At 64.3% G+C, this 55,592-nt stretch carries 55 protein-coding genes and 1 pseudogene (1 of these 56 running past the window's edge); 32 read left to right on the top strand and 24 right to left on the bottom strand.

The genetic code is table 11. From position 1 onward, the window contains the following. Nucleotides 1–48 carry the final stretch of an NAD(P)/FAD-dependent oxidoreductase gene (locus DM373_RS02310; protein ID WP_110992014.1) on the top strand. It extends 1,245 nt beyond the left edge of the window, so 48 of the gene's 1,293 nt are visible here — the last part of the coding sequence; its start codon lies off the left edge, out of view; its stop codon occupies nucleotides 46–48. Between the two features lie 70 nt (nucleotides 49–118). Here DM373_RS02310 and DM373_RS02305 read toward each other — a convergent pair whose 3' ends face one another. Then, complete coding sequence (locus tag DM373_RS02305; protein ID WP_110992013.1) at nucleotides 119–349, bottom strand: DUF1127 domain-containing protein; 231 nt, start codon at nucleotides 347–349, stop codon at nucleotides 119–121. A gap of 178 nt (nucleotides 350–527) precedes the next feature. Here DM373_RS02305 and DM373_RS02300 point away from each other — a divergent pair, with 178 nt between their 5' ends. Both DM373_RS02300 and DM373_RS02295 read left to right on the top strand, forming a co-directional pair. Then, a complete protein-coding gene (locus DM373_RS02300; protein WP_167409786.1) occupies nucleotides 528–1,958 on the top strand; it encodes an aminotransferase-like domain-containing protein in 1,431 nt (476 codons plus the stop codon). A gap of 60 nt (nucleotides 1,959–2,018) precedes the next feature. Next, the gene (locus tag DM373_RS02295; RefSeq protein ID WP_110992011.1) at nucleotides 2,019–3,575 is read left to right on the top strand and encodes a phospholipase D family protein; all 1,557 of its coding nucleotides are present in this window, start codon (nucleotides 2,019–2,021) and stop codon (nucleotides 3,573–3,575) included. A 91-nt stretch (nucleotides 3,576–3,666) separates the two neighbouring features. On the opposite strand, the gene DM373_RS02290 is transcribed toward DM373_RS02295, so the two are convergent. Both DM373_RS02290 and DM373_RS02285 read right to left on the bottom strand, forming a co-directional pair. Next, complete coding sequence (locus DM373_RS02290; RefSeq protein ID WP_110992010.1) at nucleotides 3,667–4,806, bottom strand: MFS transporter; 1,140 nt, start codon at nucleotides 4,804–4,806, stop codon at nucleotides 3,667–3,669. 168 nt (nucleotides 4,807–4,974) lie between these two features. Continuing rightward, nucleotides 4,975–6,468 (bottom strand): aldehyde dehydrogenase, encoded by a 1,494-nt coding sequence (locus tag DM373_RS02285; protein ID WP_110992009.1) that lies wholly within the window; start codon nucleotides 6,466–6,468, stop codon nucleotides 4,975–4,977. 195 nt (nucleotides 6,469–6,663) lie between these two features. On the opposite strand from DM373_RS02285, the gene DM373_RS02280 reads away from it, so the two are divergent. Then, nucleotides 6,664–7,023 (top strand): cupin domain-containing protein, encoded by a 360-nt coding sequence (locus DM373_RS02280; protein WP_110992008.1) that lies wholly within the window; start codon nucleotides 6,664–6,666, stop codon nucleotides 7,021–7,023. A gap of 209 nt (nucleotides 7,024–7,232) precedes the next feature. Here the strand turns inward: DM373_RS02280 and rpmG are convergent, their stop codons facing one another. Both rpmG and rpmB read right to left on the bottom strand, forming a co-directional pair. Continuing rightward, nucleotides 7,233–7,388, bottom strand: coding sequence for a 50S ribosomal protein L33 (gene rpmG / locus DM373_RS02275; RefSeq protein WP_003253507.1), 156 nt, complete (start codon nucleotides 7,386–7,388; stop codon nucleotides 7,233–7,235). Nucleotides 7,389–7,399: 11 nt separating this feature from the next. Then, on the bottom strand, nucleotides 7,400–7,636 hold the full coding sequence (gene rpmB / locus DM373_RS02270; protein WP_003253504.1) for a 50S ribosomal protein L28: 237 nt from the start codon (nucleotides 7,634–7,636) through the stop codon (nucleotides 7,400–7,402). A gap of 362 nt (nucleotides 7,637–7,998) precedes the next feature. Here rpmB and DM373_RS02265 point away from each other — a divergent pair, with 362 nt between their 5' ends. Next, on the top strand, nucleotides 7,999–9,588 hold the full coding sequence (locus DM373_RS02265) for an ABC transporter substrate-binding protein (protein WP_110992007.1): 1,590 nt from the start codon (nucleotides 7,999–8,001) through the stop codon (nucleotides 9,586–9,588). A gap of 119 nt (nucleotides 9,589–9,707) precedes the next feature. On the opposite strand, the gene radC is transcribed toward DM373_RS02265, so the two are convergent. Further along, nucleotides 9,708–10,388 (bottom strand): RadC family protein, encoded by a 681-nt coding sequence (gene radC, locus DM373_RS02260; protein ID WP_110992006.1) that lies wholly within the window; start codon nucleotides 10,386–10,388, stop codon nucleotides 9,708–9,710. Nucleotides 10,389–10,515: 127 nt separating this feature from the next. On the opposite strand from radC, the gene coaBC reads away from it, so the two are divergent. The 8 genes and pseudogenes from coaBC to DM373_RS02220 all read left to right on the top strand — a co-directional run bounded on the left by coaBC (nucleotide 10,516) and on the right by DM373_RS02220 (nucleotide 16,965). Continuing rightward, nucleotides 10,516–11,727, top strand: a complete 1,212-nt coding sequence (coaBC, locus tag DM373_RS02255) for a bifunctional phosphopantothenoylcysteine decarboxylase/phosphopantothenate--cysteine ligase CoaBC (protein WP_110992005.1) — start codon at nucleotides 10,516–10,518, stop codon at nucleotides 11,725–11,727. 5 nt (nucleotides 11,728–11,732) lie between these two features. Continuing rightward, nucleotides 11,733–12,188 carry a dUTP diphosphatase gene (gene dut, locus DM373_RS02250; RefSeq protein ID WP_050707525.1) on the top strand — a complete coding sequence of 152 codons (456 nt, stop codon included), beginning with the start codon at nucleotides 11,733–11,735 and terminating at the stop codon, nucleotides 12,186–12,188. 134 nt (nucleotides 12,189–12,322) lie between these two features. Beyond that, nucleotides 12,323–13,696 (top strand): annotated as a pseudogene (locus DM373_RS02245) (phosphomannomutase/phosphoglucomutase); the annotation flags it as partial. A 30-nt stretch (nucleotides 13,697–13,726) separates the two neighbouring features. Beyond that, nucleotides 13,727–14,632 carry an acetylglutamate kinase gene (argB, locus tag DM373_RS02240; RefSeq protein WP_110992003.1) on the top strand — a complete coding sequence of 302 codons (906 nt, stop codon included), beginning with the start codon at nucleotides 13,727–13,729 and terminating at the stop codon, nucleotides 14,630–14,632. 237 nt (nucleotides 14,633–14,869) lie between these two features. Continuing rightward, nucleotides 14,870–15,550 carry a CsgG/HfaB family protein gene (locus DM373_RS02235; protein ID WP_110992002.1) on the top strand — a complete coding sequence of 227 codons (681 nt, stop codon included), beginning with the start codon at nucleotides 14,870–14,872 and terminating at the stop codon, nucleotides 15,548–15,550. A 29-nt stretch (nucleotides 15,551–15,579) separates the two neighbouring features. After that, complete coding sequence (locus tag DM373_RS02230; protein ID WP_110992001.1) at nucleotides 15,580–15,948, top strand: DUF4810 domain-containing protein; 369 nt, start codon at nucleotides 15,580–15,582, stop codon at nucleotides 15,946–15,948. An 8-nt stretch (nucleotides 15,949–15,956) separates the two neighbouring features. Further along, nucleotides 15,957–16,604 (top strand): DUF799 domain-containing protein, encoded by a 648-nt coding sequence (locus DM373_RS02225; RefSeq protein WP_244215029.1) that lies wholly within the window; start codon nucleotides 15,957–15,959, stop codon nucleotides 16,602–16,604. Between the two features lie 151 nt (nucleotides 16,605–16,755). Continuing rightward, nucleotides 16,756–16,965, top strand: a complete 210-nt coding sequence (locus DM373_RS02220) for a hypothetical protein (protein WP_110992000.1) — start codon at nucleotides 16,756–16,758, stop codon at nucleotides 16,963–16,965. Between the two features lie 55 nt (nucleotides 16,966–17,020). Here DM373_RS02220 and pyrE read toward each other — a convergent pair whose 3' ends face one another. Then, nucleotides 17,021–17,662 carry an orotate phosphoribosyltransferase gene (gene pyrE, locus DM373_RS02215; RefSeq protein WP_110991999.1) on the bottom strand — a complete coding sequence of 214 codons (642 nt, stop codon included), beginning with the start codon at nucleotides 17,660–17,662 and terminating at the stop codon, nucleotides 17,021–17,023. An 80-nt stretch (nucleotides 17,663–17,742) separates the two neighbouring features. On the opposite strand from pyrE, the gene DM373_RS02210 reads away from it, so the two are divergent. Further along, nucleotides 17,743–18,522, top strand: a complete 780-nt coding sequence (locus DM373_RS02210) for an exodeoxyribonuclease III (RefSeq protein ID WP_110991998.1) — start codon at nucleotides 17,743–17,745, stop codon at nucleotides 18,520–18,522. Nucleotides 18,523–18,660: 138 nt separating this feature from the next. On the opposite strand, the gene rph is transcribed toward DM373_RS02210, so the two are convergent. After that, the gene (gene rph, locus DM373_RS02205; RefSeq protein WP_110991997.1) at nucleotides 18,661–19,383 is read right to left on the bottom strand and encodes a ribonuclease PH; all 723 of its coding nucleotides are present in this window, start codon (nucleotides 19,381–19,383) and stop codon (nucleotides 18,661–18,663) included. Nucleotides 19,384–19,611: 228 nt separating this feature from the next. On the opposite strand from rph, the gene DM373_RS02200 reads away from it, so the two are divergent. Beyond that, nucleotides 19,612–20,475 (top strand): YicC/YloC family endoribonuclease, encoded by an 864-nt coding sequence (locus DM373_RS02200; protein WP_110991996.1) that lies wholly within the window; start codon nucleotides 19,612–19,614, stop codon nucleotides 20,473–20,475. A 14-nt stretch (nucleotides 20,476–20,489) separates the two neighbouring features. Further along, nucleotides 20,490–21,110, top strand: coding sequence for a guanylate kinase (gene gmk, locus DM373_RS02195; protein ID WP_110991995.1), 621 nt, complete (start codon nucleotides 20,490–20,492; stop codon nucleotides 21,108–21,110). A gap of 77 nt (nucleotides 21,111–21,187) precedes the next feature. Here the strand turns inward: gmk and DM373_RS02190 are convergent, their stop codons facing one another. The 3 genes from DM373_RS02190 to DM373_RS02180 form a co-directional block, all read right to left on the bottom strand. Further along, nucleotides 21,188–22,735 carry an APC family permease gene (locus DM373_RS02190; protein WP_110991994.1) on the bottom strand — a complete coding sequence of 516 codons (1,548 nt, stop codon included), beginning with the start codon at nucleotides 22,733–22,735 and terminating at the stop codon, nucleotides 21,188–21,190. A gap of 107 nt (nucleotides 22,736–22,842) precedes the next feature. Then, nucleotides 22,843–23,622 (bottom strand): gamma-glutamyl-gamma-aminobutyrate hydrolase family protein, encoded by a 780-nt coding sequence (locus DM373_RS02185; protein WP_110991993.1) that lies wholly within the window; start codon nucleotides 23,620–23,622, stop codon nucleotides 22,843–22,845. A gap of 4 nt (nucleotides 23,623–23,626) precedes the next feature. Then, entirely contained in the window at nucleotides 23,627–25,009 is a 1,383-nt protein-coding gene (locus DM373_RS02180; protein ID WP_110991992.1) for a glutamine synthetase family protein, read from the bottom strand. Between the two features lie 207 nt (nucleotides 25,010–25,216). Between DM373_RS02180 and DM373_RS02175 the strand changes: the two genes are divergently transcribed. From DM373_RS02175 to DM373_RS02155, 5 genes are all read left to right on the top strand, one after another. Then, nucleotides 25,217–26,089, top strand: a complete 873-nt coding sequence (locus DM373_RS02175) for a LysR family transcriptional regulator (protein ID WP_110991991.1) — start codon at nucleotides 25,217–25,219, stop codon at nucleotides 26,087–26,089. Nucleotides 26,090–26,307: 218 nt separating this feature from the next. After that, nucleotides 26,308–26,571, top strand: coding sequence for a DNA-directed RNA polymerase subunit omega (gene rpoZ, locus DM373_RS02170; protein ID WP_003253383.1), 264 nt, complete (start codon nucleotides 26,308–26,310; stop codon nucleotides 26,569–26,571). 59 nt (nucleotides 26,572–26,630) lie between these two features. After that, on the top strand, nucleotides 26,631–28,739 hold the full coding sequence (gene spoT / locus DM373_RS02165) for a bifunctional GTP diphosphokinase/guanosine-3',5'-bis pyrophosphate 3'-pyrophosphohydrolase (RefSeq protein ID WP_110991990.1): 2,109 nt from the start codon (nucleotides 26,631–26,633) through the stop codon (nucleotides 28,737–28,739). A gap of 23 nt (nucleotides 28,740–28,762) precedes the next feature. Beyond that, complete coding sequence (locus tag DM373_RS02160) at nucleotides 28,763–29,143, top strand: RidA family protein (protein WP_110991989.1); 381 nt, start codon at nucleotides 28,763–28,765, stop codon at nucleotides 29,141–29,143. 59 nt (nucleotides 29,144–29,202) lie between these two features. Further along, entirely contained in the window at nucleotides 29,203–29,928 is a 726-nt protein-coding gene (locus DM373_RS02155) for a hypothetical protein (protein ID WP_110991988.1), read from the top strand. Between the two features lie 120 nt (nucleotides 29,929–30,048). On the opposite strand, the gene DM373_RS02150 is transcribed toward DM373_RS02155, so the two are convergent. Further along, on the bottom strand, nucleotides 30,049–30,906 hold the full coding sequence (locus DM373_RS02150; RefSeq protein ID WP_110991987.1) for an SDR family oxidoreductase: 858 nt from the start codon (nucleotides 30,904–30,906) through the stop codon (nucleotides 30,049–30,051). A gap of 192 nt (nucleotides 30,907–31,098) precedes the next feature. Here DM373_RS02150 and exbB point away from each other — a divergent pair, with 192 nt between their 5' ends. The 6 genes from exbB to DM373_RS02120 all read left to right on the top strand — a co-directional run bounded on the left by exbB (nucleotide 31,099) and on the right by DM373_RS02120 (nucleotide 37,810). Then, nucleotides 31,099–32,061 carry a tonB-system energizer ExbB gene (gene exbB / locus DM373_RS02145; RefSeq protein WP_110991986.1) on the top strand — a complete coding sequence of 321 codons (963 nt, stop codon included), beginning with the start codon at nucleotides 31,099–31,101 and terminating at the stop codon, nucleotides 32,059–32,061. Nucleotides 32,062–32,064: 3 nt separating this feature from the next. Beyond that, nucleotides 32,065–32,493, top strand: coding sequence for a TonB system transport protein ExbD (gene exbD, locus DM373_RS02140; RefSeq protein ID WP_110991985.1), 429 nt, complete (start codon nucleotides 32,065–32,067; stop codon nucleotides 32,491–32,493). Continuing rightward, nucleotides 32,490–33,224 (top strand): energy transducer TonB, encoded by a 735-nt coding sequence (locus DM373_RS02135; protein ID WP_110991984.1) that lies wholly within the window; start codon nucleotides 32,490–32,492, stop codon nucleotides 33,222–33,224. Before exbD ends, DM373_RS02135 begins: the two co-directional genes overlap by 4 nt. Nucleotides 33,225–33,318: 94 nt before the next feature. Then, nucleotides 33,319–34,245 (top strand): hydrogen peroxide-inducible genes activator, encoded by a 927-nt coding sequence (locus DM373_RS02130; protein WP_110991983.1) that lies wholly within the window; start codon nucleotides 33,319–33,321, stop codon nucleotides 34,243–34,245. 4 nt (nucleotides 34,246–34,249) lie between these two features. Continuing rightward, entirely contained in the window at nucleotides 34,250–36,328 is a 2,079-nt protein-coding gene (gene recG / locus DM373_RS02125; RefSeq protein ID WP_110991982.1) for an ATP-dependent DNA helicase RecG, read from the top strand. Nucleotides 36,329–36,406: 78 nt separating this feature from the next. After that, a complete protein-coding gene (locus DM373_RS02120) occupies nucleotides 36,407–37,810 on the top strand; it encodes an HDOD domain-containing protein (protein WP_110991981.1) in 1,404 nt (467 codons plus the stop codon). A 113-nt stretch (nucleotides 37,811–37,923) separates the two neighbouring features. Here DM373_RS02120 and DM373_RS02110 read toward each other — a convergent pair whose 3' ends face one another. From DM373_RS02110 to DM373_RS02095, 4 genes are all read right to left on the bottom strand, one after another. Continuing rightward, nucleotides 37,924–38,298 (bottom strand): helicase, encoded by a 375-nt coding sequence (locus tag DM373_RS02110; protein WP_110991979.1) that lies wholly within the window; start codon nucleotides 38,296–38,298, stop codon nucleotides 37,924–37,926. A 142-nt stretch (nucleotides 38,299–38,440) separates the two neighbouring features. Continuing rightward, on the bottom strand, nucleotides 38,441–38,737 hold the full coding sequence (locus DM373_RS02105) for an HU family DNA-binding protein (protein WP_110991978.1): 297 nt from the start codon (nucleotides 38,735–38,737) through the stop codon (nucleotides 38,441–38,443). A gap of 188 nt (nucleotides 38,738–38,925) precedes the next feature. Next, nucleotides 38,926–40,074, bottom strand: coding sequence for an NAD(P)/FAD-dependent oxidoreductase (locus tag DM373_RS02100; protein ID WP_110991977.1), 1,149 nt, complete (start codon nucleotides 40,072–40,074; stop codon nucleotides 38,926–38,928). 32 nt (nucleotides 40,075–40,106) lie between these two features. Further along, nucleotides 40,107–40,274, bottom strand: a complete 168-nt coding sequence (locus tag DM373_RS02095) for a rubredoxin (RefSeq protein ID WP_008091623.1) — start codon at nucleotides 40,272–40,274, stop codon at nucleotides 40,107–40,109. A gap of 215 nt (nucleotides 40,275–40,489) precedes the next feature. On the opposite strand from DM373_RS02095, the gene DM373_RS02090 reads away from it, so the two are divergent. Both DM373_RS02090 and ubiA read left to right on the top strand, forming a co-directional pair. After that, nucleotides 40,490–41,047: a chorismate--pyruvate lyase family protein gene (locus DM373_RS02090; RefSeq protein ID WP_110991976.1), complete on the top strand. Its 558-nt coding sequence runs from the start codon at nucleotides 40,490–40,492 to the stop codon at nucleotides 41,045–41,047. Next, nucleotides 41,047–41,937, top strand: coding sequence for a 4-hydroxybenzoate octaprenyltransferase (gene ubiA / locus DM373_RS02085; protein WP_110991975.1), 891 nt, complete (start codon nucleotides 41,047–41,049; stop codon nucleotides 41,935–41,937). Before DM373_RS02090 ends, ubiA begins: the two co-directional genes overlap by 1 nt. A 100-nt stretch (nucleotides 41,938–42,037) precedes the next feature. On the opposite strand, the gene DM373_RS02080 is transcribed toward ubiA, so the two are convergent. Beyond that, on the bottom strand, nucleotides 42,038–42,406 hold the full coding sequence (locus tag DM373_RS02080) for a COG4315 family predicted lipoprotein (RefSeq protein WP_110991974.1): 369 nt from the start codon (nucleotides 42,404–42,406) through the stop codon (nucleotides 42,038–42,040). Nucleotides 42,407–42,581: 175 nt separating this feature from the next. Between DM373_RS02080 and phoB the strand changes: the two genes are divergently transcribed. The 3 genes from phoB (at nucleotide 42,582) to DM373_RS02065 (ending at nucleotide 46,151) form a co-directional block, all read left to right on the top strand. Then, the gene (phoB, locus tag DM373_RS02075; RefSeq protein WP_011536427.1) at nucleotides 42,582–43,271 is read left to right on the top strand and encodes a phosphate regulon transcriptional regulator PhoB; all 690 of its coding nucleotides are present in this window, start codon (nucleotides 42,582–42,584) and stop codon (nucleotides 43,269–43,271) included. Between the two features lie 72 nt (nucleotides 43,272–43,343). Beyond that, nucleotides 43,344–44,615, top strand: a complete 1,272-nt coding sequence (gene phoR, locus DM373_RS02070; protein ID WP_244215028.1) for a phosphate regulon sensor histidine kinase PhoR — start codon at nucleotides 43,344–43,346, stop codon at nucleotides 44,613–44,615. 195 nt (nucleotides 44,616–44,810) lie between these two features. Further along, nucleotides 44,811–46,151 carry a hemolysin family protein gene (locus tag DM373_RS02065; protein ID WP_110991972.1) on the top strand — a complete coding sequence of 447 codons (1,341 nt, stop codon included), beginning with the start codon at nucleotides 44,811–44,813 and terminating at the stop codon, nucleotides 46,149–46,151. 87 nt (nucleotides 46,152–46,238) lie between these two features. Here DM373_RS02065 and DM373_RS02060 read toward each other — a convergent pair whose 3' ends face one another. The 7 genes from DM373_RS02060 to DM373_RS02030 form a co-directional block, all read right to left on the bottom strand. Next, a complete protein-coding gene (locus DM373_RS02060) occupies nucleotides 46,239–47,138 on the bottom strand; it encodes a peptidoglycan DD-metalloendopeptidase family protein (protein WP_110991971.1) in 900 nt (299 codons plus the stop codon). Nucleotides 47,139–47,371: 233 nt separating this feature from the next. Next, nucleotides 47,372–48,289: a response regulator gene (locus DM373_RS02055; RefSeq protein WP_110991970.1), complete on the bottom strand. Its 918-nt coding sequence runs from the start codon at nucleotides 48,287–48,289 to the stop codon at nucleotides 47,372–47,374. A gap of 164 nt (nucleotides 48,290–48,453) precedes the next feature. After that, a complete protein-coding gene (gene phoU, locus DM373_RS02050; protein WP_110991969.1) occupies nucleotides 48,454–49,224 on the bottom strand; it encodes a phosphate signaling complex protein PhoU in 771 nt (256 codons plus the stop codon). 171 nt (nucleotides 49,225–49,395) lie between these two features. Continuing rightward, complete coding sequence (gene pstB, locus DM373_RS02045) at nucleotides 49,396–50,229, bottom strand: phosphate ABC transporter ATP-binding protein PstB (RefSeq protein ID WP_110992135.1); 834 nt, start codon at nucleotides 50,227–50,229, stop codon at nucleotides 49,396–49,398. A gap of 72 nt (nucleotides 50,230–50,301) precedes the next feature. Next, nucleotides 50,302–51,972 carry a phosphate ABC transporter permease PstA gene (gene pstA, locus DM373_RS02040; RefSeq protein WP_110991968.1) on the bottom strand — a complete coding sequence of 557 codons (1,671 nt, stop codon included), beginning with the start codon at nucleotides 51,970–51,972 and terminating at the stop codon, nucleotides 50,302–50,304. Between the two features lie 17 nt (nucleotides 51,973–51,989). Beyond that, nucleotides 51,990–54,278, bottom strand: coding sequence for an ABC transporter permease subunit (locus DM373_RS02035; RefSeq protein WP_110991967.1), 2,289 nt, complete (start codon nucleotides 54,276–54,278; stop codon nucleotides 51,990–51,992). A 140-nt stretch (nucleotides 54,279–54,418) separates the two neighbouring features. Then, on the bottom strand, nucleotides 54,419–55,417 hold the full coding sequence (locus DM373_RS02030; protein ID WP_110991966.1) for a phosphate ABC transporter substrate-binding protein PstS: 999 nt from the start codon (nucleotides 55,415–55,417) through the stop codon (nucleotides 54,419–54,421). Nucleotides 55,418–55,592: the final 175 nt, after the last annotated feature.

The following is a 55,592-nucleotide window of genomic DNA, read 5'->3' as shown; positions in this document are numbered from 1 at the left end:
CTGTTGGCGCTGGGGATGCTTTGGTACCGGCTCAAAGAGCTGCTGTGATCGGGTGTGGGGCCCTATCGCCGGCAAGCCGGCGATAGGGCCAACCCTGACAAGCCAATACCTTGATCCCTCAATCCTTCCAGAACGGCTTGTACGCCTCGCGGCACGCCTGTTCCCAGGTCAGTCCGATGTCGCGCAGCTGGTAGTCCTCCATCTGCAGCAAGGCCCTGCGGGTGCGCCAGCGATGCAGCATGAGCCCCCAGCACCCCAGCCCCGCCGGAGCGCAGTAGACCTTGGGCCGCTGCCCTGCCTCCAGTTCCGTGGCCAACAGTTGCAACCGTGCATCGCTCATGCCACCCATTTGCGCACCCTCCAGATCACGTCATAGCGTGCAGAAAGCATGCGCGTGCGGGGCATGAGCAATACAGACCCAACACAGATTTATTATTTCCATACAGAATTGGCGTAATGTCGGCTGAATGGAGTATTTTCCTGCAATCTGTATCGGTCCAGCCCCACAAGATACGCAGGAGTATGCCGTGACTCTCTACCTCAACCTGGCCGAACTGCTCGGCTCGCGCATCGAGCAGGGCCTGTACCGGCCCGGTCAGCGTCTGCCGTCAGTGCGCGCCCTGAGCGTGGAACACGGTGTCAGCCTGAGCACCGTCCAGCAGGCCTATCGCCTGCTGGAGGACAACGGCCTGGTGTCGCCACGGCCCAAGTCCGGCTACTTCGTCGCCGAGGACCGCAACCTCCCTGCCCTGCCCGACATCAGCCGCCCGGCGCAACGGCCTGTGGATATCTCCCAGTGGGAACAGGTGCTGGAACTGATACGCGCCACCCCGCGCCCGGACGTGATCCAGCTGGGCCGCGGCATGCCGGATGTCGATAGCCCCACGCTCAAGCCGCTGCTGCGCAGCCTGGCGCAGCTCAGCCGGCGCCAGGACATGCCCGGCCTGTACTACGACAACATCCACGGCAATGCCCAACTGCGCGAGCAGATCGCCCGGCTGATGCTCGATTCCGGCTGCCGCCTGGGCCCGGCCGACCTGGTGGTGACCACCGGCTGCCACGAGGCGCTGTCGTGCAGCATCCGCGCGGTGTGCCAACCCGGGGACATCGTCGCGGTCGACTCGCCGAGCTTCCACGGTGCCATGCAGACCCTCAAGGGCCTGGGCATGAAGGCGCTGGAGATCCCCACCGACCCGATCACCGGCATCAGCCTCGAAGCGCTGGAGCTGGCCCTGGAGCAGTGGCCGATCAAGCTCATCCAGATCACCCCCAACTGCAACAACCCGCTGGGCTACATCATGCCCGAGGCGCGCAAGAAGGCCTTGCTCACCCTCGCCCAGCGCTACGACGTGGCGATCCTCGAAGACGATGTGTATGGCGACCTGGCCTACACCTACCCGCGCCCGCCCACCATCAAGTCGTTCGACGACGATGGCCGGGTGCTGCTGTGCAGTTCGTTCTCCAAGACCCTGGCACCGGGCCTGCGTATCGGCTGGGTAGCGCCGGGGCGCTACCTGGAGCGGGTGCTGCACATGAAGTACATCAGCACCGGCAGCACCGCCTGCCAGGCGCAACTGGCGATTGCCGACTTCATCGCCGAGGGCCACTACCAGCCCCACCTGCGGCGCATGCGCAGCCAGTACCAGCGCGGCCGCGACCAGATGTGCGACTGGGTGACCCGTTATTTCCCGGCAGGCACCCGCGCCAGCAGGCCCCAGGGCGGCTTCATGCTGTGGGTGGAGTTGCCGGAAAGTTTCGATACATTGCGCCTGAACCGAGCTTTACTGGAGCAGGGCGTGCAGATCGCCGTGGGCAGCATCTTCTCGGCCTCGGGCAAGTACCGCAATTGCCTGCGCATGAACTTCGCCGCGCGGCCGACGCCGCAGATCGAGGCCGCGGTGCGCAAGGTGGGGGAAACCGCCCATCGTCTACTGGTGGCCGAACACGCTGGCGGGTAACGTTGCGCCGCCCGCCGCGGTCCAACCCCATAAGCCCCTGTCGCACAGGACGATTCACCCTTGAGACACCAGCCAACCCTGCCCCTGCTGCTGGTGCTGCTGCTCGGCCTGTCAGGCTGCGCCAGCACCGGGACTCCTCGTGATGTCAGCCACGCGCTGCCGGCCAGTGAATCGGCGTTCGGCCGCTCGGTGCAGCGCCAGGCCGCGCCCTACGAGGGGCGTTCGGGTTTTCGCCTGCTGCCCAACAGCAACGAGGCCTTCCGCGCCCGCGCCGAGCTGATCCGCAACGCCCAGGCCAGCATCGACCTGCAGTACTACATCGTCCACGACGGCCTCAGCACCCGCGCCCTGGTGCACGAACTGCTGCGCGCCGCCGACCGCGGTGTGCGCGTGCGCATCCTGCTCGACGACACCACCAGCGACGGCCTCGACACCCTGATGGGCACCCTGGCCGCCCACCCGAACATCCAGATCCGCGTGTTCAACCCGCTGCACCTTGGCCGCAGCACCGGCGTGACGCGCGCCGTGGGCCGGCTGTTCAACCTGTCACGCCAGCACCGACGCATGCACAACAAGCTGTTCCTGGTGGACAACAGCATGGCCATCGTCGGCGGGCGCAACCTGGGCGACGAATACTTCGACGCCGAGCCCAACCTCAACTTCACCGACATCGACCTGTTGGGTGTAGGCCCGGTGGCCGAGCAACTCGGGCACGGCTTCGACCAGTACTGGAACAGCGCCCTGAGCCGGCCGATCGGCGACTACCTGTGGTGGCAGCCCGATGCCGAAGACCTGCGCGCCAGCCGCCAGCGCCTGGAAGTGTCCCTGGCCGAGGCACGCATCAAACGCAAAGCCCTTTACGACCGGCTGATGGCCTACCAGGCACAGCCCCGCCTGGACGTATGGCGCAACGAGCTGATCTGGGCGCACAGCCAGGCGCTGTGGGACGCGCCGAGCAAAGTGCTGGCCGACGACGAACCCGACCCGCAATTGCTGATGAGCCAGCAACTGGCGCCGGACCTGAACAGCGTGCGGCACGAGCTGATCCTGGTGTCGGCCTACTTCGTGCCGGGTGAGCCCGGCTTGCTGTACCTGACCAGCCGTGCGGACGCCGGGACCTCGGTCAAGCTACTGACCAATTCGCTGGAGGCCACCGACGTACCGGCGGTACACGGCGGTTACGCGCCCTACCGCCGCGCCCTGCTCGAACATGGCGTGCAGTTGTACGAGCTGCGCCGCCAGCCCGGCGACCACAGTGTCCGGCGCGGCCTGCGCCTGCACGGCAGCTCCGACTCGAGCCTGCACAGCAAGGCGATGGTGTTCGATCGGCGCAAGACGTTCATCGGCTCGTTCAACTTCGACCCGCGGTCGGTGCTGTGGAACACCGAGGTCGGCGTGCTGGTGGACAGCCCGGAGTTGGCCGAGTACACCCGCGACCTGGCGGTACAGGGCATGGCGCCGGCGTTGAGCTACCAGCCGAAGCTGGTGGGCGGGAAGCTGGTGTGGGTCACCGAGGACAATGGCCAGCGGCATATGCTGCTGACCGAGCCCGGGGGGATGTGGCGACGCTTCAACGCCTGGATCAGCAAGGCGGTGGGGCTGGAGAAGATGCTGTAGGGCCTATCGCGGGGCAAGCCCGCTCCCACGCAGTTCCTATTGCAGCCTGGGTCAGGTCGTGGGAGCGGGCTTGCCCCGCGATAGCAATCGATCAGGCAGAGGCTGGCTCGAAGGCATCCTTGCGCCGGGTCAACACCACCAACCCCGCAGCCCCGACCGCCATCAGCAGCAGCAACGCATGCCCACTGACCCACTGGCTACCCGCCCCGGCCAGCAGCGGCCCGAGCAGGCAACCGATACCCCACAGCTGCGCCACGTGGGCATTGGCCCGCACCAGCTCATCATCGCGATAGCGCTCGCCGATCAACACCAGCGACAGGGTGAACAACCCTCCGGCACTGGCCCCGAACAGCACCCACAAGGGCCAGATCAGCGGCGTGTTCAGCAGCAATGGAATAGCCAGGCTCGACACCAGCAGAGTCAGCGCGCAACCACTGAACAACGTGCGTCGCGACATGCGATCTGCCAGCGCACCGATCGGCAGCTGCAACACCGCATCGCCCACCACCACGGTGCTGACCATGAACAGCGCCACTTCCGTGGTGAAGCCCTGCTGCAGGCAATACACCGGCAGCAGGGTGAGGATCATGGCCTCGAAAGCCGCGAACAGCGCGATGGCCCAAGCAATGACCGGCAGCCGTCGGCAGAAGGCGAACAGGTCGAGGAAGGTAACGCTGCACGCCTCGGTGCTGGGTGCGCCGCTACGACCCAGAAGGATCAGCGGGGCAACCAGCAGCAGCCCGGTCGCCGCCCAGAAACCGAAGTCATCGTTGGAGCCGAGAAAACCCAGCACCATCGGCCCGGCCAGCTGGCTCAGGGCATAGCTGCTGCCATACAGCGCCACCAGCCGCCCGCGCCATTGCTCGACCACCAGCTGGTTGATCCAGCTTTCGCCGAGGATGAACACCACGGTCAGCGACATGCCGATCAGCAGGCGCAGCGCCAGCCACAGCGGGTAGCTGGGCAGCAGCGCCACCAGGCCGATCGACAGCGCCCCGCCCCACAGGCACAGGCGCATGGCGGCCGGTACACCGACCCAACCGGCCAGGCGGCTGGCCACGGCGGCGCCGACCAGCACGCCCAGCGCCGGCATCGCCGCCATCACGCCGATGGCGAACCCGCCGTAACCCCAGCCCTCCAGGCGCAGGGACACCAGCGGCATGCTCACGCCGAGCGCGAGCCCGACACTGAGCACCGACGCCAGTACGGCAAAATAGGTTCCCCAACGCATGGTGGCCTCCCGGGCAGTTAAATCAGGCAAAAAGCATCGCGGGGCAAGTCGCACCGGCGCACCGCCGCTCCCGCGCCGCCAAGGGTTTGATGATGAATCATCAGCGCTTGGTTGCGTGGGAGCGGCGGTGCGCCGATGCGACTTGCCCCGCGAAAAGGCGTTACCGGATTACAGCTTGATCCAGGTCGCCTTCAGCTCGGTGTACTTCTCCAGCGCGTGCAGCGACTTGTCACGGCCGTTGCCCGACTGCTTGAAGCCACCGAACGGCGCGGTCATGTCGCCGCCGTCGTACTGGTTGACCCAGACGCTGCCGGCACGCACGGCGCGGGCGGTCTTGTGGGCCTTGGAAATGTCCGAGGTCCAGATGCCGGCCGCCAGGCCGTACGGGGTGTCGTTGGCGATGGCGATGGCTTCTTCGGCGGTGTCGAAGGTGATCACCGACAGCACCGGGCCGAAGATTTCTTCCTGGGCGATCTTCATGGCGTTGGTCACGCCGTCGAAGATGGTCGGCTCGACGTAGGTGCCGCCGGTCTCTTCGAGGATGCGCTTGCCGCCAGCCAGCAGCTTGGCGCCGTCCTGGTGACCGGCGTCGATGTACGACAGCACGGTGTTCATCTGCTGGGTATCGACCAGCGCACCGACGGTGGTTGCCGGGTCCAGCGGGTTGCCCGGCTTCCAGGCCTTGAGGGCCTCGACCACCATGGGCAGAAACTTGTCCTTGATCGAACGCTCCACCAGCAGACGCGAACCTGCGGTGCAGACTTCACCCTGGTTGAAGGCGATGGCGCTGGCGGCGGCCTCGGCGGCGGCTTGCAGGTCCGGGGCGTCGGCGAAGACGATGTTCGGGCTCTTGCCGCCGGCTTCCAGCCAGACGCGCTTCATGTTCGACTCGCCGGCGTAGATCATCAGCTGCTTGGCGATCTTGGTCGAACCGGTGAACACCAGGGTGTCGACGTCCATGTGCAGGGCCAGGGCCTTGCCCACGGTGTGGCCGTAGCCTGGCAGCACGTTGAGCACGCCCGCCGGGATACCGGCTTCGATCGCCAGCTGGGCGATGCGAATGGCGGTCAGCGGCGATTTTTCCGACGGCTTGAGGACGATGGAGTTACCGGTGGCCAGGGCCGGACCGAGTTTCCAGCAGGCCATCAGCAGTGGGAAGTTCCACGGCACGATGGCACCGACCACACCCACCGGCTCACGGGTAACCAGGCCGAGCTGGTCGTGCGGGGTTGGCGCGACTTCGTCGTAGACTTTGTCGATGGCTTCGGCGTTCCAGTGCAGGGCACTGGCCGCACCTGGCACGTCGATGCTGGAGGAGTCGCCGATCGGCTTGCCCATGTCGAGGGTTTCGAGCAGGGCCAGCTCTTCGACGTGCTTGCGCAGCAGGTCGGCGAAGCGGATCAGCTTGGCCTTGCGCTTGGCCGGCGCCAGGCGCGACCAGACGCCGGATTCGAACACCGCGCGGGCATTTTCGACGGCGCGGTTGGCATCGGCCAGGTCGCAGCTGGCAACCTTGGCCAGGAAGCGTCCGTCCACCGGGCTCAGGCAGTCGAAGGTTTCACCGGATGCGGCATCGGTGTATTCGCCGTTGATGAAGGCGCGGCCTTCGATCTTCAGTTGCTGGGCACGCTGTTCCCAGTCCGCACGAGTCAGGGTGGTCATAGGAAACTCCTCTCTTGTTTAGGTGCAACGCCGCACTGAGGACTCACGGGCGCTGTCAGAAATTCTGGCCGGGTGACGAGGCACACGGGCACCTGCCACCCTAAACCAGGGCGGGGAAACTATCAATATATTTGACACGAACGGCTCAAATGCCTACTGATGTTCATTTTATTAAACAACAACAGGGTAACCACCATGAGTATCGCCAGCATCGTCGACTTCGCCCAGGTTCTGACCGAGGCCGAACGCTACCGCCCAGCGGCGGAGAAAATCCTCAAGGGCGAGCCTGACCAGGCTGTCTACAACCACTATGCCAGCCCGTGCGGGCAGTTCGCCGCAGGCGTCTGGGAAGGTGAAGCGGGCCAGTGGACGGTGAGCTACACCGAGCATGAATACTGCGAGATCGTGCAAGGTGTGTCGGTGCTGCGCGACCAGGAAGGCAATGCCAAGACCCTGCGTGCCGGTGATCGCTTCGTGATCCCGGCGGGCTTCAAGGGCACCTGGGAGGTGCTGGAGCCGTGCCGCAAGATCTATGTGATGTTCGAGCAGAAGTAAGCGCCAGCTTCTTCGCGGGTAAACCCGCTCCCACAGGTTTGGCGCGACGCTGTGGGAGCAAGGGCTTCCTGCAGGCTTGCAGTGAAGCTCAGGTTTCGCGCGGCCCCTGTGGGAGCGGGTTTACCCGCGAAAGGCTGAACACGCTTTTCCTGCAGGCATAAAAAAACCCGCCACCTTACGGTTGCGGGTTTTTTCAGGTTGCCGATCAATTACTTGATCTTGGCTTCCTTGTACACCACGTGCTTGCGGACGACCGGATCGTATTTCTTGATCTCGATCTTGTCCGGAGTGGTGCGCTTGTTCTTGTCGGTGGTGTAGAAGTGGCCGGTACCGGCACTCGAAACCAGACGGATCAATTCACGCATGATGTTCTCCCTTAAACCTTGGCGCCAGCTTTGCGGATGTCGACCAGAACGGCATCGATGCCGCGCTTGTCGATGATACGCATGCCTTTGGCGGAAACGCGCAGACGCACGAAACGCTTCTCGGATTCAACCCAGAAACGGTGGTGCTGCAGGTTTGGCAGGAAACGACGACGGGTTTTGTTGTTTGCGTGGGAAATGTTATTCCCGGTTACTGGACCCTTACCAGTAACTTGACAGACTCTCGACATGCCTCAGCCCTCTAAAACCACATGCCCAACCCGGCATGGGTTGGCCGCTTAATCTCTCAGTCATTGGCGCCAGGCGCCGTGTTTCCGAGGGTCTTATCGACCGGAAGCGCTTACGCGACAGGCCGAGCCCCTAGAAAAGAGCGCTGCTTTATACCAGAAAGACTCAGCCGCAACAACAGAAGATGTGTCTTAAGGTCGGGCCGAGTGCGCCCGGGCAGCATAACGACTGGGGCGGCAAGGTGTCGACCGCCCGTCGCCGAATTAATGCGAAAGGGTGTGGTCATTTGCCCGTGCCCACACTAGGGTAGGACTTTTCCAGACTGCACCGGCAGATGGTGCCACAAACCCGCCAAGGAGCCACCATGCGTGCCGCCGCCCTTTCCCTGTTGTTCACCACGCTGTGCGCCGCCGGCCTTGCCCAGGCCGCGCCGCTGTCGGTGTGCACCGAAGCCAGCCCGGAAGGCTTCGACGTGGTCCAGTACAACTCGCTGACCACCACCAATGCCTCGGCCGATGTGCTGATGAACCGCCTGGTCGAATTCGACGCCGGGCTTGGCAAGGTCGTGCCCAGCCTGGCCGAGAGCTGGACGGTATCGCCGGACGGCCTGATCTACGACTTCACCCTGCGCCAGGGCGTCAAGTTCCACACCACGCCCTACTTCAAGCCCAGCCGCGAGCTGGACGCCGAAGACGTGCTGTTCAGCTTCCAGCGCATGCTCTACCCCGCCCACCCGTGGCACAAGACCGCCGCGGGCGGCTACCCGCATGCCCAGTCGCTGCAGCTGGGCAGCCTGATCAAGTCGATCGAGGCCCCGCAGCCCAATACCGTGCGTTTCACCCTATCGCACCCGGATGCCACCTTCCTGGCCACCCTGAGCATGGGCTTCGCCTCGATCTACTCCGCCGAATACGCCGACAAGCTGCTCAAGGCCGAGACCCCGGACAAGCTCAACAGCCAGCCTGTGGGTACCGGGCCGTTCGTCTTCCAGCGTTTCCAGAAGGACGCCGTGGTGCGCTACCGCGCCAACCCCGACTACTTCGCCGGCAAACCGTCGGTCGACCCGCTGATCTTCGCCATCACCACCGACGCCAACGTGCGCCTGCAGAAGCTCAAGCGCGGCGAATGCCAGGTGGCCCTGTCGCCCAAGCCGCTGGACATCGCCGAGGCCGGCAAGGACGGCAACCTCAAGGTAGCGACCACCCCGGCCTTCATGACCGCCTTCGTCGCCATCAACAGCCAGCACCCGCCGCTGGACAAGCCCGAAGTACGCCAGGCGATCAACCTGGCCTTCGACAAGCCGGCCTACCTGAAGGCCGTGTTCGAAAACACCGCCACCGCCGCCAACGGCCCTTACCCGCCGAACACCTGGAGCTACGCCAAGGACTTGCCGGGTTACGCCATGGACCAGAAGAAGGCCAAGGCGCTGCTGGCCAAGGCCGGCCTGGCCGATGGTTTTGCCACCACGATCTGGACCCGTCCGTCGGGCAGCCTGCTCAACCCCAACCCCAGCCTGGGCGCGCAGATGCTTCAGGCGGACCTGGCCAAGGTCGGCATCAAGGCCGAGATTCGCACCATCGAGTGGGGCGAGTTGATCCGCCGCGCCAAGGCGGGCGAGCACGACCTGCTGTTCATGGGCTGGGCGGGTGACAACGGCGACCCGGACAACTTCCTCAGCCCGCAATTCTCGTGCGCGGCGGTCAAGTCCGGGACCAACTTCGCGCGGTTCTGCGACAGCCGCCTGGACCAGCTGATCAACGCCGGGCGCACCACCAACGACCAGAGCGTGCGCAGCCGCCTGTACCAGCAGGCCCAGGCACTGATCCAGCAGCAGGCGTTGTGGCTGCCGCTGGCGCATCCTACGGCGGCGACCTTGCTGCACAAGGGCGTCGAGGGGTATCAGGTGAGCCCGTTCGGGCGGCTGGATTTGAGCAAGGTCTCTGTGGGCCGCTGATTGTCTGCTGACAATGCCGGCCTCTTCGCGGGTAAACCCGCTCCCACAGGTTTCGCATTCGGCGCAAAACCTGTGGGAGCGGGTTTACCCGCGAAAGGGCCGGTGCAGTCAACACAAGACTAGCCTGCCAACCACCCATGCTCGGCCATGGACAGTGGCTCGCCATCGCCGACGATGACATGGTCCATCACCCGTACATCGATCAGCGCCAACGAGCGCCTGAGCATCAGCGTCAGGTGCACATCGTCCTGGCTGGGCTGGCAATGGCCTGACGGGTGGTTATGGCACAGGATCAGCGCCGCCGCGTTGTGCAGCAAGGCCCGGCGCACCACCTCCCGCGGGTAGATGCTGGCCCGGTCGATCGTGCCGCGAAACAGGATCTCGAACGCCAACGGCCGGTGCTTGGTATCCAGGAACAGGCAACCGAACACCTCGCTGGCCTCATGGCGCAGCATCGACTTCAGATAGCGCCGCACCGATGTCGGCGACTCCAGCGCCGACGCACGCTCGATGCCCTCGTCCAGATACCGCCTGCCGATCTCCAGCAACGCCTGCAACTGGGCGTATTTCACCGGCCCCAAGCCCGGCTCACGCAGGACCCTGGCGCGATCGGCCTCGAGGAACGGCCTGAGCCCGCCAAACTTGGCCAGCAGCCCACGCGCCAAGTCCAGCACATTACGCCCGGCGACCCCCGACCCCAGCAACACCGCCACCAGCTCGGCGTCCGACAGCACCGCCGCGCCGCGCTGCAACAGTTTCTCCCTCGGCCGCTCCTCGGCCGGCCACTCCCTGATGTTCATCCTCCCTCCTCGCCTGCCACTACGGCCCGTTTGGGCGCTGTGTTAATCTAGTTCGCTTCGAAAATGCGACGATCTGCCGCAGGCAGTCACCGTCGCCGCCCGCTTTCACTGGAATAAGGCAAGGCCTATGCAGCGGTTGTATCGCAAGCGCATCGTTCTCGGCGTGGGTGGCGGCATCGCCGCCTACAAGAGCGCCGAGCTGATTCGCCGACTCCTGGAACACGGCGCGCAGGTGCGCGTGGTCATGACCCGCGGTGGTGCCGAATTCATCACCCCGCTCACCCTGCAGGCGCTGTCCGGCCACCCCGTGCACATGGACTTGCTCGACCCCGCCGCCGAAGCGGCCATGGGCCATATCGAACTGGCCAAATGGGCCGACCTGGTGCTGATCGCCCCGGCCACCGCCGACCTGATGGCGCGCATGGCCCAGGGCATGGCCGACGACCTGCTGACTACCCTGGTGCTGGCCACCGACGCCACCGTCGCCGTGGCGCCGGCGATGAACCAGGCCATGTGGCGCGACCCGGCAACCCAGGACAACCTCGAACTGCTCAAGCGCCGTGGTATCCAGGTGTTCGGCCCGGCCTCCGGCAGCCAGGCCTGTGGCGATGTGGGCCTGGGCCGCATGCTCGAAGCCACCGACCTGGCCTGGTGCGCCGCCGAGAGCTTCAAGCGCCAGGCACTGACCGGCAAACACGTGCTGATCACCGCCGGGCCGACCCAGGAGAACATCGACCCGGTGCGCTACATCACCAACCATAGTTCAGGGAAAATGGGCTTTGCCCTGGCCGAGGCGGCCGCCGAAGCCGGGGCCCGGGTGACCCTGGTGACGGGCCCGGTACACCTGCCGACCCCGGACCGGGTCAGCCGCATCGACGTGGTCAGCGCGCGGGACATGCTCGCGGCCTGCGAAGCAGCCATGCCCTGCGACCTGTTCATCGCCTCGGCTGCGGTCGCGGACTACCGCCCGGAAGTCGTCGCCGCACAGAAGCTCAAGAAAGATCCCACCACCGGCGACGGCATGCTGCTGCAGATGGTGCGCAATCCCGATATCCTTGCGACCATTGCCGGCCGCGCCGATCGCCCGTTCAGCGTGGGCTTTGCCGCCGAGACCGAGCACCTGCTCGACTACGCCACGCGCAAGCTCAAGGACAAGAACCTCGACCTGATCGTCGCCAATGATGTGGCCAACCCCAGCATCGGCTTCAACAGCGAGGAAAACGCCCTGACCGTGATCGACCGGCAGCAGCATCAAACCCTCTTCGCGCAGACCAGCAAAGGCAAGATCGCCCGCCAGCTGGTTGCCTTCATCGCCGAACGGCTCAACCAGGTTCAATAAGTTACATGCACGCTCTTCAAGCCAAGATCCTCGACCCACGCCTGGGCACCGAATTCCCCCTGCCGCAGTACGCCACCCCCGGTTCCGCCGGCCTGGACCTGCGTGCCCTGCTCAAGGAGGACACCGTCCTCGAGCCAGGCCAGACCCTGCTGATCCCCACCGGCCTGTCGGTGTACATCGGCGACCCGGGCCTGGCGGCGATGATCCTGCCGCGCTCGGGCCTGGGCCATAAGCACGGCATCGTGCTGGGCAACCTGGTCGGCCTGATCGACTCGGACTACCAGGGCGAGTTGATGGTCAGCTGCTGGAACCGCGGCAACACGCCGTTCACCATCACCGTCGGCGAGCGCATCGCGCAACTGATCCTGGTGCCGGTGGTGCAGGCGCATTTCGACATCGTCGAGCAATTCGACGAGACCCAGCGCGGCGCTGGCGGCTTCGGCCACTCGGGCACCCGCTGAGGCAACAGCAGACCGTTCGGGCCATGGATGGCGAACTCTCTGGCGAAACCGCCGTCCAAGCGTTCAGTTTGCGCCTGCCCAGAAGCCTTTGACTTATGGAGTCCCCAGAGATGAACGACATGGCCCACCTGGTCCCCGCACTGCCGGACAGCATCTTCCGCGCCTATGACATCCGCGGCGTGGTCGGCAAGACCCTGCACGCCGAAACCGCCTACTGGATCGGCCGCGCCATCGGCGCCCAGACCCTCGCCCAGGGCGAACCACAGATCTCGGTCGGCCGTGACGGCCGCCTGTCCGGCCCGATGCTGGTCGAGCAACTGATCAAGGGCCTGGTCGAGGCCGGCTGCCAGGTCAGCGACGTCGGCCTGGTGCCGACCCCGGCGCTGTACTACGCCGCCAATGTGCTGGCCGGCAAGTCGGGCGTGATGCTCACCGGCAGCCACAACCCGTCGGACTACAACGGTTTCAAGATCGTCATCGCCGGTGACACCCTGGCCAACGAACAGATCCAGGCCCTGCTGACCCGCCTGAAGACCAACGACCTGACCCGTGGCGAAGGCCATGTGGAAAAAGTCGAGATCCTCGAGCGCTACTACCAGCAGATCGTCGACGACGTGAAGCTGGCCAGGCGCCTGAAGGTGGTGGTCGACTGCGGCAACGGCGCCGCTGGCGTGATCGCCCCGCAATTGATCGAGGCGTTGAACTGTGAGGTGATCCCACTGTTCTGCGAAGTCGACGGCAACTTCCCCAACCACCACCCGGACCCGGGCAAGCCCGAGAACCTGGAAGACCTGATCGCCAAGGTGAAAGAGACCGGCGCCGATATCGGCCTGGCCTTCGACGGTGACGGTGACCGCGTGGGCGTGGTGACCAACACCGGCAGCATCGTCTACCCCGACCGCCTGCTGATGCTGTTCGCCCAGGACGTGCTGTCGCGCAACCCGGGCGCCGAGATCATCTTCGACGTCAAATGCACCCGCCGCCTGACCCCGCTGATCGAACAGCACGGTGGCCGCGCGCTAATGTGGAAGACCGGCCACTCGTTGATCAAGAAGAAGATGAAACAGACCGGCTCCTTGCTGGCCGGCGAGATGAGCGGTCACATCTTCATCAAGGAACGCTGGTACGGTTTCGACGACGGTATCTACAGCGCCGCGCGCCTGCTGGAGATCCTCAGCAAGGCCGGGCAAAGCGCCGAAGACCTGTTCGCCGCGTTCCCCGATGATATTTCCACGCCGGAAATCAACATTGATGTGACCGACGAGGGTAAATTCAGCATCATTGATGCTCTGCAACGCGACGCCGACTGGGGCGATGCCAACCTGACCACCATCGACGGTGTGCGGGTCGACTACGCCCACGGCTGGGGCCTGGTTCGCGCCTCCAACACCACACCGGTGCTGGTGCTGCGCTTCGAGGCCGACAGCGCGGCAGAACTCGACCGTATCAAGGCTGTATTCCGCACGCAGTTGCTGCGGGTCCAACCAGGCCTGCAACTGCCGTTCTGACGACTATCCGTTCCTTACCTGGAGCCCTGCATGACCCTCGATCGCGATGCCGCTTCCCATGTAGCCGAGGTTTTGTCCGAAGCACTGCCTTACATTCGCCGCTTCGTCGGCAAGACCCTGGTGATCAAGTACGGCGGCAACGCGATGGAAAGCGAGGAGCTCAAGACTGGCTTCGCCCGTGACATCGTGCTGATGAAGGCCGTGGGCATCAACCCGGTGGTCGTGCATGGCGGCGGCCCGCAGATCGGCGACCTGCTCAAGCGCCTGTCGATCGAGAGCCACTTCATCGACGGCATGCGCGTCACCGACTCGGCGACCATGGACGTGGTGGAAATGGTCCTGGGCGGCCAGGTCAACAAGGACATCGTCAACCTGATCAATCGCCACGGCGGCAGCGCCATCGGCCTGACCGGCAAGGACGCCGAGCTGATCCGTGCGCGCAAGCTCACCGTCAGCCGCCAGACCCCAGAGATGACCCAGCCGGAAATCATCGACATCGGCCATGTAGGCGAGGTCGAGAGCGTCAACACCGACCTGCTGAACATGCTGGTCAAAGGCGACTTCATCCCGGTGATCGCGCCGATCGGCGTAGGCAAGAACGGCGAGTCGTACAACATCAACGCCGACCTGGTCGCCGGCAAGGTCGCTGAAGCGCTGAAGGCCGAGAAGCTGATGCTGCTGACCAACATCGCCGGCCTTATGGACAAGCAAGGCCAGGTCCTGACCGGCCTGACCACCGAGCAGGTCAACGAACTGATCGCCGACGGCACCATCTACGGCGGCATGCTGCCGAAGATCAAGTGCGCGCTGGAGGCGGTGCAGGGCGGTGTGAACAGCTCGCACATCATCGACGGCCGCGTACCCAACGCGGTGCTGCTGGAGATCTTCACCGACAGCGGCGTGGGCACCTTGATCACCAATCGCAAACGTCACTGATCCAGCTGTAACCCTGTTGCGGGGCAAGCTCGCTCCCACCTTGGCACCTCAAGGTGAGAGCGGGCTTGCCCCGCGATGCTTTTACGGCGGGCAGTGCATTCAATCGGATATACGAAAAAGATGGCCTTGAGCCATCTTTTTTCATTTTTCGCCATCAATTTACTGGTTAAGCTGTCGCCTCAACGTGGCAGAATGCAGCCTTGTTGCAAATAGTTTTTATTTACCTGGAGAACACGCGTGAAATACGCATCACATGGACTCGTGCTGGCAGCCGCCCTGGCTGTCGGGTCCCTCGCCGGCTGTGCCACTGAAACCTCCACTGCTGTTGCCGTGCAACAGGTCGAAAGCGTCAACCGCCCTTACAGCGGCGTGCGCACCCCAATTGCTGTGGGCAAGTTCGACAACCGCTCCAGCTACATGCGCGGCATTTTCTCCGACGGCGTCGACCGCCTGGGTGGCCAGGCCAAGACCATCCTCATCACTCACCTGCAGCAGACCAACCGTTTCAACGTGCTGGACCGCGACAACATGGGCGAGATCCAGCAGGAAGCGGCCATCAAGGGCCAGGCTCAGCGCTTGAAAGGCGCCGACTTCGTGGTCACCGGCGACGTCACCGAATTCGGCCGCAAGGAAGTCGGTGATCACCAGCTGTTCGGCATCCTCGGCCGCGGCAAAACCCAGATCGCCTACGCCAAGGTAGCGCTGAACATCGTCAATATCAGCACTTCGGAAGTGGTCTATTCCAGCCAGGGTGCGGGTGAATACGCCCTCTCCAACCGCGAGATCATCGGCTTCGGCGGCACCGCCAGCTATGACTCGACCCTCAACGGCAAGGTCCTCGACCTGGCCATGCGCGAAGCGGTCAACAAGCTGGTCGGCGCCGTCGAAGGCGGCCAGTGGAAGCCACAGGCCCAGTAACACCTGGATTACGACAAGGAAGACGTTCGATGAACATCACCTCCCAAGGCCAGCGCACCGTCGCCGCCCTGCTGTTGGGCTGCGCGCTGCTGGCCGGCTGCAACTCGCACAAAACGCTGTATCAGTGGGAAAGCTATCAGCCCCAGGTGTACAGCTACCTCAAAGGTGACGCCAAGGAAGAGCAGATCACCGCTCTGGAGCGTGATCTGGAGAAGATCAAGGCCAAGAACGGCGCAGTGCCGCCGGGCTATCACGCACAGCTGGGCTTGCTGTATTCCAGCCTCGGCAAGGATGACCAGATGATTCAGCAGTTCCGCACCGAGAAGGCGCTGTTCCCTGAGTCGGCGGCCTACATGGACTTTCTGATGAAAAACGCCAGCAAAGGGGCCAAACAGTGATCAAGCGCCTGACCCAACTGATCGTCGGTGCCTGCGTGCTGGCGTTGTTCGCTGGCTGTGCCGAGCGCAAGACCATCGACTATTCGGCCTACAAGCAGAGCCGCCCCAAATCGGTCCTGATCCTGCCGCCGTTGAATGAATCGCCCGACGTGAAGGCGACCTACAGCATGCTCTCCCAGGTCACCTACCCACTGGCCGAAGCGGGTTACTACGTGATGCCGGTGGCACTGGTGGACGAAACTTTCCGCCAGAACGGCATGACCACGCCGGCCGACATCCACCAGTTGCCGACCGGCAAGCTGCACGAGATCTTCGGCGCCGATGCGGGCCTGTACGTCACCGTCAGCGACTACGGTACCCGCTACATGATCCTCAGCAGCGCCACCATCGTCACCGCCAACGCCAAACTGGTCGACCTCAAGACCGGCGCCACCCTGTGGACCGGCAGCGCCACCGCGTCGAGCGAGGAAGGCCGGCAGAACCAGGGCGGCCTGATCGGCATGCTGGTGGCTGCGGCGGTCAACCAGATCATCAGCAGCGTGCAGGATGACGCCGGCTACCCGATTGCCGGCATGACCAGCGCGCGCCTGCTGTCGCCCAACCCTAACGGCGGGATCCTGTACGGGCCTCGTTCGCCAAAGTACGGCACGGATTGACACCGTAAAGGCGACCCTCGGGTCGCCTTTTTCATCTCCGTGTAGCGTGCCGCCCAGCAGGAAAGCTCCTACTGAAGCGACGGACGCATACTACAACCGCTGTCTTTATCGGCTGCTTATCATTGCCACTTCCCACAAAGGAGATGCGGTTATGACACAGAAAGCCTTGGTCAAATACGGCAGCGATGTATCCGCCGGCACCTACTCGTGCGCAGATTGCGGCCACAAATACTCCAATCAGAGCAAGACCTCGCTTCCACCTTGCCCTCATTTCAAGCCCGCGACCCACCCACTGCGTGGCTGGAAGATCCTGAGCGGCCAGGGCGACGCGGTGCAGGACCCTTACCCAAACGGCCGTTGAAAGCACGGAAATAAAAAAGGCGACCCTGAGGTCGCCTTTTCTGTGCACGTTCGCGTCAGATGCCGTACTGGGCGCGATACGCCTCGACCGCCGGCAAGTGCTGCTTGAGTTGCGGATCGTCGGCCAGGAACTCCAGCACCTGGGTCAGCGACACGATGCTGACCACCGGAATGCCGAAGTCGCGCTCGACTTCCTGAATCGCCGACAGTTCGCCGTTGCCGCGCTCTTCGCGGTTCAGTGCGATCAGCACGCCAGCGGCCTTGGCCTGCTGGGCGTTGATGATCTGCATCACTTCACGGATGGCGGTACCGGCGGTGATCACGTCGTCGATGATCAGTACGTCACCGGCCAGCGGGGCGCCGACCAGGCTGCCACCTTCGCCGTGGTCCTTGGCTTCCTTGCGGTTGAAGCACCATGGCACGTCGAGCTGATGGTGCTCGGCCAACTGCACCGCCGTGGCCGCCGCCAGGGGGATGCCCTTGTACGCCGGGCCGAACAGCACGTCGAACGGGATCTTGCTGTCGACGATGGCCGCCGCGTAGCAACGCCCCAGCTGCGCCAGGGCGGAAGCTGTGTTGAACAGGCCGGCATTGAAGAAGTACGGGCTGGTACGCCCCGATTTCAGGGTGAATTCACCGAAGCGCAGAACGCCGCGATCGATGGCAAAACGAATGAAGTCGCGCTGATACGGCTGCATAAAAGGTCCCGGACACCACGGATTTAGCTAAATGTGTTGAGCTCGGGTATCATACACGCACGAGATTTTTGGGGCCATTTATGCGGATCATCAGTGTGAACGTGAATGGCATTCAGGCTGCAGCCGAGCGTGGATTGCTCAGCTGGCTGCAAGCCCAGAATGCCGACGTCATCTGTCTTCAGGATACCCGCGCCTCGGCCTTTGAACTCGACGACCCAGCTTTCCAGCTCGATGGCTATTTCCTTTACGCCTGCGACGCGGAGGTGCCCACCCAAGGTGGCGTGGCACTGTACTCGCGCATGCAGCCCAAGGCAGTCATCACCGGCCTGGGCTTCGAGACAGTTGACCGTTACGGGCGTTACCTGCAGGCAGATTTCGACAAGGTAAGTATTGCCACGCTGCTCCTGCCTTCGGGCATGAACGGCGATGAAGACTTGAACCAGAAGTTCAAGTTGATGGACGACTTCGCCAAGTACCTGGACAAACAGCGTCGCAAGCGTCGCGAATACATCTATTGCGGCTCGTTCTACGTCGCGCAGCAGAAGCTCGACATCAAGAACTGGCGCGACAGCCAGCAGTCGGTCGGCTTCCTGCCGCCAGAGCGCGCCTGGATGGACGCGATCACCGGCGAGATGGGCTACGTCGATGCGCTGCGCGAAGTCAGCCGTGAAGGCGACCAGTACAGCTGGTGGCCGGACAACGAACAGGCCGAGATGCTGAACCTGGGTTACCGGTTCGATTACCAGATCCTCACCCCAGGCCTGCGCCGCTTCGTGCGCAATGCACGCCTGCCACGCCAGCCACGCTTCTCCCGGCACGCGCCGCTGATCGTGGACTACGACTGGACGTTGACCATCTAAAAAGCAATGGGGCCGCTTCGCGCCCCATCGCCGGCAAGCCGGCTCCCACACCGACTGCGTAGACCTCAAGTCTTCCGCCGTACCTGTGGGAGCTGGCTTGCCAGCGATGGGCCGCAAAGCGGCCCCAATTGCTATCTGTCAGTCGGCCAGTGCGGCGTTCTGCAGCTCGAAGATCTCGCCCATGCCTTTTTGCGCCAGCGCCAGCATGGCGTTGAAGTCTTCCGGCTGGAACGGCGCACCTTCAGCGGTGCCCTGCACTTCGATGAAGCCGCCGGCGCTGGTCATGACCACGTTGAGGTCGGTCTCGGCGGCGGAGTCTTCCAGGTAGTCGAGGTCGAGCACCGCTTCGCCCTGGTACATGCCCACCGATACGGCGGCGATCATGTGCTTGAGCGGGTTGCCGCCCTTCAGGCCGCCACGCTTCTTGATCACGGCCAGGGCATCGCACAGGGCGACCATGGCACCGGTGATCGAGGCGGTGCGGGTACCGCCGTCGGCCTGGATCACGTCGCAGTCGACGTACAGGGTGATATCGCCAAGCTTGCTCATGTCCAGCGCAGCGCGCAGGGAGCGGCCGATCAGGCGCTGGATTTCCAGGGTGCGGCCACCTTGCTTGCCACGGCTGGCTTCACGCTGGTTACGCTCGCCGGTGGAACGCGGCAGCATGCCGTACTCGGCGGTCAGCCAACCTTGGCCCTGGCCTTTGAGGAAGCGGGGAACACCATTTTCGACGCTGACCGTGCAGATGACCTTGGTGTCACCGAACTCGACCAGTACCGACCCCTCGGCGTGCTTGGTGTAGTTGCGGGTGATGCGGATCGAGCGGAGCTGATCGGCGGCGCGACCACTTGGACGTTTCATCTGGGATACCTGTACTGGGACTTTAAATCTGCCGAGCATTATAGAGCCCGTCGCCCCGCGAAGACATGCCTATCGTCGCACCCGGCGCAGCCTGTCGCCTTTTCCGACCACGGCGGCGGGGCAGCGGTAGCATGGCCGGATTGGGCGCCCGGGCCGCACTGCGCTACAATCCTGCGCCTTGCAGCCGTAAGGCTCCCCCCGTTCACCCGATTACGCGAGGTACTCCCCATGGTGCACAGCATGACCGCCTTTGCCCGCGCCGAACGCGCCGGCAGCCAGGGCACCCTGGTCTGGGAGCTGCGCTCGGTCAACCATCGCTATCTTGAACCCCACCTGCGCCTGCCCGAAGCCCTGCGCGACCTCGAAGGCGCAGTGCGGGAAGGCCTGCGCCAAGGGCTGTCGCGGGGCAAGGTCGAATGCACCCTGCGCCTGAACGAAGACAGCACCGGCAAGCCGCTGCAGGTTGACCGTGAACGCGCCGCGCAACTGGTCGCCGCCGCCGAGACCGTCGCCAGCCTGATCAAGCATCCGGCGCCGCTCAACCCGCTGGAAGTCCTGGCCTGGCCGGGCGTGCTGGTGGCCGACGCAAGCGACCCCCAGGCCCTCAACGCCGAAGCCATCGCCCTGTTCGACGAAGCACTGGCCGAACTCAAGGCCGGACGCCTGCGTGAAGGTGCCGAGCTGGCCCGGCTGATCAACGAACGACTGGACAGCATGGCCAGCGAAGTGGCCACCCTGCGCACCCAGGTGCCACAGATGCTGGCCGTGCAGCGGCAGAAGATCCTCGACCGTTTCAGCGACATGCAGGCCGAGCTCGACCCGCAGCGCCTGGAACAGGAGATGGTGCTGCTGGCACAGAAGAGCGACGTCGCCGAAGAGCTCGACCGCCTCAGCACCCACGTCACCGAAGTGCGCCGGGTGCTCAAGTCCGGCGGTGCCGCCGGCCGGCGCCTGGACTTCCTGATGCAGGAGCTCAACCGCGAAGCCAACACCCTGGGCTCCAAGGCCTTTGACCCACGCAGCACGCAGGCGGCGGTCAACCTGAAGGTGTTGATCGAACAGATGCGTGAACAAGTACAGAACATCGAGTAAGGCCACCCCCGACCATGAACCACAGCAGCGGCAACCTCTACATCGTTTCGGCACCGTCCGGCGCCGGCAAGACCAGCCTGGTCACCGAGCTGATCAAGCAGGATCCACACGTTCGCGTGTCGGTCTCACACACCACCCGCGCCATGCGCCCGGGTGAAGCGCACGGGGTGAACTACCACTTCGTCGTCCACGAGGAGTTCAAGGCACTGATCGCCCAAGGCGACTTCCTCGAGCACGCCGAGGTGTTCGGCAACTTCTACGGCACGTCGCGCAGCGCCCTGCAGGAAACCCTCGACCAGGGCTTCGACCTGATCCTCGAGATCGACTGGCAAGGTGCGCAGCAGGTACGCAAGCTGATGCCCGAGGCGCGCTCGATCTTCATCCTGCCGCCCAGCCAGCAGGCCCTGCGCCAGCGCCTGGACGGCCGCGGTCAGGACAGCGAAGAGATCATTGCCGGGCGCATGAAGGAAGCGGTCAGCGAGATGGAGCACTACGACGAATACGAGTACGTCATCATCAATGACGACTTCGACGTGGCGCTGGATGATCTGAAAGCAGTGTTCCGCTCGAACCGGCTGCTGCTCAAGAAACAGAAACAGCGCCATGAGGCGCTGCTGAAACAGCTGGTCGGCTAAGACATCATCGCGGGGCAAGCCCGCTCCCACGAAATGCGTGGGAGCGGGCTTGCCCCGCGATGGCTACCCCTACTTTTTTATTCCTGCAACTGAATGGTCGCCTGCTGACGCAGGGTAGCCCCCAGGAAGTACGCCGGCGCCCGCAACCGCGAGAGCAGCATCAGCACGATGCCCAGCGCCGAGATGATCGCTGCGATCACGAACACCAGGCCCAACCCGCCGACATGCGAGCCGCTGCCGAAGTCCGGCGAAGCGCTGTCGATCGCGGTGCGCGCGAAGATCACCGACAAGATCACCCCACCCAACAGCGGGCACACGCCGCGCATGAAGAAGTGGCGCACGCTGGTGAACAGGCTGTGGCGGAAGTACCACACGCAGGCGAACGCGGTCAGCGAGTAGTAGAAGCAGATCATCATGCCCAGGGCAGTGATGGTGTCGGCCAGCACGTTCTCGCTCAGGGTGCGCATGGTCACGTAGAACAGGCCCGCGGCGACGCCGGCGCAGATGGTGGCATAACGCGGGGTCTGCGAGCGCGGGCAGACACTGGCGAAGCGCTGCGGCACGGCGCCGTAGTAACCCATGGCAAGCAGGGTGCGCGCCGGCGAAACGAAGGTCGACTGCAGCGATGCGGCCGTACTGGCCAGCACGGCGATGGACATCAGGATGGCCAGCGGGCCCATCACCGGGCCGGCCAGGTGGGCAAACACGTTCTCCTGGATACGCGGGTTACCCAGGCCCAGGCCAGTGTCGCTGATCCCGGCGAACTGCAGGGTGGCGATGGCGGTGAGCAGGTACAGCATCAGGATCAGCAATACGGTCCAGGTGGCCGCCTTGCCCGGCACCTCGTCGCTGCCGACGGACTCTTCGCTGACGGTCAGGCACACGTCCCAGCCCCAGAAAATGAAGATCGACAACGACAGGCCGGCGGCGAACGCCGAGAACGACTCGACACCGAACGGGTTGAACCAGGCCAGGTCGAAGGCCAGCGGCGGAGGTGCCGTGGACTCGCTGAACGCGGCGAAGGCAAAGCCGATCAGCACCATCAACTGCAGGGCCACCAGGCCATACTGCACCGTCATGGTCGTCGCCATGCCGCGACAACAGATCCACACCGCCAGGGCGATGAACACGCAACAGGTGGTGACGTTGATCAGCAGGTTGTCTGCCAGGGCCGCCAGCTCCTGGGTGCCCGTGATCTGGGCCAGGAACAGGTAGAAGAAGTCGACGGCCACGCCCGCCAGGTTGGACAGCACGATGGTGGTGGCGACCACCAGCCCCCAACCGCCGATCCAGCCGATCATCGGGCCGAACGCCCGCGCCGACCAGGTGAACGAGGTGCCGCTGTCCGGCTCCGCCGAGTTCAGCTCGCGGTAACCCAGGGCCACCAGCAGCATCGGCAGGAAGCCGACGATGAACACCGCCGGCAGGTGGGCGCCGACTTCGCGCACGGTCGGGCCGAGGGCGCCGGTCAGGGTGTAGACCGGGGCAATGGTGGAGATGCCCAGCACCACGCTGGCCAAAAGGCCCAGGCGGCCCTTGGCCAGGCCTTTGCTGGCGCCTTGGGTGTTGTTGCCCGAGTCGGCTGCCACATCAGGTGGGCGGCCGGCTTCTGTGTAATTGCTCATGAGTATTTGCCGTAACTATTGGAATTGTTCTCACAGGCCCGCCGTAGAGGGCCCGCTTTCACTCATTGAAAGCTTGCGGTGGGGGCACGGTCATCCTCGACCTTCGGCTAACGCCCGAATGTTTTCGAGCGCACACCCTCCCGTGCAGCGTGGGCAATGCAGGCCTCGCGGAACGCCTCGAACAGGCGCAGCGAAACCGGGTTTTCGGCGTAACGCCATTCCGGGTGCCACTGCACACCGAGCACCAGGCCCGGCGCATCCGGCATCGACACCGCTTCGATCAGGCCATCCGGGGCCCGTGCTTCGACACGCAGGCCAGGGGCCAGACGGTCGATGCCCTGGCTGTGCAGCGAGTTGACCTCGAACTGCGCCGCCAGGCCCAGGCGCTCGAACAACCCGCCCGGTGCAACACCGACGGGGTGACGAGGGCCGTATTGCACCTCCAGGGGTGCGTCCTCAGGTTCACGGTGGTCCAGGTAGCCAGGCAGTTCCTGCACCCGCTGGTGCAAGGTACCGCCCAGGGCCACGTTCAATTCCTGGAAACCACGACAAATGCAGAACACCGGCACCCCGGCGGCAATCGCCGCCTGCAGCAACGGCAAGGTCAGGCGGTCACGCGCAAGGTCGTGCCGGGTGCCTGCCGCGCTGGGCGCGCCATTGTAATGATGCGGCTCGATATTGGAAGGCGAGCCGGTAAACAGAATGCCGTCGAGTTGCGCCAGCAGCGCCTGCGTGTCGCTGCCGCCATCACGGGCCGGCAGGATCAGCGGCAGGCCGGCAAAGCCTGCGGCCTCGACATACTTGTCGCCCACCGTGTGCGACGAGTTCTTCCCCACCTGCTGACGGCAGGCGCTGACACCGATCAAGGGGACCGCAATTGCGCTCATGGGCTTACACCGTGTGCAGGTACCAGTTGTACTCGAGGTCGGAGATCGACACTTCGAACTCGGCCAGCTCGCTCTCTTTGCAGGCCACGAAGATATCGATGTAGTCCGGGCTGATGTATTGGTTGAGCACTTCACTGTCGTCCAGCGCGCGCAGGGCATCGCGCAGGTTGTTCGGCAGGCTTTGCTCCAGTTGCTCGTAGGAGTTGCCCTCGATCGGCGCACCCGGCTCGACCTTGTTTGTCAGGCCATGGTGGATACCGGACAGGATCGCGGCGAGCATCAGGTACGGGTTGGCATCGGCGCCGGCTACGCGGTGCTCGATACGCACGTTGTCGCGGTTGTCGTTCGGCACGCGCACCGCCACCGTGCGGTTGTCCACACCCCAGCTCGGCGCATTGGGCACGTAGAACTGGGCACCGAAGCGGCGGTACGAGTTGATGTTCGGGCAGAGGAATGCCATCGACGCCGGCATGGTCTCCAGCACACCGCCGACGGCGTGGCGCAGGGTGTCGCTTTCGAGCGGGTCGTCACTGGCGAAGATGTTCTTGCCGGTCTTCTTGTCGAGCAGCGAGATGTGCACGTGCAGGCCGTTGCCCGCCTGGCCCGGGTAGGGCTTGGCCATGAAAGTGGTGTCCATTTCATGGTCGTAGGCGACGTTCTTGATCAGGCGCTTGAGCAGGATCGCGTAGTCGCAGGCCTTCAGCGGGTCGGCGACGTGGTGCAGGTTCACTTCGAACTGTGCCGGGGCGCTTTCCTTGACGATCGCGTCGGCAGGCAGGCCCTGCTCCTTGGCGGCTTCGAGCATGTCCTGCAGGCAGTCGGCGTACTCGTCGAGGTCGTCGATCAGGTACACCTGGGTCGATTGCGGGCGCTTGCCGGAGATCGGCGAACGCGGCGGCTGCGGGCGGCCGTTGAGGTTGTCCTGGTCGATCAGGTAGAACTCCAGCTCGAACGCGGCGCAGATATCCAGGCCCAGGTCGTCGAACTTGCTCACCACCTGGCGCAGCACTTCCCGCGGGTCGGCGAAGAACGGCGCACCGTCCAGCTCATGCATGGTCATCAGCAGCTGGGCGGTGGGGCGCTTCTGCCACGGCTCATCGGACAGCGTGCCGGCGATCGGGAAGCAGATGCGATCGGCGTCGCCGATGTCCAGGCCAAGGCCGGTGCTTTCGACGGTCGAACCGTTGATGTCGAGGGCGAACAACGAGGCCGGCAGGTTGATGCCTTTCTCGTACACCTTGTGCAGGCTGGCGCGCTCGATGCGCTTGCCGCGCACCACGCCGTTCATGTCGGAGATCAGCAGATCGACGTACTGGGTGTCCGGATGGGCTTCCAGGAATTCATTCATCTCGCGGGAAGAACTGGCGCACGGGGAGACCGACGTCATGGCTGTACATCCTTTGATTCGGAGCGGCGATGTGGGGATACGGCTGACGCCTGCTAAGGCGACGATGGAATTGCTGTTGTTCTTTTCACTGGCCCATCGTTGGGGGCTGGTTGCCGACCGGGTGCATTGATTCCTGCCGGCGGTTTCACTATAAAATGGCTCCAGCGCAACTAGACATTGGCAATTCGGCAAGCAGAGCGTGCACCAATGCAATATCAGATCAACCATGCGGACCTGTCACTGGTCCTGGCCCTGGAACGCGGCCGCTCCCTGGCAAAGGCTGCCGAACTGCTCAAAGTCGATGTTTCGACGGTATTCCGCTCGATTCGCCGGCTCGAATCGGCGCTGGGCACCGCGCTGTTCGTCAAGAGCCGCAAGGGCTACCTGCCCACCGACACCGCCCAGGCCCTGGCCGAGCAGGCCGAGCGTGCCGAGCAGGCGCTGGACGCCGCGCGCATCGCCCTGACCAGCGGCGAACAGGTAGTCAGCGGTACGGTGCGCCTGACCTGCACCGAGGCGGTACTGCACAGTCTGCTGCTGCCGGCACTGGCCGAGTTCATGCCCAACTACCCGGCGCTTTCGCTGGAAATGGGCACCTCCAACACCTTCGCCAACCTCAGCCGGCGCGACGCCGACATTGCCCTGCGCCTGACCAACACACCGCCGGAGCACCTGGTCGGTCGCTGCCTGGGCTCGACCAGCTACGTGATCTGCGGCCGCCCCGAACTGCGCGAGCGCCTCGACAGCTCGCCCACCAGCGTGCCGTGGATCGCCCCGGACGACTCCATGCAGGACCACGCCACCGTGGTCTGGCGCAACCAGCAGTACCCAGGCCTGAGCCCGCGCTACCAGTGCAGCGGCATGTCGACCATTGCCCAGCTGGTGAGCACCGGCCTGGGCGTGGCGGCACTGCCCGACTACATGGTCCACGCCCTGCCGGGCGTCGATGCGCTGAGCGGCCCGCTGCCCGGCTGCGATACCCAGCTGTGGCTGCTGACCCGCCCGGATTGCCGCGCGTTGCGCTCGGTGCAGACCCTGTTCGAGGAGCTGACCCCGCGGCTGCGCGACGCGATGCTGTGAGGCTGTTGTGTTCGCGGGCTGGCTGACGTTATTGTCAGCCTCAGGCTTGACGCGGTCTGTTCCGGCGCTTTCGCGGGGCAAGCCCGTTCCCACGGGGTGCTTGCGATGGGGCTCCAGAGAAAACAGTCCTTCCCTATTGGCTGGTGATTTTTTAAACTATCGAGTCCGCCTGCCCATTCATGGGCGCACGCCTACCGCATTTGCTACTGAGGAAGACCATGGCCCGCGTAACTGTTGAAGACTGCCTGGAACACGTGGATAACCGCTTTGAGCTGGTCATGCTCTCGACCAAGCGCGCCCGCCAGCTGGCTACCGGCGGCAAAGAGCCACGCGTAGCGTGGGAAAACGACAAGCCAACCGTCGTCGCCCTGCGTGAAATCGCCGAAGGCATCGTCACCAACGAATTCATCGCCGCCGAAGAAATCGTCACCGAGGATCCGGTATTCGCCGCGTTCGAGGACGAGAACAACGAGGCCGTCTGATTGATGCCCAGTCGACACCGTGCGGCGCAAGGCCCTCTTCTTTCGCAAGAGGTGAAACCATGCCGGGTATAGAAGCCCTCGCCGAACGGCTGTCGACTTATCTGGGCCCCGAACAGGTCAACCTGGTTCGCCGGGCCTACTTCTATGCCGAACAAGCCCACGACGGCCAGCGCCGCCGCAGCGGCGAACCCTATGTGACGCATCCGCTGGCGGTCGCCAGCATCCTCGCCGACATGCACATGGACCATCAGAGCCTGATGGCGGCCATGCTGCACGACGTGATCGAAGACACCGGCATCGCCAAGGAAGCCTTGAGCCAGCAGTTCGGCGAAACCGTCGCCGAGCTGGTCGACGGGGTCAGCAAGCTGACCCAGATGAACTTCGAGACCAAGGCCGAAGCGCAAGCGGAAAACTTCCAGAAAATGGCCATGGCCATGGCCCGCGACATTCGCGTGATCCTGGTCAAGCTGGCCGACCGCCTGCACAACATGCGCACGCTGGAAGTGCTGTCCGGCGAAAAACGCCGGCGCATCGCCAAGGAAACCCTCGAGATCTACGCCCCCATCGCCAACCGCCTGGGGATGCACACCGTGCGCGTGGAGTTCGAGGACCTGGGCTTCAAGGCCATGCACCCGATGCGCTCCTCGCTGATCCACCGCGCGGTGAAAAGCGCCCGTGGCAACCGCAAGGAAATCGTCGCCAAGATCGAAACCTCGCTGGCCAACTGCCTGGCCGCCGACGGTATCGAGGGCGAGGTCAGCGGGCGGCAGAAACACCTCTACGGCATCTACAAGAAGATGCGTGGCAAGCGCCGCGCCTTCACCGAAATCATGGATGTGTACGCGTTTCGCATCGTCGTCGACAAGGTCGACACCTGCTACCGCGTGCTGGGCGCCGTGCACAACCTGTACAAACCGCTGCCGGGGCGCTTCAAGGATTACATCGCGATCCCCAAGGCCAACGGCTACCAGTCGCTGCACACCACCCTGTTCGGCATGCACGGCGTGCCCATCGAAATCCAGATCCGCACCCGCGAAATGGAAGAGATGGCCAACAACGGCATTGCCGCGCACTGGCTGTACAAGTCCAACGAGGAAGAGCAGCCCAAGGGCAGCCACGCCCGCGCCCGCCAGTGGGTAAAGGGCATCCTCGAACTGCAGCAGCGCGCCGGCAACTCGCTGGAATTCATCGAGAGCGTGAAGATCGACCTGTTCCCGGACGAGGTCTACGTCTTCACCCCCAAAGGCCGGATCATGGAGCTGCCCAAAGGCTCCACCGCCGTCGACTTCGCCTACGCGGTGCACACCGACGTGGGCAACAGCTGCATCGCCTGCCGTATCAACCGCCGCCTGGCGCCGCTGTCCGAACCGCTGCAAAGCGGCTCGACCGTGGAAATCGTCAGCGCCCCGGGCGCCCGCCCGAACCCGGCCTGGCTCAACTTCGTGGTGACCGGCAAGGCCCGCACGCACATCCGTCATGCCCTCAAGCAGCAGCGCCGCTCCGAGTCCATCAGCCTCGGCGAGCGCCTGCTGAACAAGGTACTGACCGGCTTCGACAGCAGCCTGGAGAAAATCCCCCAGGAGCGCATCCAGGCGATTCTCGCCGAGTACCGCCTGGAGCTGATCGAAGACCTGCTCGAAGACATCGGCCTGGGCAACCGCATGGCCTATGTGGTCGCCCGCCGCCTGCTGTCCGCCGACGGCGAAGAGTTGCCGGCACCGGAAGGCCCGCTGACGATCCGTGGCACCGAGGGCCTGGTACTCAGCTACGCCAAGTGCTGCACGCCGATCCCGGGCGACCCGATCGTCGGCCACCTGTCAGCGGGCAAAGGCATGGTCGTGCACCTGGAAGACTGCCGCAACATCAGTGAAATCCGCCATAACCCAGAGAAGTGCCTGCAGCTCTCCTGGGCCAAGGATGTCGCTGGCGAGTTCAATGTCGAGCTGCGCGTCGAGCTGGAGCACCAGCGCGGCCTGATCGCCCTCCTGGCCAGCAGCGTCAACGCCGCCGACGGCAACATCGAAAAAATCAGCATGGACGAACGCGACGGCCGTATCAGCGTGGTCCAACTGGTGGTCAGCGTGCGCGACCGCGTGCACCTGGCCCGCGTGATCAAGAAGCTGCGCACCTTGACCGGGGTGGTCCGCATCACCCGGACGCGTGCGTAGTCCGCCAACCGCAAGGAGTCATCATGAGCAAGACTGTCATCACCAGCGACAAGGCCCCTGCCGCCATCGGTACCTACTCCCAGGCGATCAAGGCCGGCAACACCGTCTACATGTCGGGCCAGATCCCGCTCGACCCGAAAACCATGGAACTGGTTGAAGGCTTCGAAGCCCAGACCGTCCAGGTGTTCGAAAACCTGAAGTCGGTCGCCGAGGCCGCTGGCGGTTCGTTCAAGGACATCGTCAAGCTGAACATCTTCCTCACCGACCTGAGCCACTTCGCCAAGGTCAACGAAGTGATGGGCCGTTACTTCGAACAGCCCTACCCTGCTCGCGCCGCCATCGGCGTGGCTGCGCTGCCAAAAGGCGCCCAGGTTGAAATGGACGCCATTCTGGTCCTCGAGTAATGCCCTCAGGTGACGGGCACCGCGCCCGTTACCGCCCCTCCTGCCCCAAGGTTCTCCCCATGCGCCACGCATTGCCTCTGGCATTGGCAGCCCTGCTCCTGGGCGGCTGCGCCAGCCACAAACCCGAAGATTTCAACGGCACCTGGATCAACCAGGACGCCATCGACGCAGTCGTCAAAAGCGGCCGTGTGAGTGAGCCGTTGAACAAGAGTGGCATCGAGCTCGAATGGAAGCTGGATGTCGCCAGCCGCAAGGCCAGCTTCAGCAATGGTTTCGAAGCGGTCGACGGCCAACTCAGCGCCAACAAGAACAACTGGCAGGTCAGCTTTGAAGGTGGCCAGACCGAACAGTTGGAGCTCGATGGCGACGAGCTTCGGGTCATCAACCCGGCAGGCGCAGAACAGCACTTCGTACGCAGCGAAGCGGCAAGCAACACCCCGCTGGGCGGCAGCTTCGAGAAGGCGCTGTACAAAGCCTTCCTCGGTGGCGACTGGAAGATCGTCGAGGGCCAGGGCCAAGGTACTACCGTGCGCTTCGGCGACACCGGCAACGTCACCGGGCTGCCTGGGGTTGACCGCTTCGCCGTCTGCCTGGCGGGCGATTGCGCGACCATGGGCGGCGGCAACGACAGCATGTGGCTGGAACGCAACCAGCGTGGTGCGCCGTGGATCTTCAAGCGCGATGGCGACACCCTGGAGATCTTCCGGGCGGTGAACCGCGCCCAGCCGGACGAGATGCCCGAGCTGGCTGCCGGCGCCCGGCAGTGGGTGCTGGAGAAGGACTAACGCTCATCGCGGGGCAAGCCCGCTCCCACGGGCTTGCCCCAAGGGTTGGATTGGTGTCCAACTTCTTGGGGGCAGTCCAGCCCGTGGGAGCGGGCTTGCCCCGCGATTGGGCCGGACGATTTAATCGCGCTCTTGCAGGATCGCCGCATACCCTTCCTTGTAACTCGGATACTGCGGCACCCACCCCAACGCCTTGGCCCGCGCGTTGCTGCAGCGCTTGCTGCCGGTACGCCGCACCCGCTGGTCATCCGACCACTCGGTGACGCCCATGTACCCCCGCAGCCAGGCCACCACATCGGCCAAAGGCGCCGGGTCGTCGTCGACACCGATATAACAGTCGTCCAGCACCACACCACGGGCATCGGCCTGCAGCAGGTACGCCAGCAGGCTCGCAGCATCCTCGGCATGGATCCGGTTGCCATACAGCGGTGGCTCCTCGGCAACGCGATAGCCCTGCCGCACCTGGCTCAGCAACCACTCACGCCCTGGGCCGTAGATACCCGTCAGGCGCACGACACTGGCGGGGATGCCGCTGTGCAGGGCGAGCTGCTCGGCTTCCAGCATCACCTTGCCGGAATAGCCCTCGGGCTCGGTGCTGGCGGTCTCGTCGATCCACTCGCCGTCCTTCTGCGCGAAAACGCTGCTGCTGGACACGAACAGCAGCCGCCGAGGCAGTTTGCCGCCGCGCTGCAGCCAAGCCAGTACATGCCGCAACCCCTCGACGTAGGCCGCCTGATAGCCGGCTTCGTCATGCTGGCTGGCCGCCACGCAGTACACCAGGTAGTCCGGATTGCGCTCGGGCCAATCAGCCGGCATACGCTGGTCGGACAGGTCGGCGGCGATGGGTTCAACCCCTTTGGGCAACTGCTGGACCGAGCGCCGCAAGCCGCTGACCTGCCAGCCGAGGGCCAGCAGTTGGCGGGCCAGACGACTGCCGACATCACCACAACCCACGATCAAAGCAGATACGTCTGACATGCCAAAACTCCTATTCCTAAAGGGGCAGGCTATAGGGTTCTGGCGATAAACGGCTATACCAAGGTCAAAAAAAGCAATCACATTACTTTTGTTAACAAGAATTAATTGCAATAATGGCGGCCTTGTCTGTTCTCGGCCTGTTTCGAGGCCCTGGAGAACTCAATCTTTTCCTCTTCATCAGGTCCGGCCAGCATGACACGCACTCAACCTTCCGCTTCGCCAACCACGTCGCGCGCCTGGCGCGCCATTGCCGCGCTGATGTTCAGCCTGGTACTGGCCCCCGTGGCCATGGCCGATGAGCCAACCGCCACTGCCGCCACCCCGGCCGCCGCCACCGCTCCGGCTGCGCCAGCCGCCGAAGGCCAGGCGCCGGTAGACGCAACCGCGCCGGTTGATGCCCAGGCTCCGGTCGAAGAGAACGTGCAGCCGCTGGTCGAAGACACCTCGCTGGGCATGGCCCACGACCTGTCCCCATGGGGCATGTACAAGAACGCCGACGTGGTGGTGAAGGCCGTGATGATCGGCCTGGCCATCGCCTCGATCATCACCTGGACCATCTGGATCGCCAAAGGCTTCGAGCTGATGGGCGCCAAGCGTCGCCTGCGTGGTGAAATCGCGGCCCTGAAGCGCTCGGTGAGCCTCAAGGAAGCCAGCGAAGTCTCCAACAAGGAAGGCACCCTGGCCCACACCCTGGTGCACGACGCCCTCGAAGAGATGCGCCTGTCGGCCAACGCCCGCGAAAAAGAAGGCATCAAGGAGCGTGTCAGCTTCCGCCTCGAGCGCCTGGTGGCTGCCAGCGGCCGTACCATGAGCAGCGGCACCGGCGTACTGGCCACCATCGGTTCCACCGCGCCGTTCGTCGGTCTGTTCGGTACCGTCTGGGGCATCATGAACAGCTTCATCGGCATCGCCAAGACGCAGACCACCAACCTTGCCGTGGTTGCCCCGGGTATCGCCGAAGCCCTGCTGGCTACGGCCCTGGGCCTGGTTGCAGCGATCCCGGCGGTGGTCATCTACAACGTCTTCGCCCGCTCTATCGCCGGCTACAAGGCGCAAGTATCCGACGCTTCCGCTCAGGTACTGCTGCTGGTCAGCCGTGACCTGGACCACCAAGGTGGCGAACGCGCCACCCCGCACATGGTGAAAGTGGGGTAAGCCATGGGCCTGCATCTGAACGAAGGTGGCGACGACCTCGCCGAGAACCACGAAATCAACGTCACGCCGTTCATCGACGTGATGCTGGTGCTGCTGATCATCTTCATGGTCGCCGCCCCCCTGGCCACGGTCGACATCAAGGTCGACCTGCCCGCCTCGACCGCCAAGCCGGCGCCAAGGCCGGAGAAGCCGGTGTTCGTCAGCGTCAAGGCCGACAAGAAGCTGTACCTCGGCGATGACCTGGTGGCCCAGCAGGATCAGCTTGGCGCGATGCTCGATGCCAAGACCAAGGGTGACAAGGAAACCACCATCTTCTTCCAGGCTGACAAAGGCGTCGATTACGGCGACCTGATGGAAGTGATGAATACCATGCGCGCCGCCGGCTACCTCAAGGTTGGCCTGGTCGGGCTCGAGACGGCAGCCAAGAAATGACGAAACCGCGCTCAAACATGGCGCGCTACGGCACCAGCCTGGCCATCGTGCTGGGCGTGCACGTGGTCGCCGTGGTGCTGACGCTCAACTGGTCGGTGCCCCAGGCCATCGAGCTGCCACCGGCAGCCATGATGGTCGAGCTGGCACCGCTGCCCGAGCCCGCACCGCCGCCACCGCCGAAGGCCGCACCGAAGCCGCCGACCCCAGTCGAGGAGCCGCCGCTGCCGAAACTGGCAGAAGCGCCAAAACCGAAAATCGCCATCCCCAAGCCGCCCAAGCCCAAGGCCAAGCCGCAGCCGCCCAAGCCCGAGAAAAAGCTTGAGCCGCCCAAGGACGAACCGCCGGCCAAGGACGACGTCGCGGATACCCCGCCGAGCAATTCGCCACCGCAGAAGTCGGCGGCACCGGCACCGAGCATCGCCTCGAACAGCAATGCCCTGCCGAGCTGGCAGAGCGACCTGCTGCGCCACCTGGCGAAGTACAAGAAGTACCCCGAGGACGCTCGCCGTCGCGGCTTGCAGGGCATCAACCGCCTGCGTTTCGTCGTCGACGCCGAAGGCAAGGTGGTCTCGTACTCGATGGCGGGTGGGTCGGGCAGTGCAGCGCTGGACCGGGCCACCATGGAAATGATCCGCCGGGCCGGCACGGTACCCAAGCCTCCGGCCGAGCTGTTGACCAATGGCACGATCGAAGTCGTTGCACCGTTCGTCTACTCGCTGGACCGACGCTGACGCTTTTGTTTCTGTCACAAAACGGCAAGTCTGATAACGTGCGTCTATCAATTGCAGCCGCTATGCTGGGGCCGCAACTTCATGGACGCACGTTATGACCCTCACCGAACTTCGCTACATCGTCACCCTCGCCCAGGAGCAGCACTTCGGCCACGCCGCCGAGCGTTGCCACGTCAGCCAGCCCACCCTGTCGGTCGGGGTGAAGAAGCTCGAGGACGAGCTCGGCGTGCTGATCTTCGAACGCAGCAAGAGCGCGGTGCGCCTCACGCCGGTCGGCGAGAGCATCGTCGCCCAGGCACAGAAGGTCCTGGAACAAGCCCAGGGTATCCGCGAACTGGCCCTGGCCGGCAAGAACCAGCTGACTGCCCCGCTCAAGGTTGGCGCCATCTATACCGTCGGCCCCTACCTGTTCCCGCACCTGATCCCGCAGCTGCACCGCGTGGCGCCGCAGATGCCGCTGTACATCGAAGAGAACTTCACCCACGTGCTGCGCGAGAAGCTGCGCAATGGCGAGCTTGACGCGGTGATCGTCGCCCTGCCGTTCAATGAAGCCGACGTGCTGACGATGCCGCTGTACGACGAGCCCTTCTGCGCGCTGATGCCGGCCGACCACCCGTGGACCGCGAAGAAGACCATCGACACCGCCATGCTCAACGACAAGAGCCTGCTGCTGCTGGGCGAGGGCCACTGCTTCCGCGACCAGGTACTGGAAGCCTGCCCCACCCTCAACAAGGGCGGCGAAGGCGCCAAGCACACCACGGTCGAGTCCAGCTCGCTGGAAACCATCCGCCACATGGTCGCCTCCGGCCTGGGCGTATCGATTCTTCCGCTGTCGGCGGTGCACAGCCACCACTACGCGCCCGGTGTCATCGAGGTTCGCCCGCTGACCGCGCCGGCGCCGTTCCGTACCGTGGCCATCGCCTGGCGCGCCAGCTTCCCGCGGCCCAAGGCCATCGAGATTCTTGCCGACTCGGTGCGCCTCTGCTCGGTGGCCAAGGCGCCTGTGGCAGAACCGGCCTGACCCCATGACCGAGCTGTCGAATGTGCCGGTCACCACGCTCAAGGGCGTTGGCGATGCCATGGCGGAGAAACTCGCCAAGGTAGGCCTGGAGAACCTGCAGGACCTGCTGTTCCACCTGCCCCTGCGCTACCAGGACCGCACCCGTGTGGTCCCCATCGGTCAACTGCGGCCAGGGCAGGACGCGGTGATCGAAGGCGTGGTCAGCGGCGCCGACGTGACCATGGGCAAGCGCCGCAGCCTGGTCGTGCGCCTGGGCGACGGCACCGGCGTGCTGAGCCTGCGCTTCTATCACTTCAGCAATGCGCAGAAGGAAGGCCTCAAGCGCGGCACCCACGTGCGCTGCTATGGCGAGGCCCGCCCCGGCGCCTCGGGGCTGGAGATCTACCACCCCGAGTACCGTGCACTGAACGGCGACGAGCCGGCAACGCCGGTGGAACAGACCCTGACGCCGATCTACCCGACCACCGAAGGCCTCACACAGCAGCGCTTGCGCCTGCTGTGCCAGCAGAGCCTCGGTCAGCTCGGGCCGCGCAGCCTGCCCGACTGGCTGCCCGACGAGTTGGCCCGTGACTACCGGTTGGCGCCATTGAGCGACGCCATCCGCTACCTGCACAATCCACCGGCTGACGCCGACGTCGATGAACTTGCCGAAGGCCAGCACTGGGCCCAGCACCGCCTGGCCTTCGAAGAGTTGCTGACCCACCAGCTGTCCCAGCAGCGCCTGCGTGAAAGCCTGCGCAGCCTGCGTGCGCCGGTGCTGCCCAAGGCCACTCGCCTGCCCGCGCAGTACCTGGCCAACCTGGGCTTCAGCCCCACGGGCGCCCAGCAACGGGTCGGCAACGAAATCGCCTACGACCTCAGCCAGCCCGAACCGATGATGCGCCTGGTACAGGGCGACGTCGGCGCCGGCAAGACCGTGGTTGCCGCCCTTGCCGCGCTGCAGGCGCTGGAGGCCGGTTATCAGGTCGCGCTGATGGCGCCGACCGAGATCCTCGCCGAACAGCACTTCATCACCTTCAAGCGCTGGCTCGAACCGCTGGGCATCGAAGTCGCCTGGCTGGCCGGCAAGCTCAAGGGCAAGGCCCGCGCCAGCGCCCTGGAGCAGATCGCCGGCGGTGCGCCGATGGTGGTCGGCACCCATGCTTTGTTCCAGGAAGAAGTGCGCTTCAAGCACCTGGCCCTGGCAATCATCGACGAACAGCATCGCTTCGGTGTGCAGCAACGCCTGGCCCTGCGCAAGAAGGGCGTCAACGGCGAGCTGTGCCCACATCAGCTGATCATGACCGCCACCCCGATCCCGCGCACCCTGGCCATGAGTGCCTACGCCGACCTGGACACCTCGATCCTCGACGAGCTGCCGCCCGGGCGAACGCCGGTCAATACCGTGCTGGTGGCCGACAGCCGCCGCTTCGAAGTGGTCGAGCGGGTCCGCGCCGCATGCGCCGAGGGGCGCCAGGCCTACTGGGTATGCACGCTGATCGAAGAGTCCGAAGAACTGACCTGCCAGGCGGCCGAAAGCACCTTTGAAGACCTCGGCAGCGCCTTGGGCGAGTTGCGCGTGGGCCTGATCCACGGGCGCATGAAGCCAGCCGAGAAGGCTGCGGTGATGGCTGAATTCAAGGCTGGCAACCTGCAGTTGCTGGTGGCCACCACGGTCATCGAGGTTGGCGTGGACGTACCCAACGCCAGCCTGATGATCATCGAGAACCCCGAGCGCCTGGGCCTGGCCCAACTGCACCAGTTGCGCGGCCGGGTTGGCCGGGGCAGCGCCGTGAGCCACTGCGTGCTGCTGTACCACCCGCCGCTGTCGCAGATCGGCCGCGAGCGCCTGGGCATCATGCGCGAAACCAACGACGGTTTCGTCATCGCCGAAAAGGACCTGGAGCTGCGCGGCCCCGGCGAGATGCTCGGGACCCGCCAGACCGGCCTGCTACAGTTCAAGGTCGCCGACCTGATGCGCGACGCCGACCTGCTGCCGGCCGTGCGCGATGCCGCCCAGGCCTTGCTGGCGCGCTGGCCCCACCATGTCAGCCCGCTGCTCGACCGCTGGCTGCGCCACGGCCAACAATATGGCCAAGTGTGACGGCCGTCCCAATACAGAACCAGCTTGCCGATCAGTCTGGTTATACTTCGCGTTCAAAGGAATTAGTGGATACAGGCCATGACTGAAGTTGCTCTGGATATCGCAACCCCACACGCACCGTCTGTCATCCGGCTGTTGCTCGAAAAGCTCGGCGTACCCTATGCCGAGGTGCCAGAAAGCCCGAAGCAGTCGCCCGCATCGAAGGTTCAGGCCATCCTGCTCGATGACGAAGTCGGCGCTCTGCTGGTGCTGTACCCGCAGAGCAAGCTGCTGGACCTCAACCGCCTCGAGGAACTGACAGGCCGCAAGCTCAAGGCCGTGCCGTTGCCGCGCCTCAAGCAGATGCTCGAAAAGCACCATCTCAAGGCACTACCGGCCATCCCGGCACTCACCAGCTCGCCTTGCCTGTATGAAGGCAAGCTGCTCGAGCAAGAGCACCTGCTGATCCAGTCGGGCGAGGTGGGCATCCTACTGTCGATCAAGCGCGACGACTTCAAGCGCATGTTGCACAAGGCCAGTGCAGGCAGCTTTGGCCAGCCGGTCCGCGAGATTCGCCCCAACCTCGACCGCCCGAACGACGACTCCAAGGAGATCACCCAGGCCGTCCAGGCCTTCACCGCTCGACGTATCCAGAAGCGCCTGGAAGAAACCATCGAGATCCCGCCGCTGGCCGATACCGCGCAAAAAATCATCAAGCTGCGGGTCGACCCCAATGCCAGCACCGATGACGTCACCGGCGTGGTGGAAACCGACCCCGCCCTGGCGGCCCAGGTGGTCAGCTGGGCGGCATCGCCCTACTACGCCTCGCCGGGCAAGATCCGCTCGGTGGAAGACGCGATCGTGCGGGTGCTGGGCTTCGACCTGGTGATCAACCTGGCCCTCGGCCTGGCCCTGGGCAAGACCCTGAGCCTGCCCAAGGACCATCCGCAACAGGCCACCCCCTACTGGCAGCAGTCGATCTATACCGCTGCGGTCATCGAAGGCCTGACCCGTGCCATGCCACGCCCAGAGCGCCCGGAAGCCGGCCTGACCTACCTCGCCGGCCTGCTGCACAATTTCGGTTATCTGCTGCTGGCCCACGTGTTCCCGCCGCACTTCTCGCTGATCTGCCGCCATCTGGAGGTCAATCCGCACCTGTGCCACAGCTATGTGGAGCAGCACCTGCTGGGGATCAGTCGCGAGCAGATCGGCGCCTGGCTGATGAAGCTGTGGGACATGCCCGAAGAGCTGTCCACCGCCCTGCGCTTCCAGCACGACCCCTCGTACGACGGCGAGCACTCGGCCTTCCCCAACCTGGTCTGCCTGTCGGTGCGCCTGCTGCGTTCGCGGGGTATCGGTTCGGGCCCGCAGGACGAAATTCCGGATGCCCTGCTCGATCGCCTGGGGCTGACCCGGGACAAGGCCGAGGAAGTGGTGAACAAGGTGCTGGAGGCGGAAGCCTTGCTGCGTGAGCTGGCATCGCAGTTCCACGCGCCGCATTGATTCAGCCGGGCCTCTGCCTGTGGGAGCGGGTTTACCCGCGAATGCGGTGGGTTATCCACAACCGTATTCGCGGGTAAACCCGCTCCCACAGGTGCATTCTTCTGTGTTGTGTATCAGCCCTTCTTCTTCGGCTTCAGGTATTTCATCAAGCCCTGGAACCAGATCACCAGCGCCGGGTTGCCCTTGATCTGGATGCTCTTGTCCTGAATGCCCTGCATGAACGCCAACTGCTTGTTGCTCGCCTGCAGGGTGGCGAAGCCGTAGCCGGCATCCTTGAACGCAATGGCGAACGCCGGTTGCGGGTGCAGGCCGCCCTTGCTGCTGATGCGTTGATCCTTGACCACGAAATGGCGGGCCACCTTGCCGTCCAGCGTCTGCATCTGGAACACCAGGTCCTTGTCCTGCAGCTGCTGCTGGAACGCCGGGTTGTTGCGGCTGGCCTTGGCCATCAGCAGCCCCATGGCCCATAGAAGAAAGCGAAACTTCATCAACGCGCCTCGATTGAAAAATGACTGAGTCGCGCAGTTTATCCGCTTCCTGGGCGGTTTATGCAAGTTCGCTGCATTTTCACCGCACAAACACAACGGGCGCCTCAAGGGCGCCCGTTCGAATGACCGATTTCGTTGCCGATCACTTCTTCTTGGCAGGCTTGGCCGGTACGTTGACGCTGTCGCGCAGGTTCTTGCCTGGCTTGAAGGCGACGGTGTTGCTGGCCTTGATCTTGACCGGCTCGCCGGTTTGCGGGTTCTTGCCGGTGCGGGCGCCACGGTGACGTTTCTCGAAGGTGCCGAAACCGACCAGGGTGACGGTGTCCTTGTCGAGTGCGCCGGTGATGCTGTCGAGAATCGCGTTCAAGACCTGGTTGGCCTTTTCCTTGGTCAGATCGGCCTTGTCGGCGATGACGGCGGCGAGTTCTGGTTTACGCATAGTGAAGCCTCTTTGACGGAATTTCTTGTTGTTATGCCGTGCTGCCAAGGGCGGCAGCGTTCAAGGCACCGCAGGCTCTAGGCTGCGGTAGACGCCAGTGAGAATGGCACGCCGTCCGGGGCCGCGCCAGTACCTGGGCGGCCATTGTCGCGGCAAGAACAGGAGAAATCCGACAGAACGCCCGTCATTTACGCCAACAGCGGCGGTAACTGGCGATTCAACGCCAGTTTCTCCATGACGGCCGCGCCCGTGAGGGCGTAGCCCAACAGTTGGCCGTCAGCCCCGTGGCACAGCACTTTGAGGTCGGCGCCGCTGCCTTGCACCTGCCAGGTACCTTCCTGGCCGGCGGGTGGGGGTGACACCACCAGTGGGCAGGCCGGGGTCTTCACGGTGACAGGCATCGGCCCATAAGCGACCGCCGTGGGGTTGCCGGCCAAGGTCTGGGCCAGGGCACGGGCGCAGGTCATCAGGGGCATGACGTACAGCAGGTTGATGCCATCGACTTCGGCGCAATCGCCCAAGGCAAAGATATTGGCGTGGGAGGTGCGCAGCTGGCGATCGACCACCACGCCACGGTTCACCTGCAAACCGGCGGCGGCCGCCAGGTCGGTGCGTGGGCGCAGGCCAATGGCTGAAACCACCAGGTCGCAGGGGATCACGCTGCCGTCGGACAGGTGCGCTTCGAGGGCCGCGCCCACCCGCTGCAGGCGGGTCAGCACCGGCCCCAGGTGGAAGCGCACGCCCAGGCCCTCAAGGCCCGCCTGCACGGCGCTGGCAGCGGCGGGGTGCAGCAGGGTCGGCATCACCTGCTCGCAGGGTGCCACCACGTTGCACTGGTAGCCACCCAGGGTCATGTCGTTGGCGAACTCGCAACCGATCAGGCCGGCGCCGAGGATCAGCACCCGCTGCTTGCCGGCGGCGGCGGCACGGAAGCGCGCGTAGTCCTCGAGGTCGTTGATCGGGAACACCTGGTCGCCGGCATCGCCTTCAACCGGAACCTGCACGGTCTGCGCACCCCAGGCCAGGATCAAGTCGCGGTACTCGACCGCTTCCTCACCGATCCACAGGCGCTTGTGCCCTGGGTCGATGCCGCTGATACGGGTATGGGTGCGAACCTCGGCCTTGAGCTGCTCGGCCATGGCACCGGGCTCGGCCATGCACAGGCCGTCGGCGTCCTTGCCCTTGGCGAAGCCGGTGGAGAGCATCGGCTTGGAGTAGGAGCGGCCGTCGTCGGCGGTAATCAGCAACAGCGGCGTTTCACTGTCGAGTTTGCGAAACTCGCGGGCCAGGTTGTAGCCGGCAAGGCCGGTGCCGATGATCACCACGGGGGACGTCATGCAGGTGCTTCCTCTTTCCAGTAGGGTTGCGATCAGCCGATGGCGATCATTTCGAAGTCGCTCTTGCCCACGCCGCAGTCGGGGCATAGCCAGTCTTGCGGCACGTCTTCCCAGCGGGTACCCGGGGCGATGCCGTCATCCGGCCAGCCTTCGGCTTCGTCGTAGATCAGGCCACAGACAATACATTGCCACTTCTTCATGGGGGGTCGTTCCTCGGTCAGGCTTGATGTGTCGCTGCTGATGGCCTAATCGCGGGGCAAGCCCGCTCCCACGGGACTTACATGGACCCAGTGGGAGCGAGCTTGCCCCGCGATAGAGGCACCGCGCAATCTCGTCCGGGCTTTGTACTGTATGCAAGCCGCCAGGGCAATCATGCTAAGCTCGCCGCCTCTCTGGCTGTCACAAGCATACCGACGTGTCGTACGAAACCCCGCAAGCAGCCGCTGTCGCGTGGCTGCCGTATCCACAACTGGCGAGCGCGCTCGACCAGCCGACCCTCGACTGGCTGTTCGACCAAGGCTCTCTGACCCGCCGCCTGACCCACCTGTCCCACGACCACTTCAGCGTCACGCCCTTGTTCGAAGGCTGGCAACCACTGCGCGATGACGAATGTGCAGCGCTTGGCCTTGCGCCTGGCGAACAGGGCTGGGTGCGTGAGGTCTACCTGCGCGGCCATGGCCAGCCCTGGGTGTTCGCCCGCAGCGTGGCCGGGCGCAGTGTGCTGGAACGCGGCGGCCTGGACCTGGAAACCCTGGGCACCCGCTCGCTCGGTGAGTTGCTGTTCTGCGACCAGGCGTTCGTCCGCCACCCCATCGAAGTGTGCAGTTATCCACAGGGCTGGTTGCCTGCCGAGGCCGCCCATGCCGGGCTGTGGGGGCGGCGTTCGCGCTTCGAGCGTGCCGGCCTCGACCTGCTGGTGGCAGAGATTTTCCTGCCGGCGCTGTGGCAAGCGGCCAAGGAGGCAACCCGCTGATGTACCTGCAACTGCTCAAATCGCTCAACCGCCTGCACCCACGGGCCTGGGACTTCGTCCAGCTGAGCCGCATGGACCGCCCGATCGGCATCTACCTGCTGCTGTGGCCGACGCTGATGGCCGTGTGGATCGCCGGCAATGGCGCACCCAGCGTGGCCAACGTGCTGATCTTCGGCCTGGGGGTGGTGCTGATGCGTGCCGCCGGCTGCTGCATCAACGACTTCGCCGACCGCAAGGTGGACGGCCACGTCAAACGCACCGCCGACCGGCCGCTGGCCAGTGGCAGGGTCAAGCCACGCGAAGCCTTGGTGCTGTTCGCCGTGCTGGTGGGGGTGAGTTTTCTGCTGGTGCTGTGCACCAATGCCCGCACCGTCTGGCTGTCGTTCGGCGCCGTGGCCCTGGCGTTCTGCTACCCGTTCATGAAGCGCTACACCTATTACCCACAGGTGGTGCTGGGTGCCGCGTACTCCTGGGGCATCCCCATGGCCTTCACCGCCGCCGGTGGCGAGCTGCCGGCCGCCGCCTGGCTGCTGTACATCGCCAACCTGCTGTGGACGGTGGGCTATGACACCTACTACGCCATGGTCGACCGCGACGACGACCTGAAGATCGGGGTGAAATCCACCGCCATCCTGTTCGGCGAGGCCGACCGGGTGATCATCCTCGGCCTGCAGATGCTGTCGCTGGGCTGCCTGCTGCTGGCCGGCAGCCGTTTCGAGCTGGGGGGCTGGTTCCATCTGGGGCTGCTGGCGGCAGCGGTATGCTTCGCCTGGGAATTCTGGTCGACGCGCAAGCTGGACCGAGAATCGTGCTTCAAGGCGTTCCTGCACAACCACTGGGCGGGGATGCTGATGTTTATCGGGGTGGCGCTGGATTACGCGTTGCGCTAGCACCGGGCAGAAGCTGGCGTGGGAGCGGGCTTGCCCCGCGATTGCGATGGTGGCTTCACCGCACTCATCGCGGGGCAAGCCCGCTCCCACGCCAATCGCGTCAGGGCTTGGCCACGTGCCAGACGTCCTTCATGCCATCGCCGGTCATGTCCCCGGCTTTCTTGTCCTTGACGAAGGTGTACAGCGGCTTGCCATCGTAAGCCCACTGCATCGAACCGTCGTCACGCTTGATCTGCGTCCACTTGCCTTCGGCTTTTTCACCGGCCGTGACCTTCAGCGGCGGCCAGTTGGTCGCGCAATCACCGTTGCACATCGACTTGCCGCCTGCATCCTTGTCGAAGGTGTACAGGGTCATGCCGTTGTGGTCGACCCACATGCCATCCTTCTCCATGGCGTGATGAGCCGACGCCACCCCCGGCACTGCCAGCGCAGCGCAAAGGGCCATCCAGCTCAGCGTATGTCGTGTCATTGGAATCACCATCGTTTCGGGGGGTGGAAGGGTTCTGGTAGCCGCTACAGCGGCCCTGTGAAGCCTAGCCCAGTCATGCAATGTCGCCAGAACTGCCCATGCCCTGTCACACAGCTGCAATAATTCCGTTATCTAATGCGGGCCAAGACACCGTTCCCGGGAGAGGTAATTGAGCATGGTTGGCAGAAACATTCTGATCGTCGACGACGAAGCGCCTATCCGCGAGATGATCGCCGTTGCATTGGAAATGGCTGGCTATGACTGCCTTGAGGCGGAGAACTCGCAACAGGCCCACGCCATCATCGTCGACCGCAAGCCGGACCTGATCCTGCTCGACTGGATGCTGCCGGGCACCTCGGGCATCGAACTGGCACGCCGCCTCAAGCGCGACGAGCTGACCGGCGATATTCCGATCATCATGCTCACCGCCAAGGGCGAAGAGGACAACAAGATCCAGGGCCTGGAAGTCGGCGCCGACGACTACATCACCAAGCCGTTCTCGCCGCGCGAGCTGGTGGCACGCCTCAAGGCCGTGCTGCGCCGCACCGGCCCGAGCGACAGCGAAGCCCCCATCGAAGTGGGCGGCCTGCTGCTCGACCCGATCAGCCACCGTGTGACCATCGACGGCAGGCCTGCCGAGATGGGCCCCACCGAATACCGCCTGCTGCAGTTCTTCATGACTCACCAGGAGCGCGCCTACACCCGCGGCCAGCTGCTCGACCAGGTCTGGGGCGGCAATGTCTACGTCGAGGAGCGCACGGTCGACGTGCACATCCGTCGCCTGCGCAAGGCGCTGGGTGAAGCCTACGAAAATCTGGTACAAACCGTCCGCGGCACTGGCTATCGGTTCTCGACCAAGAGCTGACCGAAGCCCAGACGCCCGTAGTACAAGGACTGTCAATTGAACCAGAACTGGCACGCAACCCTGATTCGCCACATGTTGCTGCTGATCACCGTCTGCCTGATCGGCGGCCTGGTCAGCGGTTTCTACGGCTGGAGCCTGGCCATCGGCCTGGCGTTCTACCTGGGCTGGACGCTCAAGCAGCTGCTGCGCCTGCACGACTGGCTGCGCCACCACCAGCCCGATGAGGCACCGCCGGACGGCTATGGCCTGTGGGGCGAGGTGTTCGACAGCATCTATCACCTGCAGCGCCGCGACCAGCGCGTGCGTGGCCGCCTGCAGGCGGTGATCGATCGGGTGCAGGAGTCCACCGCCGCACTGCGTGACGCGGTGATCATGCTCGACAGCGAAGGCAACCTGGAATGGTGGAACCGCGCTGCCGAAACCCTGCTGGGCTTCAAGACCCCGCAGGACGGCGGCCAACCGGTGACCAACCTGGTGCGCCACCCGCGCTTCAAGGAATACTTCGAAGCGGAAAACTATGCCGAGCCGCTCGAGATCCCCTCACCGATCAACGACCGGCTGCGCGTGCAGCTGCAACTCACCCGCTACGGCAACAACGAGCACCTGATGCTGGTACGCGACGTGACCCGCATCCATCAGCTCGAACAGATGCGCAAGGACTTCGTCGCCAACGTCAGCCACGAGCTGCGCACGCCGCTGACAGTGATCACCGGCTACCTGGAAACCCTGCTGGACAACGTCGAAGGCGTGAACCCGCGCTGGGGCCGTGCGCTGCAACAGATGAGCGCGCAAGGCTCGCGCATGCAGACCCTGCTCAACGACCTGCTGCTGCTGGCCAAGCTCGAAGCCACCGACTACCCCTCGGACAACCAGCCGGTGCTGGTCGACGCCCTGCTCACTGCCATCAAAAACGATGCCCAGGCGCTGTCCGGCCCGCGCAACCAGCGCATCACCCTGGAGGCCGCACCCGGCATCCGCTTGAAGGGCAGCGAATCGGAACTGCGCAGCGCGTTCTCCAACCTGGTGTTCAACGCAGTCAAGTACACCCAGGATGAGGGCACTATCCGCATTCGCTGGTGGGCCGATGACCAGGGCGCGCACCTGTCGGTGCAGGACTCGGGCGTCGGCATCGAGGCCAAGCACCTGCCGCGCCTGACCGAACGCTTCTACCGCGTCGACTCCAGCCGCGCCTCCAACACCGGCGGCACCGGGTTGGGCCTGGCGATCGTCAAGCACGTGCTGATGCGCCATCGCGGGCGCCTGGAAATCAGCAGCGTGCCGGGGCATGGCAGCACCTTCACCTGTCATTTTGCGCCGGCACAATTGGTCGCGAACAAGGGTTGATCCCTCGCGGGGCAAGCCCGCTCCCACGCTGCCGTTGCAGATCCGTGGGAGCGGGCTTGCCCCGCGATGCGCCAACCGGGCATAGCCATCCCCTTTGCTTTTGCGGCTTCAGCCGCTACATTGGATCCCCTGTGCCAGCAAAAGCTGGCACTTTTTTTCTTACTTTTCAGCAGACGGACCCCGTAAAACTCCATCATGGACCCTTCCCCTGGTATCAGCCTCACCTCGTTGTTCGCCGATTTCGGCATGATTCTCTTTGCCTTGTTCCTGGTGCTGCTCAACGGCTTCTTCGTTGCCGCCGAGTTCGCCATGGTCAAGCTGCGCTCCACCCGCGTCGAATCCATCGCCGAGCTGCATGGCTGGCGTGGCAGCATCCTGCGCAAGGTACACAACCAGCTCGACGCCTATCTGTCGGCCTGCCAGCTGGGCATTACCCTGGCTTCGCTGGGCCTGGGCTGGGTCGGCGAGCCGGCGTTCGCGCACCTGCTCGAACCGCTGCTGGCCTACTTCGGCGTCGACTCTCCCGAGCTGATCAAGGGCATCTCGTTCTTCGTCGCGTTCTTCGTCATCTCCTACCTGCACATCGTGGTCGGCGAGCTGGCGCCCAAGTCCTGGGCGATCCGCAAGCCCGAGCTGCTGTCGCTGTGGACGGCGGTGCCGCTGTACCTGTTCTACTGGGCGATGTACCCGGCCATCTACCTGCTCAACGCCAGCGCCAACGCCATCCTGCGCATCGCCGGGCAAGGCGAGCCCGGCCCGCACCACGAGCACCACTACAGCCGCGAGGAGCTCAAGCTGATCCTGCACTCCAGCCGCGGCCAGGACCCGAGCGACCAGGGCATGCGCGTGCTGGCCTCGGCAGTGGAGATGGGCGAGCTGGAAGTGGTCGACTGGGCCAACTCACGCGAGGACATGGTCAGCATCGACGCCCATGCCCCGCTCAAGGACATCCTCGCGCTGCTGCGCCGGCACAAGTTCAGCCGCTACCCGGTGTACGACGCCGAGCGCGAAGAGTTCACCGGCCTTTTGCACATCAAGGACCTGCTGCTGGAGCTGGCCGAACTGGACCACCTGCCGCAGACCATCGACCTGGACGACCTGGCCCGGCCACTGGAGCGGGTGTCCCGGCACATGCCGCTGTCGCAACTGCTCGAGCAGTTCCGCAAAGGCGGCGCGCACTTCGTGCTGGTCGAAGAGGCCGACGGCAAGGTGATCGGCTACCTGACCATGGAAGACGTGCTGGAAGTGCTGGTGGGCGACATTCAGGACGAACACCGCAAGACCGAACGCGGCATCCTTGCCTACCAGCCCGGCAAGCTGCTGGTACGGGGCGATACGCCGTTGTTCAAGGTCGAGCGGCTGCTGGGCATCGACCTCGATCACATCGAGGCGGAAACCCTTGCCGGCTTGATATACGAGACCCTCAAGCGCGTGCCTGAGGAAGAGGAAGTGCTGGAAGTCGAAGGCCTGCGCATCATCATCAAGAAGATGAAAGGGCCAAAGATCGTGTTGGCCAAGGTGCTCAAGCTGGATTGATCAGCATCTGCAACCCATCGCGGGGCAAGCCCGCTCCCACGCTGCTGGTGGTGCAGGCGTGGGAGCGGGCTTGCCCCGCGATGTTTTTCAGGGGTTGCCTGCGGTGAAATCCGGCATCCCGCCAATCGGCCGGTCGAACTGATAGGGGATCGACTCCAGCGCCAACCCCACGTTGCGCTGCACCACGAAGTGCAGATGCGGCCCGCTGCTGTTACCGGTATTGCCCGACTTGGCCAGCGCCTGCCCCACCACCACCTGCTGCCCCTCTGCCACCACCACCGAACCGCGCATCAGGTGCAGGTAGACGCCCATGGTGCCGTCCGAGTGCAGGATGCGCACGAAGTTGCCCGCCGGGTTGCTACCACGCCCGGTCTGGCTGTTCTCGATCCTGACCACCACCCCACCCCTGGCCGCGATGATCGGCGTGCCCTCGGGCATGGCGATATCGATGGCATAGCGCCCCTTCGGGCCGAAATGGCTGAAGCGGCCATTGGGCCCCTGGCTGATGCGAAACGGCCCGCCCTTCCACGGGAAGGGGTAGCGATAGCCCTGGGTACGCTGGATGGGATCACCCATGGCGTATTCGAACTTGCTGACGTATTTCAACGGCCCGCTGGGCGCTGCCAGGATGACGCTGAGTACCTGGGTGGATCGCGCGGGCACCACGCGCCTGACCAGGCGCGGGGCATTGCCGCCGAAGGCATTGGCCAGGCCATTCAGGCGCAGTTCGACCTCCATGGGCACATGCAGCTCGTTACGCGCAACGAAACGCACGCCGCCACGGAATGCCTCGGTCTGCAGACGCACCTGGCCGTCGAGACGCTCGACCATGGGCTCGTGAACGATCAACGGTTTCGCCCCTGGGCTGGGGCTTTCGGAATAAGACGCCACACCGAAATCGTCGGTGGTTTTGTAGATGGTCATGCCCAGGCTCGACGCCGAGGCCGTGAGCAAGGCACAGAACAGCAGCAGGCGGGCGGGCGGCATGATAGTGGCTTTTTGACAGTTGAGTTCTGTCGAAGCCTAGCAGCCGATTTCAAGACGAGTTGCTACAGCTGGTCGGAAGACATGAGGTCACACCGACCTGTAGGAGCGGCCTTGTGCCGCGAAAGGGCCGCAAAGCGGCCCCAGCGATCTTTGCCATTGGTTAAAATCTGGGCCCGCTGCGCAGCCCTTTCGCGGCACAAGGCCGCTCCTACAGGGGCCTTGTCGTCGGCAGGTCAGGCGCCGGGCGTGAAGTGCTTCTGCGCAGTACCACGGGCAATCAGCCGCGACAGGTAATCGAGCTTCTGCGCATCCTGATCGACGAACTTGAAGTTCAATTGCAGCCAGTCGCTGTCCGGCTTTGGTTCCAGCGCCGAAACGGCGTGCAGGTAGCCGTTCAGCCGCGCCACTTCGGCGTTCTCGCCTTGCTCAAGGTCGAGCACCGCGCCTTCGAGCACCTGCGGCAAGTTGGCGCTGCGGCGCACCACCAGCAAGGCTTCCTTCAGGCTCAGGGCCTTGATCACGCAAGGTTGCGGACCGCTGGCCAGGCGCAGCTGACCCTGCCCACGGCCGGTCGGTGCTGCAGTTGCACCAGCTTTCGGCGCAGGCGCATTGATCAACGGCTTGGCGGCCGTTGCTGCCGGCGCGGCAGGGGCGGCAGGGGCGGCTACCTTGGCGGCTTCCGGGCGGCCCCCGGTCAGGGCGCTGAGCGAATCGTTGGCAAACGCCGAGTTGACCCGCGCCGGCCCACTCGCCATCAGGCTGTCGAGTTTGCCGATCTTGGTCAGCGACTTTTTCACCTTGGTCAGCAGCTGTTCGTTGGTGAACGGCTTGCCGACGAAATCGGAGACGCCGGCCTGGATGGCCTGGATCACGTTCTCCTTGTCACCACGGCTGGTCACCATGATGAACTGCATGGTCTTCATTTCTTCCTGCTGGCGGCACCAGCTCAGCAGTTCGAGGCCGGACATCTCCGGCATCTCCCAGTCGCACAGGACCAGGTCGAAACGCTCCTTGCTGAGCATGGCCATGGCTTTGCGGCCATTGACCGCATCTTCGATCACCATGCCCGGGAAGGCATTGCGCAGGCACTTCTTTACCAGATCGCGGATGAACGGGGCATCGTCCACGACCAGCACATTGACTTTACTCATCGATACTCCTCTTGAATCCCGACTAGCATACCGCCGACTGATGGCCATTTGCCAAAACACGGGTCACGCCGGGACTTCTCTTCACGTTCGCGGCTGCCTGCAGGGTGCTCGACCGCAAACGAAAACGCCCGGCGGATGCCGGGCGCTGTTGCTCGGGAGCAATTCTATTTATCGTCCGGTTCAGCCGGAACATTAGCGATTTCGCCCTCTTCGAAGGCCTCGCCCTGGACTTCCGCCTTCATGCGCTTGAGGCCCATGTGGCGCACGTCGGTACCGCGTACCAGGTAGATCACCAGTTCCGAAATGTTGCGCGCGTGGTCGCCGATCCGCTCCAGCGAGCGCAGGGCCCAGATCACGCTGAGCACGCGCGTGATCGAACGCGGATCTTCCATCATGTAGGTGACCAGTTCGCGCAGCGCGGTCTTGTACTCGCGGTCGATGGTCTTGTCGTACTGGGCCACCGACAGCGCCAGGTCAGCGTCGAAACGGGCGAAGGCATCCAGTGCGTCACGCACCATGTTGCGCACCTGGTCGCCGATGTGGCGCACCTCGACATAACCCCGTGGCGACACGCCTTCCTCGCACAGCTGGATGGCGCGTCGGGCGATCTTGGTGGATTCGTCACCGATGCGCTCCAGGTCGATCACCGACTTGGAAATGCTGATGATCAGACGCAGGTCGGAGGCCGCCGGCTGGCGACGGGCGAGGATGCGCACGCACTCCTCGTCGATGTTGCGCTCCATCTGGTTGATCTGTTCGTCGACTTCACGCACTTGCTGGGCCAGGCCCGAGTCGGCCTCGATCAGCGCGGTGACGGCGTCGTTGACCTGCTTCTCGACCAGCCCGCCCATCGCCAGGAGGTGGCTGCGCACCTCCTCGAGTTCGGCGTTGAACTGCTGGGAAATGTGGTGGGTAAGGCTTTCTTTGTTGATCATCGTTTCGCTCCGCGAAGCAGCTGCAAGCTTCAAGTCGTTCGTGTCGTTCCCTGGCTTTCCGGCCTCACCTGTACCCGCGAAGCAGGCACTGCGGTGCATGGCACCGGCTTCGCCGGTGTTCGCGGGTAACCCCGCTCCCACAGAGGCCCCAATGCTCCTCAAGAGCAGTGGTTAGCCGTAGCGACCGGTGATGTAGTCTTCGGTCTGCTTCTTCGCCGGGTTGGTGAACAGGGTGTCGGTATCACCGAATTCCACCAGTTTGCCCATGTACATGAACGCGGTGTAGTCCGAAACACGGGCCGCTTGCTGCATGTTGTGGGTAACGATGACGATGGTGTACTTGGATTTCAGTTCGTAGATCAGCTCTTCGACTTTCAGCGTCGAGATCGGGTCCAGTGCCGAGCACGGCTCGTCGAGCAGCAGCACTTCCGGCTCGACGGCGATGGTACGGGCAATCACCAGACGCTGCTGCTGGCCACCGGACAGGCCCAGCGCCGATTCGTGCAGGCGGTCCTTGACCTCATCCCACAGGGCCGCGCCCTTCAGCGCCCACTCCACGGCTTCGTCGAGGGTGCGCTTCTTGTTGATGCCCTGGATGCGCAGGCCGTAGACCACGTTCTCGTAGATGGTCTTGGGGAACGGGTTGGGCTTCTGGAACACCATGCCCACGCGGCGGCGCAGCTCGGCCACGTCCTCGCCCTTGCGGTAGATGTTATTGCCGTACAGGTTGATGGCGCCTTCGACGCGGCAGCCGTCAACCAGGTCGTTCATGCGGTTGAAGGTGCGCAGCAGGGTCGACTTGCCACAGCCGGACGGGCCGATGAAGGCGGTCACGCGCTGCTTGGGGATATTCATGCTGACGTCGAACAGCGCCTGCTTGTCGCCGTAGAACAGGGACAGGCCGGGCACTTCGATGGCCACGGTCTCTTCAGCCAGGCGCAGGCTCTGCTTGTCGCGGCCCAGGGCCGACATGTCGATGCCGTGGGCGTGGGATTCATGCTGCATGGTCAACTCCATACGCTATCAATTCGTTTCAAAGGGCCGCCCGGGCTGCGGGCGGCGCGCTTGCAATCAGGATCAGCTGTCGAGGGCCTTGTACTTCTCGCGCAGGTGGTTACGCATCCACACCGCCGAGAGGTTGAGGGTGGCGATCACCAGCACCAGCAGCAACGCGGTGGCATACACCAGCGGCCGCGCGGCCTCGACGTTGGGGCTCTGGAAGCCGACGTCGTAGATGTGGAAGCCCAGGTGCATGATCTTCTGGTCCAGGTGCAGGTACGGGTAGTTGCCGTCCACCGGCAGCGAGGGCGCCAGCTTCACCACACCCACCAGCATCAGCGGGGCCACTTCACCGGCGGCACGGGCCACGGCGAGGATCATGCCGGTCATCATGGCCGGGCTGGCCATCGGCAGGACGATCTTCCACAGGGTCTCGGCCTTGGTCGCACCCAGGGCCAGCGAGCCCTCACGCACGGTGCGTGGAATGCGCGCCAGGCCTTCCTCGGTGGCCACGATCACCACCGGCACCGCCAGCAGCGCCAGGGTCAGCGAAGCCCACAGCAGGCCGGGCGTACCCAGGGTAGGCGCCGGCAGCGACTCGGGGAAGAACAGGCGGTCGATCGAGCCGCCCAGCACATAGACGAAGAAGCCCAGGCCGAACACGCCGTAGACGATCGCCGGTACACCGGCGAGGTTGTTCACAGCGATGCGGATCAAGCGGGTCACCGGGCCCTGCTTGGCGTATTCGCGCAGGTAGACTGCAGCCAGAACGCCGAACGGGGTGACGATCACGGCCATGATCAGGGTCATCATCACGGTGCCGAAGATGGCCGGGAAGATACCACCTTCAGTGTTGGCCTCACGCGGGTCATCGCTGAGGAACTCCCACACCTTGGCAAAGTAGGCGCCCATCTTGGTCAGGCCGGACATGGCGTTCGGCTGGATCGCGTGGACCACCTTGCTCAGGTTGATCTCCACTTCGCGGCCGTTGCCGTCGCGGGCCACCAGGCTGTCGCGGGCGAAGGCCTGGTGCAGGCCGCTCAGGCGCTCTTCGATGGCCTTGTAGCGGTTGTTCAGCTCGGCGCGCTCGGCCTCCATGTCGGCCTGGGCGGCGGCATCGAGCTTGCCGTCCAGTTCCAACTTGCGGCCATGCAGGCGCAGACGCTCCAGCCCATGGTTGATGGCGCCGATGTCTTTCTTCTCGAGCTTCACCAACTGGTCGTTGAGTTCGCTGGCGCGCTTGAGGCGGGCCTGCAGCTCGTTCCAGGCCTCAGGGCCCTGGGCGACCACCCGCCCGTCTTCCTTGACGCTGACCAGGTAGCCGTAGAAGTTGCCCCACTCGCGGCGCTCCAGGGCGATCAGATCGGCAGGCTTGCGCTGATCCACCAGCCACTCGCCGACCACCCAGGTGAAGTCGCTGCCGTTGAGGTCGCGGTTACCGATCTTGATCAGCTCGCGGGTCATGAACTCCGGGCCCTGGTCGGGCACCGGCAGGCCGGCACCCTTGAGGCGTTCGCGCGGTACTTCTTCCTTCTGTACCACTTCACCGATGATCACGTGGTCGGCCTGGCCAGGCACCTTGTAGGTGGCCTGGACCAGGTCGGCCGGCCAGAAGTGGCCCAAACCACGCACGGCGATCACGGCCAGCAGGCCGACGGTCATGATGACCGCCATCGCCACCGCGCCACCGCTGATCCAGACGCCGGGGGCGCCGCTCTTGAACCAGCCTTTGAGGGAATCCTTTTTCACGGATCTCTACCTTTCTATCAAAGCGACGAGTATTTCTTGCGCAGGCGCTGGCGAATCAGCTCGGCCAAGGTGTTCATGATGAACGTGAACATCAGCAGCACGAGGGCGGCGAGGAACAGCACACGATAGTGGCTGCCACCGACTTCCGATTCCGGCATTTCCACGGCCACGTTGGCGGCCAGGGTGCGCATGCCCTCGAACAGGTTCATTTCCATCACCGGGGTGTTGCCGGTGGCCATGAGCACGATCATGGTCTCGCCCACCGCTCGGCCCATGCCGATCATCAGCGCCGAGAAGATACCCGGGCTGGCGGTGAGGATGACCACGCGGGTCAGGGTCTGCCACGGCGTGGCACCCAGGGCCAGCGAGCCCAGGGTGAGGCTGCGCGGCACGCTGAACACGGCGTCTTCGGCGATGGAGTAGATGTTCGGGATGACCGCAAAGCCCATGGCGATACCGACCACCAGGGCGTTGCGCTGGTCGTAGGTGATCCCCAGGTCGTTGCTGATCCACAGGCGCATGTCGCCACCGAAGAACCAGCTTTCCATGAACGGGCTCATGTACAGCGCGAACCAGCCGATCGCCAGGATCACCGGGATCAGGATCGCTGCCTCCCAGCCATCCGGGATACGCAGGCGGATCGACTCCGGCAGGCGGCTCCAGGCAAAACCTGCGACCAGGATGCCCACCGGCAGGATCAGCAGCAGGCTGAACACGCCCGGCAGGTGGCCTTCGAGGTACGGCGCGAGGAACAGGCCGGCGAAGAAGCCGAGGATCACCGTCGGCATCGCTTCCATCAGTTCGATCACCGGCTTGACCTTGCGGCGCATGCCCGGGGCCATGAAGTAGGCGGTGTAGATGGCGGCGGCGATGGCCAGCGGGGCAGCCAGGATCATCGCGTAGAACGCGGCCTTGAGCGTACCGAAGGTCAGCGGCGACAGGCTCAGCTTGGGTTCGAAGTCGGTGTTCGAAGCGGTGGACTGCCAGACGTACTTAGGCTCGTCGTAGTTCTCGTACCAGACCTTGCCCCACAGCGCGCTGAAGGAAATCTCCGGGTGCGGGTTGCGCAGGCTCAGTGGCAGCAGCTTGCCGCCTTCTTCGATGATGATGCGGTTGGCGCGTGGCGACAGGGCCAGGATGCCCGCGCCTTCGGCGACCGGCTCGACCAGCAGGGTACGGTGCGCGGTGCTGTGGAACACGCCCAGCTTGCCGGCGCTGTCGAGGGCGATGAAGCCCTTGCGGCGCTCTTCGGCGTCGATCTGCACGATCGGCGCGCTGCCCAGCTGGAAGCTGCGGATCAGTTTCAGGCGCGACTCGCCATCCGGGTCGCGGGCCATGAACCACTGGCTCAGGCCGCCCTTGGAGTCACCGAAGATCAGCGAGATGCCGCCGACCAGCTGACCGCTGGCGGTGATTTCGGCGTTGCCGTCCTCGAGCAGCTTGTAGCGGCCGTTGAGGCTCTTCTCGCGCAGGCTGAAGACGTCGGCGGTGGCACGGCCGTTGACCACGTACAGCCACTGCTGGCGCGGGTCGATGAAGATGTTCTTCACCGCCTCGGTCATCTGCGGCAGCTCGATGCGGTTCTGCTCGACAGTGACCTCCTCGGTCATCATGTTCTCGGTGCGCGACAGTTCGATCACCTGCAGGTGCGCGCCGGTGGAGCCGGCCAGCAACAGGGTGTCGCCATTGACGTTGACGCTCACGTGTTCCAGCGCGCGGCCCTGGTCATCCAGGGTGAACAGGTCCTGACCATAGGGGTAGTCGATGCCCGCCTCGATGGTCTTCTTGTTGTCCGGATAGGTGATCTTGTAGGTGTGGTGGAACACCAGCGCCTGGCCGTTGGACAGGCCCAGCACCACCAGCGGGCTGCCCGGCTGATCGGTGCTGATCGAGCTGACCTGGGTGCCGGCGGGCACTGGCAGGTCGACGCGCTTGAGTTCGTTACCGGTCTTGGTATCGAAGAGCAGGGCCTGGCCCTTGTCGGAAACGCGCATGCCCACGAGGTTCTGTTCCTCGAGGGCGATCATCAGCGGCTTGCCGGCATCCTGCTGCAGCCAGGTCGGCTCCAGCGCCTTCTTGCTGGTCAGCGTGGCACCCTGGAACAGCGGCAGCACTACATAGGCCAGGTAGAAGAAGATCAGGGTAATGGCAGCCAGCACGGCCAGCCCGCCCACCAGGACGTACCAGCGGGTCAGGCGGTCCTTGAGGGCGCGCATGCGGCGCTTGCGTTGCAGCTCGGGCGTATTGAAATCAATGCGCACCGGCGGGGAATTTTGGGTCATGGTGGAGTTGGCCAGATCATTCATGCGCACACCCTAGCGGTCCCGTATGACAAAAACATGACAATGCAGTGACGCAAGAAAGCCCGCCGCGCAGGAACCCTGGCTTCGGACTGAGAGATTCGTGGACAAGGCCGGGCATCAGCACCGGCCTCATCCTCAGTTACTTACTTCTTTGCGACGTTACCGGCGTGGGACAGGCCCAGGTCAGCCAGGGTCTTGTCGACCACTTTGGCCGGCAGCGGGATGTAGCCATCCTTCACCACGACCTGCTGGCCAGCCTGCGACAGCACCAGCTTGACGAACTCGGCTTCCAGCGGGGCCAGAGGCTTGTTCGGGGCCTTGTTGACGTAGACGTAGAGGAAGCGCGACAGCGGGTACGAACCGTTCAGGGCGTTGGCTTCGTTGTCTTCGATGAACTCGCCGCCTTCCTTCTTGGCCAGGGCCACGGTTTTCACGCTGGCGGTCTTGTAGCCGATGCCCGAGTAGCCGATGCCGTTCAGCGAGGAGCTGATCGACTGCACGACCGAAGCCGAGCCAGGCTGTTCGTTGACGTTAGGCTTGAAGTCGCCTTTGCACAGGGCTTCTTCCTTGAAGTAGCCGTAGGTGCCCGATACCGAGTTACGGCCGAACAGCTGGATTGGCTTGTTGGCCAGGTCGCCGGTCACACCGATGTCACCCCAGGTCTTCACGTCAGCCTTGCCGCCGCACAGGCGGGTGGACGAGAAGATGGCGTCGACCTGAGCCATGGTCAGGCCCTTGATCGGGTTGTCCTTGTGCACGAACACGGCCAGGGCGTCGACGGCAACCGGGATGGCGGTTGGCTTGTAGCCGTACTTCTGCTCGAAGGCCTGCAGCTCGACGTCCTTCATCTTGCGGCTCATCGGGCCCAGGTTGGCGGTGCCTTCGGTCAGCGCGGGTGGCGCGGTGGAGGAGCCGGCGGCCTGGATCTGGATGTTTACGTTCGGATATTCCTTCTTGTAGGCCTCGGCCCACAGAGTCATCAGGTTGGCGAGGGTGTCCGAACCGACGCTGGAGAGGTTACCCGATACACCGGTGGTCTTGGTGTAGGTCGGGATGGCTGGGTCGACAGCGGCGACCGCATTGGCGGTGGCAACGCCAGCGGCGGCAAAGGTCAGGGCCGCCATCAAACGCTTCAGTTTCATGCCTTGCTCCTAGCAGGAATATCGTGGGTTGTGAGATGGAACGGGCCCAAGTATCTGCAGGCCGCATGAACACGATATGACTCCAATGTGACAATTGGATGAAAGGCCATCACCGGTTGCCCGGGATGGCCTTTCAAGATGTTTCAAGAAGGGTTCGAGCGGGCCGCCCTCTTCG

The organism is Pseudomonas sichuanensis (assembly GCF_003231305.1).
Taxonomy (GTDB): Bacteria; Pseudomonadota; Gammaproteobacteria; order Pseudomonadales; family Pseudomonadaceae; genus Aquipseudomonas; species Aquipseudomonas sichuanensis.
This window is presented reverse-complemented; position numbering and strand designations above follow the sequence as displayed.

Bases quoted from the DNA above. Each gene is read 5' to 3' on its own strand.
- DM373_RS02305 (WP_110992013.1), bottom strand. From the start codon at position 349: ATGGGTGGCATGAGCGATGCACGGTTGCAACTGTTGGCCACGGAACTG.
- DM373_RS02290 (WP_110992010.1), bottom strand. From the start codon at position 4,806: ATGCGTTGGGGAACCTATTTTGCCGTACTGGCGTCGGTGCTCAGTGTC.
- DM373_RS02285 (WP_110992009.1), bottom strand. From the start codon at position 6,468: ATGACCACCCTGACTCGTGCGGACTGGGAACAGCGTGCCCAGCAACTG.
- DM373_RS02280 (WP_110992008.1), top strand. From the start codon at position 6,664: ATGAGTATCGCCAGCATCGTCGACTTCGCCCAGGTTCTGACCGAGGCC.
- rpmG (WP_003253507.1), bottom strand. From the start codon at position 7,388: ATGCGTGAATTGATCCGTCTGGTTTCGAGTGCCGGTACCGGCCACTTC.
- rpmB (WP_003253504.1), bottom strand. From the start codon at position 7,636: ATGTCGAGAGTCTGTCAAGTTACTGGTAAGGGTCCAGTAACCGGGAAT.
- DM373_RS02265 (WP_110992007.1), top strand. From the start codon at position 7,999: ATGCGTGCCGCCGCCCTTTCCCTGTTGTTCACCACGCTGTGCGCCGCC.
- radC (WP_110992006.1), bottom strand. From the start codon at position 10,388: ATGAACATCAGGGAGTGGCCGGCCGAGGAGCGGCCGAGGGAGAAACTG.
- coaBC (WP_110992005.1), top strand. From the start codon at position 10,516: ATGCAGCGGTTGTATCGCAAGCGCATCGTTCTCGGCGTGGGTGGCGGC.
- dut (WP_050707525.1), top strand. From the start codon at position 11,733: ATGCACGCTCTTCAAGCCAAGATCCTCGACCCACGCCTGGGCACCGAA.
- argB (WP_110992003.1), top strand. From the start codon at position 13,727: ATGACCCTCGATCGCGATGCCGCTTCCCATGTAGCCGAGGTTTTGTCC.
- DM373_RS02230 (WP_110992001.1), top strand. From the start codon at position 15,580: ATGAACATCACCTCCCAAGGCCAGCGCACCGTCGCCGCCCTGCTGTTG.
- DM373_RS02220 (WP_110992000.1), top strand. From the start codon at position 16,756: ATGACACAGAAAGCCTTGGTCAAATACGGCAGCGATGTATCCGCCGGC.
- pyrE (WP_110991999.1), bottom strand. From the start codon at position 17,662: ATGCAGCCGTATCAGCGCGACTTCATTCGTTTTGCCATCGATCGCGGC.
- DM373_RS02210 (WP_110991998.1), top strand. From the start codon at position 17,743: ATGCGGATCATCAGTGTGAACGTGAATGGCATTCAGGCTGCAGCCGAG.
- rph (WP_110991997.1), bottom strand. From the start codon at position 19,383: ATGAAACGTCCAAGTGGTCGCGCCGCCGATCAGCTCCGCTCGATCCGC.
- DM373_RS02200 (WP_110991996.1), top strand. From the start codon at position 19,612: ATGGTGCACAGCATGACCGCCTTTGCCCGCGCCGAACGCGCCGGCAGC.
- gmk (WP_110991995.1), top strand. From the start codon at position 20,490: ATGAACCACAGCAGCGGCAACCTCTACATCGTTTCGGCACCGTCCGGC.
- DM373_RS02190 (WP_110991994.1), bottom strand. From the start codon at position 22,735: ATGAGCAATTACACAGAAGCCGGCCGCCCACCTGATGTGGCAGCCGAC.
- DM373_RS02185 (WP_110991993.1), bottom strand. From the start codon at position 23,622: ATGAGCGCAATTGCGGTCCCCTTGATCGGTGTCAGCGCCTGCCGTCAG.
- DM373_RS02180 (WP_110991992.1), bottom strand. From the start codon at position 25,009: ATGACGTCGGTCTCCCCGTGCGCCAGTTCTTCCCGCGAGATGAATGAA.
- DM373_RS02175 (WP_110991991.1), top strand. From the start codon at position 25,217: ATGCAATATCAGATCAACCATGCGGACCTGTCACTGGTCCTGGCCCTG.
- rpoZ (WP_003253383.1), top strand. From the start codon at position 26,308: ATGGCCCGCGTAACTGTTGAAGACTGCCTGGAACACGTGGATAACCGC.
- spoT (WP_110991990.1), top strand. From the start codon at position 26,631: ATGCCGGGTATAGAAGCCCTCGCCGAACGGCTGTCGACTTATCTGGGC.
- DM373_RS02160 (WP_110991989.1), top strand. From the start codon at position 28,763: ATGAGCAAGACTGTCATCACCAGCGACAAGGCCCCTGCCGCCATCGGT.
- DM373_RS02155 (WP_110991988.1), top strand. From the start codon at position 29,203: ATGCGCCACGCATTGCCTCTGGCATTGGCAGCCCTGCTCCTGGGCGGC.
- DM373_RS02150 (WP_110991987.1), bottom strand. From the start codon at position 30,906: ATGTCAGACGTATCTGCTTTGATCGTGGGTTGTGGTGATGTCGGCAGT.
- exbB (WP_110991986.1), top strand. From the start codon at position 31,099: ATGACACGCACTCAACCTTCCGCTTCGCCAACCACGTCGCGCGCCTGG.
- exbD (WP_110991985.1), top strand. From the start codon at position 32,065: ATGGGCCTGCATCTGAACGAAGGTGGCGACGACCTCGCCGAGAACCAC.
- DM373_RS02135 (WP_110991984.1), top strand. From the start codon at position 32,490: ATGACGAAACCGCGCTCAAACATGGCGCGCTACGGCACCAGCCTGGCC.
- DM373_RS02130 (WP_110991983.1), top strand. From the start codon at position 33,319: ATGACCCTCACCGAACTTCGCTACATCGTCACCCTCGCCCAGGAGCAG.
- recG (WP_110991982.1), top strand. From the start codon at position 34,250: ATGACCGAGCTGTCGAATGTGCCGGTCACCACGCTCAAGGGCGTTGGC.
- DM373_RS02120 (WP_110991981.1), top strand. From the start codon at position 36,407: ATGACTGAAGTTGCTCTGGATATCGCAACCCCACACGCACCGTCTGTC.
- DM373_RS02110 (WP_110991979.1), bottom strand. From the start codon at position 38,298: ATGAAGTTTCGCTTTCTTCTATGGGCCATGGGGCTGCTGATGGCCAAG.
- DM373_RS02105 (WP_110991978.1), bottom strand. From the start codon at position 38,737: ATGCGTAAACCAGAACTCGCCGCCGTCATCGCCGACAAGGCCGATCTG.
- DM373_RS02100 (WP_110991977.1), bottom strand. From the start codon at position 40,074: ATGACGTCCCCCGTGGTGATCATCGGCACCGGCCTTGCCGGCTACAAC.
- DM373_RS02095 (WP_008091623.1), bottom strand. From the start codon at position 40,274: ATGAAGAAGTGGCAATGTATTGTCTGTGGCCTGATCTACGACGAAGCC.
- ubiA (WP_110991975.1), top strand. From the start codon at position 41,047: ATGTACCTGCAACTGCTCAAATCGCTCAACCGCCTGCACCCACGGGCC.
- DM373_RS02080 (WP_110991974.1), bottom strand. From the start codon at position 42,406: ATGACACGACATACGCTGAGCTGGATGGCCCTTTGCGCTGCGCTGGCA.
- phoB (WP_011536427.1), top strand. From the start codon at position 42,582: ATGGTTGGCAGAAACATTCTGATCGTCGACGACGAAGCGCCTATCCGC.
- phoR (WP_244215028.1), top strand. From the start codon at position 43,344: ATGTTGCTGCTGATCACCGTCTGCCTGATCGGCGGCCTGGTCAGCGGT.
- DM373_RS02065 (WP_110991972.1), top strand. From the start codon at position 44,811: ATGGACCCTTCCCCTGGTATCAGCCTCACCTCGTTGTTCGCCGATTTC.
- DM373_RS02060 (WP_110991971.1), bottom strand. From the start codon at position 47,138: ATGCCGCCCGCCCGCCTGCTGCTGTTCTGTGCCTTGCTCACGGCCTCG.
- DM373_RS02055 (WP_110991970.1), bottom strand. From the start codon at position 48,289: ATGAGTAAAGTCAATGTGCTGGTCGTGGACGATGCCCCGTTCATCCGC.
- phoU (WP_110991969.1), bottom strand. From the start codon at position 49,224: ATGATCAACAAAGAAAGCCTTACCCACCACATTTCCCAGCAGTTCAAC.
- pstB (WP_110992135.1), bottom strand. From the start codon at position 50,229: ATGCAGCATGAATCCCACGCCCACGGCATCGACATGTCGGCCCTGGGC.
- DM373_RS02035 (WP_110991967.1), bottom strand. From the start codon at position 54,278: ATGAATGATCTGGCCAACTCCACCATGACCCAAAATTCCCCGCCGGTG.
- DM373_RS02030 (WP_110991966.1), bottom strand. From the start codon at position 55,417: ATGAAACTGAAGCGTTTGATGGCGGCCCTGACCTTTGCCGCCGCTGGC.